The sequence below is a fragment of the Fredinandcohnia quinoae genome (assembly GCF_022427965.1).
GTDB classification, from domain to species: domain Bacteria; phylum Bacillota; class Bacilli; order Bacillales; family Bacillaceae_L; genus Ferdinandcohnia; species Ferdinandcohnia quinoae.
Map to the genome: position 1 here is coordinate 1 of NZ_JAKTTI010000012.1, position 57,671 is coordinate 57,671.

General features: G+C 36.4%; 53 protein-coding genes and 2 riboswitches (1 of these 55 running past the window's edge). Of the genes, 9 read left to right on the forward strand and 44 right to left on the reverse strand.

Annotation, left to right across the window (positions count from 1 at the left end; genetic code table 11):
• Nucleotides 1-243: 243 nt before the first annotated feature.
• Nucleotides 244-1,143, reverse strand: coding sequence for a lipoyl synthase (gene lipA, locus MJG50_RS09420; RefSeq protein WP_240255125.1), 900 nt, complete (start codon nucleotides 1,141-1,143; stop codon nucleotides 244-246).
• Between the two features lie 166 nt (nucleotides 1,144-1,309).
• On the opposite strand from lipA, the gene MJG50_RS09425 reads away from it, so the two are divergent.
• Entirely contained in the window at nucleotides 1,310-2,299 is a 990-nt protein-coding gene (locus MJG50_RS09425; protein ID WP_240255127.1) for a M23 family metallopeptidase, read from the forward strand.
• Nucleotides 2,300-2,380: 81 nt separating this feature from the next.
• Here the strand turns inward: MJG50_RS09425 and MJG50_RS09430 are convergent, their stop codons facing one another.
• From MJG50_RS09430 to MJG50_RS09590, 33 genes are all read right to left on the reverse strand, one after another.
• Complete coding sequence (locus tag MJG50_RS09430) at nucleotides 2,381-2,488, reverse strand: methionine/alanine import family NSS transporter small subunit (protein WP_240255129.1); 108 nt, start codon at nucleotides 2,486-2,488, stop codon at nucleotides 2,381-2,383.
• Nucleotides 2,485-4,026, reverse strand: coding sequence for a sodium-dependent transporter (locus MJG50_RS09435; protein ID WP_240255131.1), 1,542 nt, complete (start codon nucleotides 4,024-4,026; stop codon nucleotides 2,485-2,487). The genes MJG50_RS09430 and MJG50_RS09435 overlap by 4 nt, the downstream gene beginning before the upstream one ends.
• Nucleotides 4,027-4,242: 216 nt before the next feature.
• On the reverse strand, nucleotides 4,243-5,013 hold the full coding sequence (yunB, locus tag MJG50_RS09440; RefSeq protein ID WP_240255133.1) for a sporulation protein YunB: 771 nt from the start codon (nucleotides 5,011-5,013) through the stop codon (nucleotides 4,243-4,245).
• Between the two features lie 121 nt (nucleotides 5,014-5,134).
• Nucleotides 5,135-5,437, reverse strand: a complete 303-nt coding sequence (locus tag MJG50_RS09445) for a YunC family protein (RefSeq protein WP_240255135.1) — start codon at nucleotides 5,435-5,437, stop codon at nucleotides 5,135-5,137.
• 105 nt (nucleotides 5,438-5,542) lie between these two features.
• The gene (locus tag MJG50_RS09450) at nucleotides 5,543-6,949 is read right to left on the reverse strand and encodes a bifunctional metallophosphatase/5'-nucleotidase (protein ID WP_345893227.1); all 1,407 of its coding nucleotides are present in this window, start codon (nucleotides 6,947-6,949) and stop codon (nucleotides 5,543-5,545) included.
• 85 nt (nucleotides 6,950-7,034) lie between these two features.
• Nucleotides 7,035-9,794: a VWA domain-containing protein gene (locus MJG50_RS09455; RefSeq protein WP_240255139.1), complete on the reverse strand. Its 2,760-nt coding sequence runs from the start codon at nucleotides 9,792-9,794 to the stop codon at nucleotides 7,035-7,037.
• Nucleotides 9,778-11,541 carry a vWA domain-containing protein gene (locus MJG50_RS09460; protein ID WP_275695557.1) on the reverse strand — a complete coding sequence of 588 codons (1,764 nt, stop codon included), beginning with the start codon at nucleotides 11,539-11,541 and terminating at the stop codon, nucleotides 9,778-9,780. Before MJG50_RS09460 ends, MJG50_RS09455 begins: the two co-directional genes overlap by 17 nt.
• A gap of 31 nt (nucleotides 11,542-11,572) precedes the next feature.
• Nucleotides 11,573-12,439 (reverse strand): DUF58 domain-containing protein, encoded by an 867-nt coding sequence (locus MJG50_RS09465; protein ID WP_240255143.1) that lies wholly within the window; start codon nucleotides 12,437-12,439, stop codon nucleotides 11,573-11,575.
• On the reverse strand, nucleotides 12,436-13,443 hold the full coding sequence (locus tag MJG50_RS09470; protein WP_240255145.1) for an AAA family ATPase: 1,008 nt from the start codon (nucleotides 13,441-13,443) through the stop codon (nucleotides 12,436-12,438). Before MJG50_RS09470 ends, MJG50_RS09465 begins: the two co-directional genes overlap by 4 nt.
• A gap of 5 nt (nucleotides 13,444-13,448) precedes the next feature.
• The gene (locus MJG50_RS09475; RefSeq protein ID WP_240255147.1) at nucleotides 13,449-15,035 is read right to left on the reverse strand and encodes a DUF8809 domain-containing protein; all 1,587 of its coding nucleotides are present in this window, start codon (nucleotides 15,033-15,035) and stop codon (nucleotides 13,449-13,451) included.
• A gap of 13 nt (nucleotides 15,036-15,048) precedes the next feature.
• The gene (locus tag MJG50_RS09480; RefSeq protein WP_240255149.1) at nucleotides 15,049-15,894 is read right to left on the reverse strand and encodes an ABC transporter permease; all 846 of its coding nucleotides are present in this window, start codon (nucleotides 15,892-15,894) and stop codon (nucleotides 15,049-15,051) included.
• Complete coding sequence (locus MJG50_RS09485) at nucleotides 15,891-16,826, reverse strand: ABC transporter ATP-binding protein (RefSeq protein ID WP_240255151.1); 936 nt, start codon at nucleotides 16,824-16,826, stop codon at nucleotides 15,891-15,893. Before MJG50_RS09485 ends, MJG50_RS09480 begins: the two co-directional genes overlap by 4 nt.
• A complete protein-coding gene (locus MJG50_RS09490; protein WP_240255154.1) occupies nucleotides 16,823-19,195 on the reverse strand; it encodes a DUF8725 domain-containing protein in 2,373 nt (790 codons plus the stop codon). Before MJG50_RS09490 ends, MJG50_RS09485 begins: the two co-directional genes overlap by 4 nt.
• A gap of 289 nt (nucleotides 19,196-19,484) precedes the next feature.
• Nucleotides 19,485-20,333: a DUF72 domain-containing protein gene (locus MJG50_RS09495; RefSeq protein ID WP_240255156.1), complete on the reverse strand. Its 849-nt coding sequence runs from the start codon at nucleotides 20,331-20,333 to the stop codon at nucleotides 19,485-19,487.
• Nucleotides 20,334-20,472: 139 nt separating this feature from the next.
• Nucleotides 20,473-20,931: a hypothetical protein gene (locus MJG50_RS09500; RefSeq protein ID WP_240255158.1), complete on the reverse strand. Its 459-nt coding sequence runs from the start codon at nucleotides 20,929-20,931 to the stop codon at nucleotides 20,473-20,475.
• A gap of 116 nt (nucleotides 20,932-21,047) precedes the next feature.
• Nucleotides 21,048-22,445 (reverse strand): Fe-S cluster assembly protein SufB, encoded by a 1,398-nt coding sequence (gene sufB / locus MJG50_RS09505; protein WP_240255160.1) that lies wholly within the window; start codon nucleotides 22,443-22,445, stop codon nucleotides 21,048-21,050.
• 77 nt (nucleotides 22,446-22,522) lie between these two features.
• On the reverse strand, nucleotides 22,523-22,963 hold the full coding sequence (gene sufU, locus MJG50_RS09510) for a Fe-S cluster assembly sulfur transfer protein SufU (protein ID WP_240255162.1): 441 nt from the start codon (nucleotides 22,961-22,963) through the stop codon (nucleotides 22,523-22,525).
• On the reverse strand, nucleotides 22,953-24,173 hold the full coding sequence (locus MJG50_RS09515; protein ID WP_240255164.1) for a cysteine desulfurase: 1,221 nt from the start codon (nucleotides 24,171-24,173) through the stop codon (nucleotides 22,953-22,955). Before MJG50_RS09515 ends, sufU begins: the two co-directional genes overlap by 11 nt.
• On the reverse strand, nucleotides 24,173-25,480 hold the full coding sequence (sufD, locus tag MJG50_RS09520) for a Fe-S cluster assembly protein SufD (protein ID WP_240255166.1): 1,308 nt from the start codon (nucleotides 25,478-25,480) through the stop codon (nucleotides 24,173-24,175). The genes MJG50_RS09515 and sufD overlap by 1 nt, the downstream gene beginning before the upstream one ends.
• Before the next feature lie 17 nt (nucleotides 25,481-25,497).
• Nucleotides 25,498-26,283: a Fe-S cluster assembly ATPase SufC gene (gene sufC, locus MJG50_RS09525; RefSeq protein ID WP_240255168.1), complete on the reverse strand. Its 786-nt coding sequence runs from the start codon at nucleotides 26,281-26,283 to the stop codon at nucleotides 25,498-25,500.
• A gap of 415 nt (nucleotides 26,284-26,698) precedes the next feature.
• Nucleotides 26,699-26,869: a YuzK family famiily protein gene (locus tag MJG50_RS09530; RefSeq protein WP_240255170.1), complete on the reverse strand. Its 171-nt coding sequence runs from the start codon at nucleotides 26,867-26,869 to the stop codon at nucleotides 26,699-26,701.
• Nucleotides 26,870-27,141: 272 nt separating this feature from the next.
• Nucleotides 27,142-27,993: a MetQ/NlpA family ABC transporter substrate-binding protein gene (locus MJG50_RS09535; RefSeq protein ID WP_240255172.1), complete on the reverse strand. Its 852-nt coding sequence runs from the start codon at nucleotides 27,991-27,993 to the stop codon at nucleotides 27,142-27,144.
• Nucleotides 27,994-28,011: 18 nt separating this feature from the next.
• On the reverse strand, nucleotides 28,012-28,680 hold the full coding sequence (locus MJG50_RS09540) for a methionine ABC transporter permease (RefSeq protein ID WP_240255174.1): 669 nt from the start codon (nucleotides 28,678-28,680) through the stop codon (nucleotides 28,012-28,014).
• Nucleotides 28,673-29,698 carry a methionine ABC transporter ATP-binding protein gene (locus MJG50_RS09545; RefSeq protein WP_240255176.1) on the reverse strand — a complete coding sequence of 342 codons (1,026 nt, stop codon included), beginning with the start codon at nucleotides 29,696-29,698 and terminating at the stop codon, nucleotides 28,673-28,675. Before MJG50_RS09545 ends, MJG50_RS09540 begins: the two co-directional genes overlap by 8 nt.
• 123 nt (nucleotides 29,699-29,821) lie before the next feature.
• Nucleotides 29,822-29,929, reverse strand: a riboswitch (SAM riboswitch).
• Between the two features lie 148 nt (nucleotides 29,930-30,077).
• Nucleotides 30,078-31,400 carry an O-acetylhomoserine aminocarboxypropyltransferase/cysteine synthase family protein gene (locus tag MJG50_RS09550; RefSeq protein ID WP_240255178.1) on the reverse strand — a complete coding sequence of 441 codons (1,323 nt, stop codon included), beginning with the start codon at nucleotides 31,398-31,400 and terminating at the stop codon, nucleotides 30,078-30,080.
• Nucleotides 31,401-31,489: 89 nt separating this feature from the next.
• Nucleotides 31,490-31,593, reverse strand: a riboswitch (SAM riboswitch).
• A gap of 117 nt (nucleotides 31,594-31,710) precedes the next feature.
• Nucleotides 31,711-32,976, reverse strand: coding sequence for an MFS transporter (locus MJG50_RS09555; protein ID WP_240255180.1), 1,266 nt, complete (start codon nucleotides 32,974-32,976; stop codon nucleotides 31,711-31,713).
• Between the two features lie 98 nt (nucleotides 32,977-33,074).
• Nucleotides 33,075-33,380, reverse strand: a complete 306-nt coding sequence (locus MJG50_RS09560) for a thioredoxin family protein (RefSeq protein ID WP_240255182.1) — start codon at nucleotides 33,378-33,380, stop codon at nucleotides 33,075-33,077.
• Between the two features lie 47 nt (nucleotides 33,381-33,427).
• Entirely contained in the window at nucleotides 33,428-33,778 is a 351-nt protein-coding gene (locus MJG50_RS09565; protein WP_240255184.1) for a toprim domain-containing protein, read from the reverse strand.
• Between the two features lie 195 nt (nucleotides 33,779-33,973).
• Nucleotides 33,974-34,357, reverse strand: a complete 384-nt coding sequence (gene gcvH / locus MJG50_RS09570) for a glycine cleavage system protein GcvH (RefSeq protein WP_240255186.1) — start codon at nucleotides 34,355-34,357, stop codon at nucleotides 33,974-33,976.
• Nucleotides 34,358-34,432: 75 nt separating this feature from the next.
• Nucleotides 34,433-34,789 (reverse strand): arsenate reductase family protein, encoded by a 357-nt coding sequence (locus MJG50_RS09575; RefSeq protein WP_240255188.1) that lies wholly within the window; start codon nucleotides 34,787-34,789, stop codon nucleotides 34,433-34,435.
• A gap of 255 nt (nucleotides 34,790-35,044) precedes the next feature.
• Nucleotides 35,045-36,829 (reverse strand): acyl-CoA dehydrogenase FadE, encoded by a 1,785-nt coding sequence (locus tag MJG50_RS09580; RefSeq protein ID WP_240255191.1) that lies wholly within the window; start codon nucleotides 36,827-36,829, stop codon nucleotides 35,045-35,047.
• 38 nt (nucleotides 36,830-36,867) lie between these two features.
• Nucleotides 36,868-38,043: an acetyl-CoA C-acetyltransferase gene (locus MJG50_RS09585; protein ID WP_240255193.1), complete on the reverse strand. Its 1,176-nt coding sequence runs from the start codon at nucleotides 38,041-38,043 to the stop codon at nucleotides 36,868-36,870.
• A 69-nt stretch (nucleotides 38,044-38,112) separates the two neighbouring features.
• Complete coding sequence (locus tag MJG50_RS09590) at nucleotides 38,113-40,497, reverse strand: 3-hydroxyacyl-CoA dehydrogenase/enoyl-CoA hydratase family protein (protein ID WP_240255195.1); 2,385 nt, start codon at nucleotides 40,495-40,497, stop codon at nucleotides 38,113-38,115.
• Nucleotides 40,498-40,696: 199 nt separating this feature from the next.
• Between MJG50_RS09590 and MJG50_RS09595 the strand changes: the two genes are divergently transcribed.
• From MJG50_RS09595 to MJG50_RS09605, 3 genes are read left to right on the forward strand one after another with little or no spacing between them, the layout of a single operon-like run.
• Nucleotides 40,697-40,846, forward strand: a complete 150-nt coding sequence (locus MJG50_RS09595) for a YuzL family protein (RefSeq protein ID WP_240255197.1) — start codon at nucleotides 40,697-40,699, stop codon at nucleotides 40,844-40,846.
• A gap of 25 nt (nucleotides 40,847-40,871) precedes the next feature.
• Nucleotides 40,872-41,183 (forward strand): hypothetical protein, encoded by a 312-nt coding sequence (locus MJG50_RS09600; RefSeq protein WP_240255199.1) that lies wholly within the window; start codon nucleotides 40,872-40,874, stop codon nucleotides 41,181-41,183.
• A 21-nt stretch (nucleotides 41,184-41,204) separates the two neighbouring features.
• Nucleotides 41,205-41,552, forward strand: coding sequence for a spore coat protein (locus tag MJG50_RS09605; RefSeq protein ID WP_240255297.1), 348 nt, complete (start codon nucleotides 41,205-41,207; stop codon nucleotides 41,550-41,552).
• Nucleotides 41,553-41,591: 39 nt separating this feature from the next.
• Here MJG50_RS09605 and MJG50_RS09610 read toward each other — a convergent pair whose 3' ends face one another.
• The 7 genes from MJG50_RS09610 to MJG50_RS09640 form a co-directional block, all read right to left on the reverse strand.
• On the reverse strand, nucleotides 41,592-41,840 hold the full coding sequence (locus MJG50_RS09610) for a YusU family protein (RefSeq protein ID WP_240255201.1): 249 nt from the start codon (nucleotides 41,838-41,840) through the stop codon (nucleotides 41,592-41,594).
• A 33-nt stretch (nucleotides 41,841-41,873) separates the two neighbouring features.
• Nucleotides 41,874-42,824, reverse strand: coding sequence for a Gfo/Idh/MocA family protein (locus MJG50_RS09615; protein ID WP_240255203.1), 951 nt, complete (start codon nucleotides 42,822-42,824; stop codon nucleotides 41,874-41,876).
• A gap of 72 nt (nucleotides 42,825-42,896) precedes the next feature.
• Nucleotides 42,897-43,652: a (S)-benzoin forming benzil reductase gene (locus tag MJG50_RS09620; protein ID WP_240255205.1), complete on the reverse strand. Its 756-nt coding sequence runs from the start codon at nucleotides 43,650-43,652 to the stop codon at nucleotides 42,897-42,899.
• 34 nt (nucleotides 43,653-43,686) lie between these two features.
• On the reverse strand, nucleotides 43,687-44,124 hold the full coding sequence (locus tag MJG50_RS09625; protein ID WP_240255207.1) for a site-2 protease family protein: 438 nt from the start codon (nucleotides 44,122-44,124) through the stop codon (nucleotides 43,687-43,689).
• Between the two features lie 88 nt (nucleotides 44,125-44,212).
• On the reverse strand, nucleotides 44,213-45,295 hold the full coding sequence (locus MJG50_RS09630) for a Ger(x)C family spore germination protein (RefSeq protein WP_240255209.1): 1,083 nt from the start codon (nucleotides 45,293-45,295) through the stop codon (nucleotides 44,213-44,215).
• Entirely contained in the window at nucleotides 45,292-46,380 is a 1,089-nt protein-coding gene (locus tag MJG50_RS09635; protein ID WP_240255210.1) for a GerAB/ArcD/ProY family transporter, read from the reverse strand. Before MJG50_RS09635 ends, MJG50_RS09630 begins: the two co-directional genes overlap by 4 nt.
• 24 nt (nucleotides 46,381-46,404) lie before the next feature.
• On the reverse strand, nucleotides 46,405-47,889 hold the full coding sequence (locus tag MJG50_RS09640; RefSeq protein ID WP_240255212.1) for a spore germination protein: 1,485 nt from the start codon (nucleotides 47,887-47,889) through the stop codon (nucleotides 46,405-46,407).
• A gap of 205 nt (nucleotides 47,890-48,094) precedes the next feature.
• On the opposite strand from MJG50_RS09640, the gene MJG50_RS09645 reads away from it, so the two are divergent.
• From MJG50_RS09645 to MJG50_RS09655, 3 genes are all read left to right on the forward strand, one after another.
• On the forward strand, nucleotides 48,095-49,438 hold the full coding sequence (locus MJG50_RS09645) for a S8 family peptidase (RefSeq protein WP_240255214.1): 1,344 nt from the start codon (nucleotides 48,095-48,097) through the stop codon (nucleotides 49,436-49,438).
• Nucleotides 49,439-49,587: 149 nt separating this feature from the next.
• Nucleotides 49,588-51,276 carry a DUF6044 family protein gene (locus MJG50_RS09650; RefSeq protein WP_240255216.1) on the forward strand — a complete coding sequence of 563 codons (1,689 nt, stop codon included), beginning with the start codon at nucleotides 49,588-49,590 and terminating at the stop codon, nucleotides 51,274-51,276.
• A 29-nt stretch (nucleotides 51,277-51,305) separates the two neighbouring features.
• Nucleotides 51,306-52,322 carry a glycosyltransferase family 2 protein gene (locus MJG50_RS09655; RefSeq protein WP_240255218.1) on the forward strand — a complete coding sequence of 339 codons (1,017 nt, stop codon included), beginning with the start codon at nucleotides 51,306-51,308 and terminating at the stop codon, nucleotides 52,320-52,322.
• Between the two features lie 49 nt (nucleotides 52,323-52,371).
• Here the strand turns inward: MJG50_RS09655 and MJG50_RS09660 are convergent, their stop codons facing one another.
• Complete coding sequence (locus tag MJG50_RS09660; protein WP_240255220.1) at nucleotides 52,372-53,562, reverse strand: D-alanyl-D-alanine carboxypeptidase family protein; 1,191 nt, start codon at nucleotides 53,560-53,562, stop codon at nucleotides 52,372-52,374.
• Nucleotides 53,563-53,841: 279 nt separating this feature from the next.
• On the opposite strand from MJG50_RS09660, the gene MJG50_RS09665 reads away from it, so the two are divergent.
• Nucleotides 53,842-55,374, forward strand: coding sequence for a YifB family Mg chelatase-like AAA ATPase (locus MJG50_RS09665; protein ID WP_240255222.1), 1,533 nt, complete (start codon nucleotides 53,842-53,844; stop codon nucleotides 55,372-55,374).
• A 7-nt stretch (nucleotides 55,375-55,381) separates the two neighbouring features.
• The gene (dprA, locus tag MJG50_RS09670) at nucleotides 55,382-56,446 is read left to right on the forward strand and encodes a DNA-processing protein DprA (RefSeq protein ID WP_240255224.1); all 1,065 of its coding nucleotides are present in this window, start codon (nucleotides 55,382-55,384) and stop codon (nucleotides 56,444-56,446) included.
• A gap of 356 nt (nucleotides 56,447-56,802) precedes the next feature.
• Here dprA and MJG50_RS09675 read toward each other — a convergent pair whose 3' ends face one another.
• Both MJG50_RS09675 and MJG50_RS09680 read right to left on the reverse strand, forming a co-directional pair.
• Nucleotides 56,803-57,417 carry a TetR/AcrR family transcriptional regulator gene (locus MJG50_RS09675; protein WP_240255226.1) on the reverse strand — a complete coding sequence of 205 codons (615 nt, stop codon included), beginning with the start codon at nucleotides 57,415-57,417 and terminating at the stop codon, nucleotides 56,803-56,805.
• Between the two features lie 9 nt (nucleotides 57,418-57,426).
• A protein-coding gene (locus tag MJG50_RS09680) for an ASCH domain-containing protein (RefSeq protein ID WP_240255228.1) crosses the window boundary here: on the reverse strand, nucleotides 57,427-57,671 show its end. The gene runs 487 nt beyond the window's last position; the window shows 245 of its 732 coding nt (coding positions 488-732); the start codon falls outside the window, past its right edge; the stop codon is at nucleotides 57,427-57,429.

Consider the following 57,671-nt stretch of genomic DNA (forward strand, 5'->3'; position numbering starts at 1 on the left):
GTGTTTTATTAAAAAAGTCTCGATTTATATTGTCCACTTTCTTGACAGAAGACCAATATTTTTAAAAAAGGCTTAAATAAAAGGAGAAATTCCGCCTATCTTCTTTAAAAATTCGAAAATAGCGGATTTTACCCCTCATAACAGGAAAATCTCCCCTTATTTTTCCAAAAGCGAGCACCACTTTGGTTATAACAGGAAATTTTCCGCTTATTTTACTTTTGTGAGCTTTTTTGCCCCTTGCTTTTAAGCTTCCTTCGCTTGCTGATTTGCTTTTGCAGCATTTACTTGTTCATCTGCATGGTAAGAAGATCTAACAAGTGGTCCTGCCTCACAGTGGCTAAATCCTTTGCTAAATGCAATATCTCGTAGTTCCGCAAATTCGTCTGGATGGTAATATTTTTCTACTTTTAAATGTTTCTTCGAAGGCTGTAAATATTGTCCAATTGTCATAATGTCAACATTATTCGCACGAAGATCATCCATCGTTTCGATAACATCTTCTTTTGTTTCCCCAAGACCAATCATGATACTTGATTTTGTAGGGATATTTGGATTAATTTCCTTTGCTCTCCGTAAAAACTCTAGTGATCGTTCATATTTTGCCCTTGCTCTTACACGGTCTGATAAACGTCGAACCGTTTCAATATTATGGTTCATGATATCTGGTTTTGCATCCATCAATGTTTTTAAGTTTTCAAATACACCGCCCATATCTGATGGTAGCACTTCGATTGATGTGAATGGATTTTTCCTACGGATTGCACGAACAGTTTCGGCAAATACTGCTGCCCCTCCGTCCTTTAGATCGTCACGTGCTACTGCAGTAATAACTACATGCTTTAAGCCCATAAGGCTTACAGAGTCTGCAACACGCTCTGGTTCCTTCCAATCAAGCTCAGAAGGCAATCCTGTTTTAACAGCACAAAAGCGGCATGCCCTAGTACATGTGTCTCCTAAAATCATAAAGGTTGCCGTTTTTCTTACTGCCCAGCATTCGTGAATGTTTGGACACTTAGCTTCCTCACATACAGTATGTAAATTCTTTTCTCGCATCATTTTTTTTAAGCCTGTGTAATTTTCATTTGTATTTAACTTTATTTTTAGCCAATCAGGCTTACGAATATATTCTTCTTTTTTTGACATGGTTCTACACTCCAATACAAAGGAACTATTCATACAGTAGTGACTTTAACATAAAGACTGGATTTAAACAAGAAATCAATAGGAGGATGTTCAAATAAAATGTCACATCAAAGCACATAATAAAGTATCTTTCTTTCCGATTTGAATTGAAAGGAGTTATACATAAATGAACAGGTTAGTTGTATTTGGTCTGATTGCTCTTTTATTTTTTGCAAATGTTCCAGAAAGCTCAGCTTCAGAAACCGACCAACAAAAAATATATCAAGAGCGGATCGACTTGTTTTCAAAAATGGAAGCAATCACTCAAATACCTTGGTATTATTTTGCAGCAATTGATCAATATGAAAGAAGTGTCAGGAGAGTTAGGAAGGACATTCCTAAGGAAACGGGTCTTATTGGAATCTATATAAAACCCGAGATTTGGTCGGGAGCAATTAACCCAGATTTATCTGATACGAATCCTCTTAGCATACAAATATTTGGTGGAATTGGTGTTGATGGAAATGGAGATGGGATTGCTGATCAAACAAATGATGAGGATGTTCTTTATACGATTGCAAATCATCTTTTAGACTATGGATTTGATAGGGACAACATCAAGCTTGCCCTTTGGGATTATTATAAACGAGATAAATCTGTTTCTTTGATTATGGGGAAAGTTAAAATGTATGAAACGTATGGAACATTGGATCTTGATAAACACGCTTTCCCGGTGCCGTTGCGGTATAACTATAGCTACAAGAATACGTGGGGAAGCGCACGGGGCTGGGGTGGACGTAGAATGCATGAAGGGACAGACATTTTTGCCGGATATGGAACCCCTGTCCGAGCCACTTCATATGGAATTGTTGAAATGAAAGGATGGAATCGATTCGGAGGCTGGCGTATAGGGATTCGTGACATTAACAATACATACCATTACTTCGCTCACTTGAATGGTTTTGCTGATGGTATAAAGGTTGGGCGGGTTGTTGAACCAGGTATGATTATTGGGTCTGTAGGTAGCTCCGGATATGGGCCGCCTGGAACTTCAGGGAAATTCCCACCACATCTACATTATGGAATGTACAAAGACAATGGAAAAACAGAATGGTCATTTGATCCTTTTCCACATTTGAAATCATGGGAACGGGGAGAACGGCAACGTAGAAAATAGCAAAAAGCTGTGGTTAGAAACATTCTGACCACAGCTTTTTTCCGTTCAGTTGACCCTCTTTTATATTTTTGTTATTAGCATTTACTTAGCTTGCTTTGCCTTTCTGACTGCATTAGCAATACTGGCTACAAGGCCGCCCCATAAGATAACCATTCCAATAATCATCATTGTAATTGCACTGCCACTCATAGTCCAACCCCCTTATCTTTACTAGCGGAGTATTCCTCAATTGTAGAGCGATTCCACTTTTTGAGAGTGAAAAGTACACCAACTACGATAACTCCAATTGCTATCGCCACGCCTGGGAATAAGATAAACGACGTAGCATAACCTTCATAGTTTCCAGATTCAAAATCAAATTTCTGCATTATATTTTGTCGTAACAAATCAAACATCATGTAACCTAGTACAAGTGGTGTTATTATGCTTAAACAAATCTTCCACCACAATCCTGCACGAATATCAGAAATCGCATTCGCATGAGACTGTAATGGTTTCATTTGCTTAAATACCCACGCGATTAGTATTACTTCGATAAGACCAGCTAAAGCAATGCCGAACTGGTTTACAAAGTAGTCAACAACATCTAATAAATATAGGCCACCCTTTGTGGAGTATAGAATTGAAATAATAGATGCTGCTCCTCCACCAATTAGAACAGCCTTATTACGAGCAATTTTAAATTTATCTGATACAGCTGCAATAAACACCTCACAAATTGAGATAAGAGACGTTAACCCAGCGAATACTAGCGATAAGAAGAATAATGCTCCAAATACTTCACCTAATGGCATTTCATTGATAATTTGTGGGAATACTGCAAATGCTAAACCTACACCAGCTGTAGCAACTTTATCAACACCTACACCTGATTGCGCAGCCATAAATCCTAATGCAGCAAATACTCCAATACCTGCTAATAGCTCAAAGCCTGAATTTGCAAAACCGGTAATAAACGCATTATTAGTAATGTCAGCTTTCTTTGGCAAATAACTTGAATAAGTAATCATAATTGCAAAACCAATTGATAAACTAAAGAAAATATGACCATATGCCGCTACCCATACTTTACCATCCCAAATTGTATCCCAGTTTGGTTTAAAAAATGCGTCTAAGCCTTGTGCAGCACCATCCAAAGTTACTGCTCTAATAACGATAATTAGAAACATAACACATAAAGCTGGAATGAAAATCTTATTTGCTTTTTCGATTCCCTTTTTAACACCTTTAAATAAAATAAATAAAGTAATAATCCAAACTAATACGAGTGGAAGAAATGACCCCCAAACTATCCCACCAAGTTCACCCGGTGCTACATCACCATATTTTAGATAATCAAACTTAAGGAATGAACCTGTATCATCTCCCCAAGCTTTTGTAAATGAGAAACCAGTATAGCGGAATGCCCATGCAATTATAACCGAATAATAGGTAGCAATTACAAACGAAATCGCAACTTGCCACCAACCAAGCCATTCCATTTTCCTATTTATTCGGAAAAATGAAAGTGGAGCTGACCCTTTAAATTTATGACCGATAGTGAATTCTAAAATCAGAATTGGAATTCCAGCAGTCAAAATCGCAAATAAATATGGTAAGAAAAATGCCCCACCTCCATTTTCGTAGGCAACATACGGAAACCTCCATATGTTTCCTAATCCAACTGCTGATCCGACAGCCGCCAATACAAAGCCAGCCCGTGTTCCCCACTGTGGTCGGTTATCCATAAAAAAGCCTCCCTTTTTTTCCAACTTATCATTATAGTATTTTTCGCTATAGATAAATTGGAAATTTTAATATTTTCAGATTTTTTAATATAATCTAATTATTAGTATAACTAGCCTATATATATCTGTCAAAAGTTATTTTTTTAGTTTAAAAAAGAGACAATGGATGCAACTCCTTTGTCTCAAGACAACCATGATCGAACTATTACAGCTTTTTTAATTTGTGGGAATCTCAAATGATGGTGAAGCATCACTACCGTTATTATAGAATTGGGGCACGTCACCATTTATATTCTCACTTATGATTGGAATTGTTTGTTTAATCGATACTTCACTAGTTGTGAATGGCAAGATAACCTGCATTGTAACTGTTGCCATTACATCAACATTAAGCCAACCATTATTTATACCCCATTCATCAATTGACCTTGTTGGTTCGGTCGTCGCAAATCCAATCATATGAAATCGAATAGGTATTTGAGGTCCTAAGTTTCCTAGTAGGGCATTATCTGTAGCTTCACCAAGTGGAACAGTAAAAACATATCCTGTTTCTCCTGTTTCTGTATCTGTTTCTAATTCCAGATCTGGATAATCTATTTTATCTTTCTCTCCTTCACTTACATATTTGATATATTTTTCAATGTTACCAAGTGTTTTTGTAGCCACACGGTTAATCGTTTGCATATTGTATTTATTTATCTTAACATCTCCTGTTTCATCTTTTTCATAGTATACTAGCTCCCGAATATCTATCTCTTCTTCATTAATATGTTGATTTATAGCATTTTTCAAGACAGTATTAGCTACTTTTTTCGTCTCATTTTCTGCATATTTCATTAGTACCGGTTCAATCGCTTTATTAATAATCCAAAGTCCTGCTGCTGTTGAAAATATAAAAAAAACAAATGTTAACAAGAATACATACCGAAAGGGCAGTGGTCCTTTTCTTGTACGTCTTCGCTGCAGGCGACCTCTGTATTTTGCCAAATAAAATCCCCCCTTACTAGCTATGTGTATGCATGTAAGAGGGGATGTACGATAAATTTTTAAAGATGATATTCAAAAAGTCCGGGAAGCTCCTTTTTGAACAAATATTTTACGTAATAATCTAAACCATTTTTAAAAGAGCGTCTTTTCCTTTCATACCAATCGTTATTCCGCGGTTTTCCGCTTCATATGTGATGGATTCAAGTGGGGCTTCAAGCAATTGTTCAATGGTTCGAACACCAACTGCCCTCCCCGCAATTATGCCACGTTCCTTCAATTTTTCATTTAATAGTGCAACGTCAAGCGCACCACACATAATATAACCATTTTCATTTGTAACGGCCATAAAATTTGTTTTTGGAAGCTTAACAGTAATTGCTGTAAATTGATGGTTATCAATTATAACAGGTGTCATGGATACCATCCTGCACACTCCTTTCTCTTCATTTTATGAAGGAGAATGACTATTTGTGTGCAGATCAGATTAAGTTAGGTGCTGATTGGGTCATTAATTGTGTCTGAACTAACTTCAAAGAGAACCTTTTTTTAAGGCTATAGCTAATACATCCCTTAACAATTCGGGCATATAATATTTCTTATCTTTCGCATCCCTTATTTCAGGAAATAACATACCGAATGTGAACATATCAATTGTCGCAACGGAATACAATCTACCAGGATCAATATCTTCATGATTAATCTTGATATCAGCAACATGTTTTAGACCATCTGATAGGATTGTGCTTTTTATTTGAACACCGTCATATATCATTTTCCCCATCAATTTACCCCTGAAACCTAGCCCCTTAATTTCAAGGTTTTCCATTTGTTCAGTATATGCTTGGATGATTATCTCTTTTAAATGATCGCCTCTAACCATAACCTTACAAGGGTTGATAGGGTGTGGACAAACCCTATGTAGGTCCCCCCTCGTTACAATACCTTTCGGAAGAGAATCTAGTAATACCCCTGCATTAACCATTGAAATTTCTCCTCCACACCATTCCTTTAACGCCCGTGCTAGTAGTGTAGAAAAAGAAGATTCTTTGTGCCAATCAATTAAGAGATCATCGTCAAGTTCCGCAATAATATCGCGATTCAATGCATTTATGCTATTTTTATATAAAATATCGAGTTCATCTTTTGTGCGATTACTCTCTGCTAATTCATTCGTTTGAATGACATTTGCCTTACGACTGTGGATTTTTCTTTTCTCAGTGTCGATTTGTAGTTTTACATGCCCAATATAATTTCCATATTTCCCGGCACCACATAGTAAAGTATTTTTAATTAACTTTCCATTGTCTAATAAATGGTGGGTATGTCCCCCAAGAATAATATCAACCTCAGGAAACTGTTGGGCAATTTTTTCATCCTCATTGATACCGAGATGGGATAATAACATAAGAATATCTGTTTTATCCGATAATTGATCAACTAACTTCTTTAATTCCTTGAATGGATCGGTTACATTCCAACCGAGAAGCTTATACAAAGAAATATAGTGCACGGTTAAGCCAATTATCCCTATTTTAACCCCGCTAGGCAAAGTATGAATATCAAAAGGAATCGCCCAACTTGGTTGATTACCATTACGATCAAAAAAGTTTCCTAAAACTACCTTAAAATTTGCTTCATCATACAACGAATCTAGCTGATCATATGATAAAGTAATTCCTTCGTTATTCCCGATTGTTACATAGTCATAGTCCAACCTATTAAGGAGTTGAATATTTGTCTTTCCATAGTCTGCTTCGGAAATTGGATGGAACCGATCCATATGATCACCAATATCAATTAAGAGCATTTCTTCTTTTTGATTAGAATGGAGCTGTCTCATATCAGTAATGTATTTTGTAATTTTTGGCCATTGATCAAAATGACTATGTAAATCATTCGTATGATAAATATGCAATGTCTCTATCAACAACTCCACCTCCATATCATTTCTATTTTCGTAAGTTAAATCTATTTATCCTGCATTAACTGACAGTAAAACCCCCTCTGATTGAAGTTTCACTTTATCTATCCTTCCTTTTCTTTGCTTCGAGTAATCTTTTTATACTCTCTTCTCTCTCTTCTGCTGTTCGTATCTTTTCTATTTTTTTCTTCGGTTTCTCTCGTTTCACTTCCATTTTTTCTTCAGTTGGAGGGATGTCCTCCTCCGTTACCTTCATATCTGTTTTAACAACTGCTGCCCGTTTTGGTGGCTGAGGTACCCTCAATTTTTGTGGAATAATCTCAGGTCGACCTTCCTTACGAAACTTACCAAAAAGACGATTAATTCCAAAACGGCGAATCGTTATCTCGAAAAAGAATAGCAAAAATACAAGGAAAATTAACCAGTGACTAATCGGTTGCTTCAAATAGGATGTAGATGCAGAGTGACGAAAGGAATCCTTTTCATCAGTAAGCTCCTTACCGCCTGTAATTTTCGTTATCTCCTTTAGTAATTCCTTATTTACTCCTTTTAATAAGTACTCATCCGAATATGGAACTGTAAACCCTGTTTGGTATACATGAATATCTCCTGCTTGATTTGTTTGTCTTACATTCAAGAAATACAAACCACTACTATCAGGCATCATTAATTCATATTTTCCAGGGGCAACTAATTTTGTATTAACTTCAATACTCTCACCCTTCTCAGATAATACTGTTGTCTCAATTGGAAGAGAATTGTGAGTGGATCCTTCAAGTGTAACAATGGTATTGCCGTCATTCTTAGTAAGAGATATTTTATAGGGCTCTGTCTCGTACTGTGGCAGTGTTCTTGTAACAAGATGGTTGATGAACAATGGCCACTTCTCCCACCTTGCCCAGTCACCTGACCATTTCCCTGAAAAATCTGAAGTAAAGGCGATTGTATGTCCCATGCCATATTGCCACTCAGCAAGAACAGGGTCTTCCTTTTCACTTATGAAAGGAGTCTGTGCCCTTGATTTAGATGTGGTCGCAATATAAGCATTCATTTGTGGTACTCCATTTTGAGTTAGAAAATTCCACTCTTGATTTGCTGTAATTACTGGATAAAATGGATTATCCTCAATATAGGTTCTCGTTGCCATAACAGTCTCTCTCGAAAGAATGCTAGGAATAACCGAGGCATCTGTAACATCATAAAATCTTCCCGACCCCTGTGTTGCTAAATCCTCAAGTAGAGCGCGATCTGCATCAGAACCGATTGAAACTGTTGACAATGTAATATTTTTTTCTTTGCCTTCTTCTATTAAACTCTCATAGCTTCCACCTGTTGCTGACTGACCATCTGTAAGTAGAATAATATGCTTTCGCTGAAGCTTTAGATCTTCTAGTTCTTTGTAGGCCATTTCTAGTGAGCTATAGATTTCTGTGCCTCCACCTGGTGTAACGGAGAGAATTTTATCCACTGCATCTTCCTTATCCTTAAGTGGTCCTGTCTCTACAATCACCCATGGTCGATCATCGAAAGCAATGAATCCTAATGTATCTTCCTCACGTAGGAGCTCAACAGATCTAGCCGCTGCTTCCTTAGCAAGCTCTAATTTATTTCCAGCCATACTACCAGAGCGGTCCATAACAATCACAAGTCCTAGTGATGGCATTTCTTTTTTTCCCTTAATATCCATATCGACAGGAAGAAGCTTTTCAATAGGTGTCTTAAAATACCCACCAAGACCAAAGCTTTCTTCACCACCAGCCATGACAAATCCTGTACCAAATTCCTTGACTGCCTGTTCAATCAAGAGCATTTGATTCTCAGAAATAACAGTTGCCGGCACATTATTAAAAATAATTGATCGGTAGGGTAGATACCCTGAAAGTACAGTAGGCAGCTTTTCAGGTGTAATCACATCTACAAGAAGTCCCGCTCCGCTCAGAATGGAATCAATTTGGCCACTTTCCTTCCCTTGAACGACCAATACCTTCGGTGTTCCCTTTACATTAGATACAGTGTACATCGAATTATTTTCGATAAATGCATCATTCTCTGCTATAATTTCCCCTTTAAAAATGGCCATTCCTGGTTCATCCATTTTATAGGAAAACTGATAGATATTCCTTCCTTCCTTCACATCGACCGTTTCTGTTAATACTTCTTGATCATTGATCGAAATTCGAATCTTCGCCTTCTTTTGAGTATTACTATCAATCGTAAGGGATATTTGTGCTTCCTCCCCATTGTACATCGTAGGCGGCACATTTAAATTGGTTAATGACATATCTTCCTGAAAACTCTGACTTAGTAGAACATAATCTAATTCTATTTTTCTATTTTTAAGAAGCTTAGCCGCTTCTTTACTGTTACCTATCGTCTCATTTCCATCAGATAGAAGGATTATTCTTCCTCCAGCTTCTTTTGGAATGATTGAGGAAGCAAACTGAATTGCACCATTTAAATTGGTTTCTCTTCCGTCTACCTCTGTATTAAATTCAGAAATGGATGTCTTTTTTTCGCTAATTGTTTGCTCAATAGTAGCATCCTTACCCATCGTTACTATCGCAAACTCATCATCCTTTTCTTTACTATTTATACTTTTTTCAATCCAATCAAGAGCTACATCATCTGTATTCCTTACACTATCTGACCGATCTACTAGGAAAATGATAGTTTCACCTTTTACAGGCAAAAGAATTTGCGGGACAGCTAGGGCAAAAATTAATAAAATAAAGATAGCAGTTCTTAATCCAGCAATCAAATAATATTCCTTTTTTCTATTTTTTCTACTATATAAAAATACTAAAAACAATGCAGGAATTATTAAAAACAACAGAACAGGGAACTTAACCTCTAAATCCACGACGGTATACCTCCCATTCTAAAGCAAGTAAAAGTAGTGCAACAAACGCTAGCCAAAACCAAATTTGATCATTGCGGCTTTTTGTTTCCCTCGTTTCTGAAACCTGATCTTCATTCATTTTGAAGGACTCCTCAAATGCCGGATGCTTCTCTCTGTCATCAACAAGAACAGAAAAATAATTTATCTTATCACCGGCAACTGCCTGATACGTCCCTGGAAGTAATGGTGCCTTAAAACTTTCTTCTTGTAAATCGAGGGTATATAGATTTTCATCTTCATCATTATAAATCGCCCAATCTGAATAGCCCTTACTAACACTGATTGACTTTTCTTCACCTGGCCAAAAATATCCGAGAAAATCGGTTTGCTGTGAAAGCCATTGATAGCTGTTATAAAGGAAAATTGGAAAACCAGGCTGAAGTGGCCAATCAGAATCGGTCAAAGAAAAGTTCACGACGATTATAGGTTGTCCACCTCGTTTCCCCTTTTGAATTAATGGTACAGAACCACTCTTTAAAACTGTTTCCCACTCACCAGCCATTTCTTTGACTGCAGAGGAGATATAGATCTTTTCATGGTCGACAAATTGCAATAATGAGTCATTCTCTGCCATTAGCGGCTCAGTTAGTTCAATCTTTTCATGACTTGAATTAAACAAGATAAGGGGCTTTTCAGGCAATTGCTTTAAAGTACTTGTTTCCTTTATAACAATACCATTCATATTGTCAGTTATATTTTCCGCATCCGTTTGTAATACCTCTACACCGAGGGTCTGAAAACCCTTAACAGCAAATGGATTTATATCCCCAATCATATATATCGTTGGATTGGTTTCCGTATAAATAGAGGTTAAGTGATTATCCACGACGTATCCATCATCCTTATTAATTGTTGCTTCATAATAGGGCTTTTTAGGAAGTGAAGGAATTTGTAAAACAAATTGCTCTTGACCATTCATTGAAAGCTTTTTCTCAAAAAGCAATTCTTTCTCACTATGAATCTGAAAGGTTAACTCATGCTTCTTAAGAGATTGATTTTCGAGAACAGCCACACCAGAGATATTCTCAGCAACAGGTGCTACTCCAAAAGAAAGAAGCGTCAAATTATTTATTTCCTTTCCAATATTATGTACTTCAATATATTGCTCGACTCCTGACAGCACCTTTTTATGAACTGAATCAGAAAAGATATGAATGGAAGTTCCTTTGCCAGAGGAAAGGGAGGTAGCAAGATTGACCGCTTGCTCCATCGATTCATGGTCATAGGTTAACTGTAGTTCATGAATAATCTTTTTGATAACACCTTCATCCGTTTCATTGCTTAAAAGAATTTCAGGCTTTTGACCTGCTTTGATAAGCGTAACCCCTTGACCATTAAGTCGATCTACAAGACTAAGCATTTCCTCCTTCGCTTGAACAAAGCGAGTGGTCTTCTCATCTTTAGCAGACATAGAAGCAGATGAATCAATAATGAAGATGAGATGCTCACCTTGTAGGTCATCTTCCATCCAGAATGGCCTTGTCAGCGCAAGCATCAGTAATATCAAGACGATAATTTGTAACCAGAATAATAGATTTTGTTGGAGCTTTTTCAACCATGGTGAGGCTTGCCATTCATTTAGAATCTGTTCCCAAAGTAGATTTGAGGGGATTTTCTTTTCTTCATACTGCTTTCGAAAAAAATAAAAAAGAATGACAGCCGCAATGAAAAAGCTCATGAGAAAAAACCATGGAAATAGAAATTGCATATCTTTCACCTCGATCGAGTACTTCTAGGCTTTATCTAATTAACCCCCTACTAGGAAGTTCGTGGAATAAAATGGATTGCAAATTGCTATCATCGACTACTGGAATATAATGGCCCCCGTAACGCCTACATAACCGTTCTAGACCTCTGTTATGCTCCTTTAGACGTTTTTCGTAATCGGAAATAATAATTGGATTTATACTGACATTTACTGCAATATTTGATTCACTATCAATTAATTTTAGATCCCCCATATAAGTTGGTAAAATCTCCTCACTGCTTAACACCTGAAAAAGCCATATTTCCTGTTTTAAGGAACTAAGTTTTTTTAAGAGAGCCTCGACTTTATCCAATTCCTCCAACCCGTCAGTAATTAAAATCGTTAGCTGCTGATTTTTTGTTACCGTATTTTGAAGACTTGTAATAAATTCACCGGTTTGTTCATTTTCTGTTAATGAAAGAATTTCTAAATAGGTTCTTCGACTCGATACAGCCCCCTTTCTTCGGACTGCTTGCAAATTTTTCGAAGCAACAGGAGAAAAAAATAACCGATCTTCACTAGCGAGTACAATATAACTCAAAAATGCCGCTAATTGCTTTGAGAATTCCCATTTACTCGTTATAGCTCTCATCGAGGATGTAGCATCTAAATAGATTGCAATCGCTAGCTCTTGTTCATCTAAATATCGCTTAATATAATGCTTTTGTGTTCTACCATACACATTCCAGTCGATTTGTCGAATATCATCACCTGGTTGATATGCTCTAAAATCGGAAAATTCCAATGAAGAACCGAAATGGCTTGATTGTCTTGAACCTTTATGAAGCCCTCTTTTTCTTGTCTTCACCACTAGCTGCATTTTTTGAAGCCTTCCAAGAATGGCTTGCTGATTATTCATCTCGCTTTAGCTCCCTGTGGATTTTTAAAATTGATTATCTCTGTAATAATCTCTTCTACAGATATCCCAGTTGCCTCACCCTCAAAATTCATAAGAATTCGATGTCTTAGAACGGGTAATGCAAGTTTTTTGATATCCCCAATGGAAACATGATATCTACCCAAACACATTGCCCTTGCCTTTGCCATTTGGATTAGACTTTGAAGCCCCCTTGGACCGCTACCGTACTGAACATATCGTTGAACTATATCTGGGGCATCAGAATCAGGATGTGTGGCTGAAATAATCTCTACAGCCAAATTGAGGATTTCCTCTGATACTAAAATTTCCTTTGAAAGCTTTTGTAACTCCAGTACTTCTTGAAGCGTTGCCACCTTTTCCAGTGAAGTGGAATGTACCCCAGTCGTTCTAATCGCAATTTCCTTTAACTCTTCCTTAGATGGGTAACCAACATGAATTTTACAAATAAAACGGTCCAATTGTGCCTCAGGAAGTGGATACGTTCCTTCCATATCAATCGGGTTTTGTGTAGCTAGAACAAAGAATGGGTTTTCCATCGCTTTTGTCTCACTCATAATCGTGACTGTTTTCTCGCCCATTGCTTCTAGAAGAGCACTTTGTGTTTTTGGGGTTGCTCTGTTAATTTCATCAGCTAGCACGATATTCGCAAACAAAGGTCCTTGATGAAAAGCAAATTTCTGTCTTCCGTTCTCATCCAACTGAAGAAGCATTGTTCCAGTAATATCTGCTGGCATTAAATCCGGTGTGAATTGTATTCTTGAAAATTGTAAATCGAGGCATTGTGCAATCGTTTTAATAAGCATCGTCTTCCCAAGTCCAGGTAATCCTTCAAGTAGGACATGTCCTCCTGAAAAAATACTCCATAATACTTGATCAATGACTTCATCCTGTCCGACAATGAATGATTTTATCTCTTTGGTCACTCTCGCAACGGTGTCTGCAGCTATAGCAAATTGTTGTTCTTTTTCTTTTATAGAAGACATCTATTTCACTCCTCGTTTGGATCGATATTTGAAAAATAATTCTTGACGATATCTCCAAGATCCGATGGTAGTTCTAGGCGTTCAGTACTTTGTCGATATGCTTTTTCATAGGTATTAAAAACCTCACTATAAGGCTTAATATTTCCTTTTAGAATTGGACCGTCTCCTTCTTGTTGTTGTCCTTTTGCTCCTTCTCCTAGTGGACCAAAGTCATTTTCGGTATTTGAATCACCTTGCAAACGGTTAGGAATTGTTAGCATTTCCCTTGAACCCTTACCAAGCCCTGCTCCGCTACCACTGCCACTGCCACTGCCTGTACCTGTACCGGAACCCGAGCCATTGCCCGAGCCAGAACCTGATCCTGAGCCGGAACCGCTGCCAGACCCACTACCTGAACCTGATCCACTCCCAGTTCCACTACCACTACCACTATTATTTCCATTGTTTGGTTGCCCGTTTTGGGAAGGTGTTTGGCTATTTCCATTTTGAGGTTTTCCTTGTTGCTGATTTCCACCATTTGTCTGTCCTGGAGGAGCAAACGCCATTTGTGATGGGGGCAAACCATCTTTTATCATTTGATTTTGCATATTGATCCCTGTATTTTGAATAGCAGCTTGAGCAGCTGCCAGCTGTTTTAGTAATTCCGGTGATTGAAGAGCCGACTCTAGTTGTTTTAGGAGCTGTTCTAGTTCTTCATCAGTTAATTTCTGTTCTTTTTGTGAGATTTGGCTTAATGCCTTTCGTTGTTCCTCACTTAACTTATCCCAATTGTTATTCAAAGACTTTAGCCCTTTTTCGAGCTCTTCTAGATTCTTTTGCTCAATAAACTTCGATATGTCGGCTAATCCATTTCGTTCTAGCTCATTTTTCCAAGTCTCAAGTTCCTTCTGTTTTTCTTTTTCCTTAAGCGATTGCAGTTCTAGCTTTTTTGACTGTTTCTCTAATTCCTTTAACGCTTCTTTTGCTGTTTTTGCTTCGCTTAGCTTCTCCTGTGCTTCCTTTAACGCCTTTTTCACTTCAGGATTCTTTTCCTTTTCAAGCTTTTTTTCAAGATTTTTCTCGACCTCTTGAACTAATTTGATTTCTTTCTCCAATTGCTTTGCTGTCTCAAATGTATTTGGAATGGTATTGTACACAATGATCGCTGCTATCATGAACATCATTCCAGCAGCTAGCCATTTAGGATAAAATTTAAGCTTCTTCCGTTTCAAAACTTGATTCTGGACTTTTTTCATCCGAGAAACTGCATCAGCAAGCTGGAGTTGTTCAAGGACACCATGCTTCCCTAAAAAGGAGTAAGCAGTTATTACACGATCTTCTGTGACGAAAGAATTATAGACTGCTGAGGACTCATACAACCCAGGTCGAAATCGCCAAACTCTTATTAAAAAGACAATACATGTGAGTGCAAATATTGCTATAAAATAATAGACTAAAAACGGCACCACTACAAAACTAGCAACAACAATTAGGAGGAATGACATGGCTCCTGCTAGTAGAAACAGGAGCTGACCTTCTTTTATAATTAATTGAAATAGGAGCTGACGTTGGATTGGCTTCAATAATTTTTCAAATTGTTTTTGCTCTTCCACGTAATCCCATCCTTTATCCCTTTTTCATATTTTGCCGAAGCTTTTTTATACTGACCAATAACGCACCTAAAAAGATGACCGTATAAGATATCAAGAAAGAAGCCCAAAGCGGAAATTCAATTCCCGTTACCCGTTGTATTTCATTATTTATTTCAGGTTGAAATGATCCCAATAACACAATTGGCGGGTTCAACATAGCTGTAAAATACGGTGCTGGGTTTGTCGTAGGTACACTAGGATTATAAAAGCCTTGATTCATTTGCATAAGAATCAGGGTCAAAAATGCTGTCCCTCCAGCCAAGAATAATGTGACCCCATAAGTAGTTACCATTGAAACAATCGTTTTTCGAATGAGCGTTGAAAAAAGAACTCCAATACTTCCAAATGTGATAATCGTGAACGTATAAAAGCCAAGGGATGTTAGTACTTGACCCGGTGATATACCGCCAAATAAAAATACGATGCTGTATAATGGCAAGCTTGCAACAATTAATAGCAATAGGAATGAAACAGACGAGATGAGCTTGCTTATGATTATACTTGTTGAGCTTTGAGCTGTAGTTAACAAGATATTTAAGGTTTGTCGTTCACGTTCACTGCTTATTACCCCAGCTGTTAATCCAGGTGTAATAAATAATATTAAAGCCAATTGAAGGATCGACAGGATCATGAACATTTCCCTGCTTTGATCAGGCTTAAAAAAGCCTTGATTGGATTGTAATGATTCAATGAATACAAATCCTATGACTAAAATTCCAAGGGCAAGCAAATAAAAGAGCAAGCCTAAATAACTTTTAAATGTCCGGAAACGGAGCTTGAATTCTTTATTTAACACTGGATTGATCACTAGGTTTTTCATGAAAGCTCTACCCCCTTTGTAATTTCCATAAATACATCCTCTAAATCCGTTTCCACTTCTGTAAAGCTGTATATTGGCAATTCTTGTAGGACTGCTTTTTTTAGTAATTGAGTTTGTTCTTCTGATGAGCCTTTAAATATAAATTGCAGGGAATCCTCCTCTTCAAGCCGCACTAGCTTCGAAACAAACGGGTTATCTTCAAAGAAAGCGATTCCCTTTTCAATCTCATCATTCATTTTCACGATTATCATTTTTTCTCCCCGAAGCTGAGCCTGTATATCTGAAACAGCCCCTTCCGCAACGAGCTTTCCTTGATCAATAATTCCAATTACATCACACATTTCAGCAAGCTCTGGGAGTATATGTGAAGAAATCAAAATCGTTTTCCCCATACTTTTAAGCTCTTTCAATATCTCCCTCATTTCGACCCGTGCACGTGGATCAAGGCCTGATGCCGGTTCATCTAGGATTAGCACCTCTGGATCGTGAATTAAACTTCTTGCCAAACATAGGCGTTGCTTCATCCCTCTTGACAATAAATCTACATATGAATCCCGCTTATGCGATAGATTGACAAGATCCAAAAGCTGCGGGATTAATTTCTGCCGTTCCTCCAATGGAATCCCATAACTAGCCCCATAAAAATGCATATATTCATCTGCCTTCAGTTGATCATACACTCCGAAGAAATCAGGCATATATCCAATCTGTCTTCTTACCATCTTCGTATCCTTTTGAACATTATAACCATTAATATAGGCAGAACCACTAGATGGAGCCAATAAAGTCGCTAGAATTGAAAAGGTTGTTGATTTACCTGCACCGTTTTGTCCAACAAACCCAAAGACACTTCCTTTTTCGATTTGTAGACTTAGTGAATCAAGTGCAGTAAATTTTCCATATCGTTTCGTAAGTTCGATAATTTCAATCATGGTGCCACAACCCCTTTCACTGTGACCTGTGGTAAAGACACATACGGATCACCATTTGAGCTTTTATGAAATTTAATTAAAAGTTCGCCATCCTTTGAAAAAAATTGCTCTACATGATTTTCTTTCGTTAAGGCAAAAGTAGTGCGTTTTTCATCGATTGGCAAATATTCTCCAGTTTCCCTATTTAAGATGGAGTATTTAAGAAAATTTCCATTCATCCTTAAGTTAACAAGATCGAATTCTACCTTTTTCCCTCTTAATTGCTCAGGTAATTGAATAATATAATTATATTCTCCATCATCAAGAAAGATCTCATAAGGGGAGCCCATTCCACTATCATGAATTAATCCTTGAACGACCTCCACTCTTGTGCTGAGCATCCCAGTGTCTATGGTGAAATTACCTGAAAAGTCATTTTCAACTGTAAATGGGGAGAGGATCAAGTTAAGATTATTTTGCTTTTCTTTCTTCCCTACCATATTGACATCAATCACCGGATCCTTTGTTACCCCAGCGATTAGAGGTTGATTATTATAACCGCCCGAAAGAAAACGGTTTGCTGCCTCATAAAGTCTTTCCTTCTTCATTTTCACTAGATCTGTTTGCTGATACATATTTGTATTAAAAAACATTGAAGGACTTGTAAGAAGCGTTTGTTTGATTTTATGATCGATCTGTAGTGTTTCCCCTTGCTTCATCGCGCCAATTTCTATTTTCTCATTACCAGACCAAATAAAGATGTCTTCAAAATCATATGGATATCCATTTTGAATTGACCCTTTTAACTGGTTATTATGCAATGTTAATTGAACGGTAAATTGATCTTCTGTCTCTTTCTGAGCTTCTCCATAAATAGTCTTCGAAGACCAATACCCTACATGACTAAAGGTAATTTCATTCACCTTTCGCTGTTCCTCTACAACCGCACCTATTGATTGATCGAAGCCAGAATAATTATTGGTATATGGAACAGCATTAAATTGATCCTTCGGTACAGAGAGCTTATAATTTCCACTTGTATTTGATAAAAGTGTAGTTGCTTGTATTCCAGTTAGCAGCCCATCTTTTACCTGATATACTCCCATCTGATTAAGTTGTGGCTTAGCAATGCGATCCTTTGCCCCTATACCAAATACGACGGCTGACATCAAAATAGCAATGGAAGGAATAATCCACCATGAATGCTCTCGCTTATCTATTTTTCGAAGAACAAAATAAAGGATTGGAATGATGATGATTAGATAAATAAGCAAAAATATGATTAACTGTGTAACTGAATAATTAGAAGCTGGGAAAAATTCATTTGTCTCCGCAAACTCCCAATATAGCTGATCATACATATCTTGACCATTCATATATAAATTGGCATGACTCTGGTTCGCCTGTTTGATAAAGGCAGAGAACCAAGTGCTATAGCCTTCCCATGTCGATAGAGGCTGATCGCCCAAGGAAAAACTTGTTTGTAAAATCGTTCCTTTGCCAAATGGCTTCTTAATGGTTGCTGGCAGATTGTCACTTTTATGTAGTATAGCTGATCCTTCCTCTATAGCACCTGTATATAGATTCAATTCCTTAAAGGAGATTTCATCTTTTGTAGCCCCCTGTAAAAACTCTGTCTTTCCTAGACTCTCTGCTTCTGATTTCATCGGTAGCAATGGATATAGTAACCCATATGAGCTACTTGCATCTGGAGCTGCACCCGCAATAAGAACCCCACCCGAACGAATCCATTCTTTGATAGCGAGCTGCTGCTGTTCATCCAAAGACGAAACGGCATATTCATCAATAACTAAATAATCTAACATCTCCAGCCCCAATGCCTTTTTTGGGAGCTGCTCCTTAGTCAAAGGAAGCATTTCACTTTGGATACCTGGAAGAATTCTTAATTCCTTTAGTCGGTCATAGTTTTCACTTAATACACCTATTACTTGATCACTGGAATCTATGAATTTAGGTTTAAAGGTTTTATCACCTTTAAAAGAAACTTCACTACCATTCATCCAGCTTCCTTTATATAAATGAATCGTAGATTGGTTTTGGGAGTATGATTGATAATCCTCTGTTAATCCAGGAACAGACAGTTGATACGTTTTTGAACCTTTTTCAGGAAGTTCAACATGAACTAACATGGCTCCACCTGTATTATATGAAGGACTATATTGTATTAATAAATCCCCATTGAATGCTTCGCCACTATTTTCTAGTTTTATTGAAACTGGAAAGCCTTTCCCCCTCTTTACTTTCCCGTTAATTCCTTCTTCAAGTGAAATCTTAATATTCACGCTCTCAGCATGTACCGGAAGAACAGTATTTCCAAATAAAAACAGGAATACTATGAGCATGAATAAAAGTTTTATAGATTTATACAACAAAATCCCCCCTACTTTAAATCCGTCTACATTCCATTAAAATGAAAGACTTTTATGGAATATTGAAAAACATTTACTACCATTATAAAGTATATAATTGGAAAAAGATTAACTATTTTTAATTTAATAGAAATTTATGAATAGTAGAGGATTGATTCCTCCTATCCAATAATTTTCTATTACTAAATTTTACCTCCACTATAATAGACGAAACTGGGAGCATAAACCCCTACATAAAGCAAAAAAAACATGGAAATAATGATCCATGCTTTCAAACTTACCTATTCATTTAACTAAAAAAGTCTAATTGTCTTGGTCCTAATCCTTTGTATTCGATACCCAGCATACTAATAAATTGCTTCGCATTATCTGCAGCATCCCCACCTGAGTTATTATTAAATAACACATAGATTGATTCACTCTGTTTAGAAAGTTTATTGATATGTTCGAGCCATTCTGTTAGTTCTTTATCATTATAGCGATATAAGTATCTTACTTCTCGCCAGTTGCCATCGCTTGGTTTCGTCCATCCATGTACGTTTCTTCCGTGAAATCTGACCAATGTCTTTTCTTTGCAAGTAGACTCGAGAACAATAGGCACTGATCCGGAACCCGCCTGTGGCTCGTCGCATACCGTGTGAATCCACTTTTCCCGTTCCAAGAATGATAGTGTTTGTTCGTATAAGCTTGGAGCAAACCATGATTGATGACGAAATTCAAGCGCGACTGGGATATCTGCCATCTGCTCCCGACACCAGCGTAAGTATTCAACATTTTCTCTTTTACATTCATACCATGGCGGAAATTGAAATAACACCATTGCTAATTTATTTGATTCTATGTATGGCTTGATGGATTGACGAAACGCCTCAAACATTTGCTCCTTTGACTCGAAAGGTATTTCACCACGTAGATGACCTGTCATCCCTTGATAAGCTTTTACAATAAATTGAAAATCCTTTGGAGTGTCACCCAACCATTTCTCAACATTACGTTGCGATTGGATCGCATAAAATGAAGTATCTACTTCGACAATCGGAAAATGCCCTGCATATTCCTTTAATTTATCACCAGGCTTAGTCCCATTCATGTATAAACCATCATGATCTCCCCAGCCAGTCACACCAATATAAATCAACTTACTTCCCTCCCGTAACTATAACTATACAACAAAATTATTCAAGTTGTTATCAATAAACCATATAAGAATTTTAATATGTATGAGTATAGGTTTATGGGTGGAAGTTAAAGCAATTAGAAAAGAGGAAGTATATTATTTACTTTCTCTTTTCCCATAAATACTGAAATCCATATAAGAAAAAAGCCTTGTAAAGGAAATACAAGAAGAATTGAAATTCATTCATCCAAACTAATTTATAAACTTTTAATTTTGTAAACAATCTTGTCATTGGAGATACAAAAAATCCTTGAAAGATAGCAGTTAACAAAATAAATTTTTTAAAATTTCCGTATGTCCATTTTAAAGACAGTAAAGACATCAAGAACTCTGGACCTATGAGAAAAGGCAATTCATTTGAAATAGTGGACTGTGGTTTATTATAAAAAGTCCACCATCTGCGTTTTTTTCCAATTTGGAGATCAAAGCAAGTTAAAAGGAATGCAAAGATCGCTGCTGGAAGAAATCTCTTTATGTTACGTTTACCTACTAAAGGAAGTAATAGCCATGATAGTAAGACCATTGCAATATTAAATAACCTTTGATTTTTTAATGACATAATCCAACCCTCCATTTCCTCTTTTTATCATTTTCTTTTATAAAGAAAATATGCTCTGTCAAATTGCACATGCAAAAAAAAAGAAAAACCCTTGATAAACAAGGGTTTTTCATACATTATCCGATAGAACCTTCCATTTCGAATTTTATCAATCTATTCATTTCAACCGCATATTCCATTGGAAGTTCTTTTGTAAATGGCTCGATGAAGCCCATTACGATCATTTCGGTTGCTTCTTGTTCAGAAACACCACGACTCATTAGATAGAATAATTGCTCTTCAGATACCTTTGATACCTTAGCTTCGTGTTCTAATGAAATATTATCATTTAAAATTTCATTATAAGGAATTGTATCGGATGTAGATTGATTATCCATGATTAATGTGTCACATTCGATGTTTGAACGAGCACCTTCAGCTTTACGGCCAAAGTGAACAATACCACGGTATGTTACTTTACCACCATGTTTTGAAATAGATTTCGAAACAATCGTTGAAGAAGTATTTGGTGCCAAGTGAGTCATTTTAGCACCAGCATCTTGGTGTTGACCTTTACCAGCAATAGCGATCGAAAGTGTCATACCGCGTGCACCTTCACCTTTTAGGATAACCGCTGGGTATTTCATTGTTAGCTTAGAACCAATGTTTCCGTCAATCCATTCCATCGTTGCATTTGCATCACATACTGCACGCTTCGTTACTAGGTTGTATACGTTGTTAGCCCAGTTTTGGATTGTTGTATAACGGCAATAAGCGTCTTTTTTAATCACGATTTCAACGACTGCACTATGAAGCGAGTTCGTTGTGTATACAGGAGCAGTACAACCTTCTACATAGTGAACATGTGCACCTTCATCAACAATAATCAAAGTACGTTCGAATTGACCCATGTTCTCAGAGTTAATACGGAAGTATGCTTGTAATGGTGTGTCTACTTTTATACCAGGTGGTACATAAATAAATGATCCACCTGACCATACAGCAGAGTTCAATGCTGCAAACTTGTTATCAGTTGGCGGAATTGTTTTACCAAAATGTTCACGGAAAATATCTTCATTTTCTTTTAATGCACTATCAGTATCTTTAAATACAATTCCAAGTGCCTCAAGATCTTCCTTCATATTATGATAAACAACCTCTGACTCATACTGTGCAGAAACACCCGCTAAATATTTTTGCTCTGCTTCAGGGATACCTAATTTATCAAATGTAGCTTTAATTTCTTCAGGAACCTCATCCCATGATTTCTCAGACTTCTCAGAAGGCTTAACATAGTATGTGATTTCATCAAAGTTTAAGCTATTTAAATCGCCACCCCATTGCGGCATCGGCATTTTATAGAAATGCTCCAAAGATTTAAGACGGAAATCAAGCATCCATTGTGGTTCTTCCTTCATTCGAGAGATTTCAATTACGATTTCTTTCGTTAAACCACGTTTTGAACGGAAAATTGAGACGTCCTTATCTGCAAAGCCATATTTGTAATCGCCAATTTCAGGCATTTTCTTTGCCATTCGTCATTCACTCCATTTCTAGTTGTGAAAAAAGGTAGAGCATCCAATGTGAAAGATACTCTTTTTTTTATCACAGCTTATTTTTCTTCAGCTTGTAGGCCTTTCTCCATCGCTTTCCAAGCCAAAGTCGCACATTTAATCCGAGCAGGGAATTTTGAAACGCCTTGTAGTGCTTCAATATCTCCGAGCTCTATATCTTCATCATATTCTTTTCCTTGCATCATATCCGAGAATATTTTTGAAAGTTTTAACGCTATATCAGTAGGCTGTCCTTTAATCGCTTGTGTCATCATCGATGCAGATGACATTGAAATTGAACATCCTTCACCTTCAAACTTAGCGTCTGTTACTTTTCCATCTTCAACCTTCAATGTTAGATGAATTCGGTCTCCACACGTCGGATTATTCATATCAATCGTTAATGTTTCGTCCTCAAGAACGCCACGGTTTCTTGGTTTTTTATAATGATCCATGATGACTTGTCTGTACAATGTGTCTAGATTGTTATTAAAAGCCATTGCTGAAATACTCCTTTGTTTTTATGAGTCCTTCAACTAGTTTATCAATTTCTTGCTCAGTATTATAGAGGTAAAAACTTGCACGAGCGGTAGCAGATACATTCAACCATTTCATTAATGGCTGTGCACAATGGTGACCAGCTCGAACTGCTATTCCCTCTGCATCCAATACGGTCGCAACATCATGAGGATGAACATCGTCTATATTAAATGTTACCAACCCAGCGCGATGCTTTGGACCATATACAGTAATACCTTCAATTTGAGAAAAACGTTCTAACGCATATTCTACTAATTTATGTTCATGAGCAGCAATATGATCAAGACCAATTTCTTCTAAAAAGTCAATCGCTGCACCTAATCCAATTGCACCTGCAATGATTGGAGTACCTGCCTCAAACTTCCAAGGTAGTTCCTTCCATGTTGATTCGTATAAACCTACAAAATCAATCATTTCACCACCAGTTTCAACTGGCTCCATTTTTTCCAGGAATTCTTTCTTACCGTATAGAACGCCGATTCCTGTTGGACCACACATTTTATGCCCTGAAAAACCTAAAAAGTCACAATCAAGATCTTGAACATCAATTTTCATGTGGGGTGCTGCTTGAGCACCATCAACAACCATGATGGCACCATTACGATGTGCAATCTTGGCAATATCCTTAATCGGATTAATTGATCCTAGTACATTGGAGACTAACATGACAGAGACAATCTTCGTTTGGCCCGTCACTGTCTCTTCGACATCCTTCAGATCAATTGAACCATCTTGTTGTAATGGGATATATTTAAGAACAGCACCTGTTTGCTTCGCTATTTGTTGCCAAGGAATGATATTAGCGTGATGCTCCATATAGGTGATGACAATTTCATCACCTTCCTGAAGATTATCTCGCCCATAGCTAGTAGCAATCATATTCAGAGCAGTTGTTGTCCCTCTTGTAAAAATCACTTCTTGGGTTGATTTTGCATTTATAAATTTCCTAACCTTTTCACGTGCATTCTCATACCCATCTGTTGCTTTTGTACCAAGTGTATGAACACCTCGATGAACGTTCGAATTATACTCACGGTAGTAGCGATCAACAGCCTCAATTACTTGAATAGGCTTTTGGGAAGTTGCTGCACTATCAAGGTATACAAGCGGATTTCCGTTCACTTCCTGATGTAAAATTGGGAACATGTCACGAATATCATGGATATTCATTATCTGACTTTCCTTTCGATTACCTCAACAAGCTGCTTTTTAACTCCCTCGATTGGAAGCACATTAACAACTGGAGCTAAGAAACCATGGATAACTAATCGTTCAGCTTCTACTTTTGGAATACCGCGGCTCATTAGATAGTATAATTGTAACGGATCTACACGACCTACTGAAGCTGCGTGTCCTGCTGTAACATCATCTTCATCAATAAGGAGGATTGGGTTTGCGTCACCACGAGCCTTCTCACTCAGCATTAATACTCTTGACGTTTGTTCAGCATTCGATTTTGATGCACCATGTTCAATTTTACCTATACCGTTAAAGATTGAACTAGCACTATCTTTCATTACACCATGCTTTAAAATATAACCCTCTGAATTTTTACCGTGATGGATAATTGTTGTTGTGAAATTTTGCTTTTGCTCACCACGACCGACAACAACTGATTTAGTATCGGCAAATGAACCGTCACCAATTAAATGTGTTACGTTCTCAGAGATTGTATTTCCGTCATTCATTAATCCTAATGCCCATTCAATTCGGCTATCTCGTCCAATGACTCCACGACGATTCACATACGTAGTTGTACCCTTTGCTAAAGTATCAACTGCACCAAATGTGATTCTAGCATTTGTATTTCCAATAACTTCAGCAACAATGTTTACAATTGTTTCAGATTCTACACTAGTTGAAAAATAGTTTTCAACATAAGTTACTGAGCTATTGTCATCAGCAACAACAATTACATGGTTAAACAGCGCAGCATCTGGATTATCAAGTACATATACAGCTTGAAGTGGGACCTTTACTTCAACATTTTTAGGCACATATACAAATACTCCACCATTAAGAAGTGCTGCGTGTAGAGCTGTTAAGCGATGCTCGTCAACTTTTACGCCATCCTTCATGAAATATTTTTGAAGTAATTCACTATGGTCACGCGCTGCTGAATAGATATCTGTAAAAATAACTCCACTTGCTTTCACTTCATCAGATAATGAAAGGTATGCAGGTGTATTATTTCTTTGAATATAAATATTCTTTTCTTCTTCAATATTTACTAATGATTTAATTTCCTCAGGTAATTCTTCGATTGAACTATATGGAGCACTTTCAACAACATGATTTGCAAATTGGAAAAAGTTCCAATTATCAATTTTTGTTTTATCTGGTCTTGGCATTGGAAGTTCTTCTAGTTTTTCAAGAGCTTGTAAGCGAAGATCCAGTAGCCAGCTTGGTTCACCATTTTTAGTAGAAAGCCCTCTGACGTAGTCCTGATCTAATGATAGTTTCGTATCAATTGTCATTTTAATCCTCCTAACGCTTACGCTTCTTGACCTACAGTTTCATCTTCAATTCCTAATTCTTCTTTAATCCATTCGTATCCTTCTGCTTCTAGACGTTGTGCAAGCTCAGGACCACCAGATTTCACAACACGTCCTTGCATCATTACATGAACTTTGTCTGGTGTAATATAGTTAAGTAGACGTTGGTAGTGAGTAATAATTAAGCAACCAAACTCAGAACCACGCATTTCATTAATACCTTTAGAAACAACCTTTAATGCATCAATATCTAGACCTGAGTCAATTTCATCTAAAATTGCAATTTTTGGCTCAAGCATCATTAATTGTAAAATTTCGTTACGCTTCTTTTCCCCACCTGAAAATCCTTCATTTAAATAGCGTTGTGCCATATCAGGATCCATTTCAAGGTATTCCATATTTTTATCCATTGTACGGATGAATTTCATAAGTGAAATTTCATCACCTTCTTCACGACGCGCATTAATTGCCGAACGAAGGAAGTCAGCATTTGTAACACCACTAATTTCACTTGGATACTGCATCGCTAAGAAAAGACCAGCACGAGCGCGCTCATCAACTTCCATTTCTAATACATCTTCACCATCAAGAGTGATACTGCCACTTGTTACTTCATATTTTGGATGCCCCATAATTGCTGATGATAAAGTGGATTTACCAGTACCATTAGGACCCATGATTGCATGGATTTCTCCACCACTAATTTCAAGGTTCACACCTTTTAAAATTTCCTTACCATCGATTGCAACATGAAGATCTTTGATAACTAAAGTTGATCCTGCCATTACGACTACCTCCATTAAACAAAAAAATATTTTGTATTGTATTGAAATAAAAATAAAGCTTTATTCTCATTTTATTCTCATTACAATCTTATAACAAATTAAAAGTGATAGCAACCTTTACAACTTGTTTAAGATAATAGTTATTTTAAAAAAGCTCATTCGTATGAAACCATAGGTTTCATACGCCTTCAGCTATGCTGAAAGGTGGCTTCAATTAAATGAAATCTGGAGAGCGAGCTTGCTTGCTCCTAAAGTTTCATTTAATTGAAGCAAAATGGAGCCGATCCCTAATCAGATTCGAAGAACAACGTTATTTTTCACATAATACAAGAATTCATTCTATGATATATATTAATAGGAAAAAACCAGTGTATTCCGGACACTGGTTTTTGAAAATATCTTGTCTTACCCTATCTTAAACATGTAGCTTTCGATCGATTTCAGCAACGAGAATTCTACCTTTTTCATATTCTTTCTCACGTCGCTGTTCAACCTTTAATCGCTCTTCGAATTTTCGACTGTACACTTCATATCCGATACCGTGCGCCTGATGCATTGCTCTTTCCATTTCGTGCGTATAATTCAAACGTATTCGATTGATAAAAACCAATCCTTTCATTTTTATTAAATATCGTGCACAGTGTTAATACTAACACCTTCAATTTTCTTCCACAAACTCGATAATTACCGATATTCTTGGATTACCCAATATATTATAAAACCAGATAACCTTCACTGCAATCATATTTATTATTACTTCTAATAACTTTCGTATCCTCTGAAATACTCATACTTTGTTACTTAAAAAGAAAAAAGGGGTTGTACCAATTTATAGTGGTACAACCCTTTAACCTTTTTCTATTCATTTGCAGGAATTACAGATCCATTATATTTTTCTTCAATAAACTTTGTAATTTCATCTGAATGTAAAACCTCTAGAAGTGCTTTAATTGCTTCACTATTCTCTTCACCTTTAGGTACGGCAATCACATTCACATATGGATTATTTTCAGGAGATTCTATAATCAGTGCATCTTTTGACGGATTTAATCCCGCATCTAATGCATAGTTCCCATTGATAGCGACTAAGTCTCCTTCCTCACCTTCATAAATCTTTGTTAATAAAGCAGCGTCTAGATCCGTTTGGAATTGCAAATCTTTTTCGTTTTCTACGATATCATCAGTTGTTGCACTAACTTTTTCAATTCCTTCTTTTATCTTGATTAGGCCTTCTTTTTCTAGCATAGCTAATACTCGTCCATGGTCAGCTACCGAATTACTCATAATAACAGTAGCTCCCTTTGGTAATTCATCGATTGACTTATATTTCTTTGTGTAAAGACCAATCGGCTCAATATGAATGCCACCAGCATTTACAAGATCATAACCTTTTTCATCAATTTCTTTATTTAAGTACGGAATATGTTGAAAGAAGTTTGCATCAAGTTCACCTTCATTTAATGCCATATTCGGTAATGCATAATCTGTGAATTCTTCAATTTCAAGATCAAACCCTTTTTCTTTAAGTAAAGGCTTTGCTTCTTCTAAAATTTCAACATGTGGAACTGGAGTAGCACCAATTTTTATTGTGACAGCTTCGCCTTCACCGTTTTTTGATTTATCTGCTGCTCCTTCATCCTTAGAAGCACCACATGCAGCTAATGAAAATACAAGTGCAAGTAAAATAATTGTTTGTAAAAATTTCTTCATTTTGTTTTCCCCCTTAAGTTATCTTTTATCTATTATTGAAGTGACAATGTCACCAATAAACTGAATAATAAATACAATGACTAATATTAGAACTGTTGCAACAAAGGTTACATCAGGATTTGAACGATGGAAGCCTTCGAGATATGCCAATGTCCCAAGTCCACCTGCACCAACAGTACCTGCCATAGCTGTATATCCTACTAAAGCAATTGAAGTGACAGTTATTCCTGATATTATCGCAGGTAGTGATTCAGGAACATACACCTTCCAAATAATTGTTGAAGCACTTGCCCCCATGGACTTTGCAGCTTCTATTACACCTTTATCGATTTCACGAAGTGCAATTTCAACCATCCTTGCATAAAAAGGTGCTGCACCGATTACCAATGCTGGTAATGCCCCCTTCACTCCTAACATTCCTCCCAAAAGAAACCTTGTGAACGGGATAAGTAAAATAATTAAGATAATGAATGGTATGGATCGAAATATATTAACAAAAAATGCAATGATCGAATTCAATATTTTGTTTTGCCATATATTACCTTTAGATGTTAAAAATAGTAATAGTCCAAGGATAAGTCCTAAAATGAAAGTCAGAACTACTGAGAAAAATGTCATAGAAAGTGTTTCAACTGTCGCTTCCCAAACTTTATCCCATTTCACATTTGGAAAATATTTTTCAATCATTACCCATCACCTCCGCCTCAACCTCTTGCTCACGGATATAATGAATCGCCTTTTCGATTTCATCGTTCGAACCATTGAGGTGAATAAATAATGTCCCATATGCTCCACTTTGAGTTTGTGAAATTTTCCCTTGTAGGATTGTAACATTAATGTTGAAGCTACGAATTACATCAGTAATCAATGGTGTCTCCGTTGATTTTCCTACGAATGTTAATTGTATAACCTTTCCACTTGGATATTGCTCAATGAGATGTTCGATTGTTTCTCTCGTTTCCTCTGGTTCTGTTACTTGCTGGACAAAGCGTCTTGTAATGGTAGCCTGTGGTTTTCTAAATACTTCTAAAACCTCACCTTGTTCTACAATCTGTCCTTCTTCCATTACTGCAACACGATGACAGATTTTTCGAATGACATGCATTTCATGAGTTATTAAAACAATCGTTAACCCAAGTCTTTCATTGATATCAACTAATAAATCCAAGATTGAATCTGTCGTTTGTGGATCCAACGCAGATGTAGCCTCGTCACAAAGAAGTACCTTTGGATTATTAGCTAATGCCCTAGCAATTCCTACACGTTGCTTCTGCCCACCGCTTAACTCAGAAGGGTATGCGTCCCCTCGTCCTTCAAGACCAACAAGCTTGATTAATTCATCAACTCTTTTTGTTCGTTCACTTTTCGGTACTTTATTGATTTCTAAAGGAAATGCAATATTTTCCTTAACTGTTCTTGACCATAAAAGGTTAAAATGTTGGAAAATCATACTGATTTCTTTCCTTGCATCACGGAGTGCTTTTCCTTTTATTTGTGTAATATTATGTCCTGCAACTGTTATCGACCCTTGACTAGGTAATTCGAGACCATTTAATAAGCGTATTAGCGTGCTTTTTCCAGCACCACTATAACCAATAATGCCAAATATTTCACCATCATTTATTTGAAGATCAATATCCTTAACTGCAGTAACTTTATTCGCTTTTGTTTCATACACCTTTTTTACCTTTGATAGTGTTATCATGATGCCTCACCCTCTTTTCAACTAAGTAAAGATTAAAAACTTATATTTATTTTGTACGTCTATGCAATAAAAAAACCTTTCTGCAAAAAATGAGCAGAAAGGCGTAATTAATCATATTCCTTTCTCTCATCTCCCAAAGCATTAATGCTTTGTGTGAATTGGCACCATTTCAACTAAGTTGACGGTTGCCGGGCTTCATCGGGCACATCCCTCCACCTCTCTTGATAAGAGTTGTATATAAACTTTATTCAATTAATGTTTTATAGCAATATAGTTTTTAAGGTTATGAGAGTGATTTTATCACTAGTATTCAAAGGTGTCAACAAAATTCTATAAATCTACATTACTTTTTTAAAGTAATTTCTATTAGGCCCTACACTTAAGCAATTGGAGTTTTTTCTAGTGATTTCGTTCCATTAGCTACTTCGATTGCCTGTTCCAAATCTTCTAAAATATCATCAATATTTTCAATCCCAACTGAAAGACGAATTAAATCCTCTGTCACACCAGACGCTTTAAGATCTTCTTCACCTAATTGTTGATGTGTAGTACTTGCAGGATGAATGATTAAGCTTTTTGCATCACCAACATTAGCGACATGGGACCAGAGCTTCACATTATTAATGAGCTTCTCACCAGCGTCTCTTCCACCCTTAATTCCAAATATAATAACTGCACCTGCACCTTTAGGTAAATATTTATCCGCTAATTCTTTATTAGGATGTCCTTCATCACCCGGATATAATACCCATTCTACACCTGGATGTTCTTTTAAATATTGAACAACTTGATTTGTATTTGCAATATGCTCCTTCATTCTCACATGTAGTGTTTCCAATCCCAGACTGAATTGAAATGCATTGAACGGACTAATTGAAGGGCCGAGGTCGCGTAATAGCTGAACCCTTGCTTTAATGATAAATGCAACAGCACCTAAAGCTTCTGCATATACGAGATCATGGTAGCTTGGGTCAGGAGTTGTAAAACCTGGAAATTTCGGTGAATTCCAGTCAAAATTCCCGCCATCAACAATAATTCCACCAAGTGTCGTTCCGTTACCGAGCAACCATTTTGTTGCAGAATGAATGACAATGTCAGCACCATGCTCAATTGGTCTGCATAAATAAGGTGTTGCAAATGTATTATCGATAATTAATGGAATCCCCGCCTCATGAGCTATTTTTGCAACAGCTTCAATATCGAGAATATCTAAGCTAGGGTTACCGATCGTTTCTGCAAATATTGCCTTTGTATTTGGTGTGATTGCCTGACGAAAATTCTCGGGATTTGTTGGCTCTACAAAATGAGTCTTAATTCCGTACTTTGGTAATGTATTTGCAAATAGATTATAAGTTCCTCCATATAAGGTTGAGGCAGAAACAATGTCATCCCCCGCTCCAGCGATATTAAGTACCGCTAAAGTTATTGCTGCCATTCCACTTGCTACTGCAAGACTACCTACTCCACCCTCTAACTGAGCAACCCTTTCTTCAAAAACCGTAACAGTAGGATTATGGATGCGCGTATATATGTATCCCGGTTCTTTTAAGCCAAAAAGGTTGGCAGCATGTTCTGTACTATTGAACGTATATGCGTTTGATTGATAAATCGGAACTGCCCTTGCACCTGTCGTTGGATCGGTTTCAAGTCCTCCATGAACCCCAATCGTTTCAAATCTGTACTTTTTTTGTTTTTCACCCATTTTTAAATCGCTCCTTTTTAATTATTTGTTGTAGAAAGGGACTAACTAAAAAACCCTCTTCAATAAGAAGAGGGTGGATAGATGTTCTCTTCTTATCTGTCAGACAAATTTCCGTCTGCTGGATTTAGCACCGCGTAAAATAACCGGTTGCTGGGCTTCATAGGGCCATTCCCTCTGCCACTCTTGATAAGATTTACTATTGAATTAATCAGAATGTTAAAGCATTTATGTTCTAAAGTCAATATATTTGTTAAAAGATTTTGAAATTTCTACGGATAGATAATTAATATTTCCTAAGAAATATGTCTATTCATGCAACCTGATTATTCGATTTTACAATCGGCAGGCCTTTAAATACGAAATAAAAATAAAGAGAGCCAATCAAATATAATATCGAAGTAATTGTAAATACATATGCATAACCCCAATATGAACCGTATATTAAAACAATTGATGTTGAAACTGGTCCCATTAATGCCCAGCCAAGTTGAAAGACCATTTGATTAACAGAGTTGGCAAGTCCTTTCATAGAATCATCGACTCGAGCCATCATTAGTGAGGACTGAATCGGATTTCCTGCATTCATTAGTGCTTGCCTGAATAAAAAGCCAATTCCAGCTATATATAAATTTTCTGTATAAGCAGTTAGTAATAAAAATGGCAGAGAGAGCAATTGCAAATAGACAACTGCCCTTACCTCTCCTACCTTCCTAACAACTGCCGGTCCAATAATCATCGCCACAGCAGTTGCTGCCTGTCCTAATGATAAAATGATTCCTATTATCGAATTATTAGCATGAAATCGATCTGAAAAATACAAATTTAAATAAGGGATTACTAAACCTGAGCCGAAGCCAATGATCATCTGTGCTCCTGCAAATAATGCAATAAGCTTTAATTGAGATTTATTTATCCAAAAGCTTTCCATTAAGGACAACTTCGTTTTTGAATTGTCAGCCACTCGCTTTTTTTCAGACATCTTAAAGATTGGTAAAATTCCAGCTACATATATACCAACTGCAATTAGAAGTGTCATTCGTACACTTGTTAAAGCACTAAAATTCAATACATAATGAAATGTATCAGATAACACTCCACCTAAAATATTTCCTACAACATTAGCAGCCATCATGATTGCGGCATGAAAGCTAAATAAATGGACTCTTTGCTTAGGCGTAGAATTTTCTGCTAACCAAGGAATCCCTGATACTTGGATGAAAGCAGTTGAAAGACCAGTAAGGAAAGCGGTAGCAATTAACAATTCCTCAATATCAATAATACTTCTCGAAAATAAAGCAATTGCTGATATAGCAACACCGAGAGCCATAACCTTTTTTCGTCCCATTTTGTCACTCAGTATACCCGCAGGGACTAAAATAATTGCTGATGCTAATGCCGTCATGGCAATGATTGTTCCATTCATTTGTTCTGAATAACCTAATTCTCTTATGTAAAAATTGTATATCACCATAAATATACCCATACCTATTTGGGTGTAAATATTTGTAAGAATAAATAGTTTTACATTTTTATTATATGATATGTATTGTCGTTTCCAGTCATTTAATAGACTCATAATCTTTCTCCCTAGATGTATTTCGACTCCCTAAATATCATACCTTTTTTTTAGAAAAAATCAATATAAAAAGCATCGCCAAATCACTTTTAGCGATGCTACTTATTAGAAATTATTTCGAGTAAATATGGTACATTTTTAAATGCATAAATTTTATTATAAACCTTGCTATTTTGAAAAATGAGCAAACAAGGTACACTTTCAACTTCCCACTCGAATGCGCGACCGGGGATGTAATTCAAATCACACTTCCCAATTGCTACATCAGGAATTATTTCGGTTACAACCTGCATCATTTTTGATGCTACCTGACAAGTGCCGCAAAGTGGTGTATATAAATAGAGGCAAAAAAAGTCTTTTTTTGCAATCGCTTCGTCTATATCTTTTTCGTTCCATTCATTCATAAAATTTTCAAATCCTCAAGTTTGTTTAGTGACTTTTAGAACTTCTTTTACAATAAATATTCTGTATGAACATCAATATTGGCTCTAAGAAGTACCGTTGCGATATGTTGTTCTGGAGCTGTTGCTACTTCACGATACATTTTATCAATGTAAAGATGCTCAGCTTCTGGAAATTCACGTTTAAACTGCTTTCTAAGCTTTTCACCAGCAGCATCCGCATCAACGAGAATATAAACATCTTTATTATATACATGTTCAATTAACTCATCGAGCTTTGAAATACTAATCGTCCCATTTGTACAAATGATTTCAACAGGTTCATTTATAACAGCCTCTACTTTCTTTTTATCTGATCTCCCTTCGACAATAATAACTCTTTCTATTTCACCCAAACTCATCATACATCACCTAGTTTCAGTGTACATTCTACTACTATTCCCTTTATTTTATAAAAATGATCAAACATTGGTGAATCCTGTTCATTGTATATAGTAAAAAGGCAGGTTACTAACATCTGCCTCTTCTGATTTATTAGTATCCATAGTAATAGTTGAAACTAAAAAGGGAACGACAAAGCCGTTCGCCGATTTTAATTAATCTTCGTTAATCATTTCTTCATATTGCTCTGCGGTCATAAGTTTATCAATTTCACCTTTATCAGTAGGTTCTATAACAATCATCCATGCTTTTTCATAGGGTGAATCATTAACAAACTCTGGGCTATCATCAAGGTCTTCATTTATCTCTACAACTTTTCCACTAATTGGAGCATACAACTCTGAAACAGTTTTTACTGATTCAACACTTCCAAATGGCTCGTCTACTTTTATTTCATCTCCAACCTCTGGAAGCTCTACAAAGACGATATCTCCTAGTTCAGATTGTGCAAAATCAGTAATACCGATTCGAACCTTTTCCCCTTCAACTTTTACCCACTCATGTTCTTCAGAGTAGCGTAATTCTTTAGGTGTATTCATGTTTATTACCTCCATTAATTAGCAAATTTATATGTATAAAAGTTCTCATAAATGAGGCCTTTTAATCCCATGTAACTATTTCCAGGTTTGTTCGAATTGCACTTCGTTAAATCCAACAGTAACCTTATGACCATCGGTAAGAAGTGGTCGTTTTATTAGCATTCCATCAGAGGCTAATAGGGCTAATAGCTCTTCTTCTGTTGCAGTATTCATTTTTTCCTTAACACCAAGTTCGCGATATTTTTGTCCACTTGTATTAAAAAACTTTTTTAATTCTATACCACTCATTTTATACATAGCTGCTAGTTCCTCTTTCGTTGGTGGACTCTCAACAATATGTATTTCTTCAAATGAAAGCTGATGTTCCTCTAACCACTTTTTAGCTTTTCGACAGGTTCCACATTTCGGATACCAATAGAGCTTTATTGTCATAATTTTCACCACCTACATTCAGAAAAACTAGGAAAAATTACATGTTCACTATAAGAAAACATGTACCATCTGATATTTTACCATATGAAAATTGGAAATCATAATTTTTAAACTATACACAGACTATAATTTCGACTAATTTTTCATTATTTCCTGCTCTTTGGCCAAATTAATTTGTGAACTTTTATAGGCATAAGGAAAAGCGCTGGAGCTAGACATTGAAAAAGCTCCCGTAGGAGCTTTTTCATTTACATATTAAACAGTATATTTTTCAGCTTCAATTAATGAAGCAGCTGCTTCACGCTTTTTAGCAATCACATTGATTGGGTTATGGCGAGTAAATTTACGTAGTGCAGAAATCATCATACGTAAAGTATCTCCTTCTTCTGTTGCTACAAGAGTTTCTTTCGCATGTCCTTCGATTTCATTGAATGCTTCTTGGACAAATACTTGAGTATAGAGAAGCTTTTGTTGGTTCTTTTCTAAACCTGTTTTATTAATTGCTTTTTCCGTACGTAAAACAACTGATTCCATTGCATAGACATTAGCTGCAATATCAGCAATATTTGCAAGGATTTCTTGTTCTTGCTCTATTTTCGGACCATATTTTTGAGCCGCCAAGCCAGCAATCATTAAACCAATTTTCTTAGCATTGCGCACAAGATATTTTTCTTGCTCAAGTACACCATCGCCAACTTCCTCAGGCATTAGCATCATAAGCTCTTCTTGAAGTGCTTGTGCTTTTTGAAGAAGAGGTAGCTCACCCTTCATCGCTTTTCGTAAGAATGTTCCTGGAACTAATAGTCGGTTAATTTCATTTGTTCCTTCGAAGATTCGATTGATACGAGAGTCACGGTATGCTCTTTCAATTTCATATTCCTGCATGAATCCGTAACCACCGTGGATTTGTACGCCTTCATCAACAACGAAGTCTAATACTTCAGTATTAAAGAATTTATTGATTGAACATTCGATTGCATATTCTGCAATTGATTTTGCAACTTCTTTTCCATCTTTCACTTCTTCATCAGATAAATTACTCATACGATCTTCGAAGTACCCAACCGTACGGTATACACTTGATTCAGCAGCATAAATTTTTGTTGCCATTGAAGCAAGCTTTTCTTGTATAAGTCTGAATTGAGAAATTGGCGTTTTGAATTGTTGACGTTGATTTGCATATTTTACAGCTAATTCAAACGCACTTTTCGAACCACCTACTGCACCTACTCCTAATTTATAGCGACCGATATTTAGGATATTAAATGCAATCACATGCCCACGTCCAACTTCACCTAGTAAATTCTCAACAGGAACTTGTGCATCTTCTAATATTAATGTGCGAGTTGATGAGCTCTTAATACCCATTTTCTTTTCTTCAGCACCTGTTGATACTCCAGGGAATTCACGATCAACGATGAATGCTGAGAATTTGTCTCCGTCGATTTTTGCATATACAACAAACACGTCAGCAAAACCTGCGTTTGTGATCCATTGCTTTTCACCATTTAATACATAGTGAGTACCTTCTGCATTTAGTTTTGCAGTTGTTTTTGCACCTAATGCATCTGAACCGGAGCTAGGCTCAGTTAGTGCATATGCAGCAAGAAGTTCACCAGATGCTAATTTTGGTAAATATTTTTGCTTTTGTTCTTCATTACCAAATAAAACGATTGGTAATGAACCAATACCCACATGTGCACCGTGAGTAATTGAGAAGCCGCCAGCCTTTGCCATTTTTTCAGCAACTAAAGCAGAAGTAATTTTGTCCAAGCCAAGGCCACCGTATTCTTCTGGTACGTCTACAGCTAATAATCCAAGTTCACCAGCTTGTTTTAATAGCTTAACAGAACGGTCAAATTCATGGTGCTCAAGAAATTCTACTTGAGGTAAAACTTCATTTTCTACATAGTCTTCTGTTGTTTTTGCAATCATTTTATGTTCTTCAGTGTAATCTTCCGGTGTAAATATACGATCAGCTTCTAGGTCTTCGATTAAGAAGCCTCCGCCTTTTACTACTTGATTAGTTGTATTTGCCATTTTATTTCCTCCTTAGGTATTTTTATATACAATTTCTATCAAACTAGTTCAAATACTCCTGCAGCACCCATTCCGCCACCGATACACATTGTAACTACACCAAATTGGACATTGCGACGTTTCATTTCGTGCATTAGAGTAAGTGTAAGCTTTGCTCCAGAGCAGCCAAGTGGATGACCAAGCGCAATCGCTCCTCCATTCACATTAACCTTTTCCTCATCTAAGCCTAATTCACGAATAACCTGTAATGATTGAGAAGCAAATGCTTCGTTCAGTTCAAATAACCCGATATCTGATAGTTCTAACCCTGCAATTTTTAAAGCCTTTGGAATGGCTGCAATTGGACCAATTCCCATTACTTCTGGTGGTACTCCAGCTACGGCAAATGATCTGAATTTTACAAGTGGTGTTAATCCTAAGCTAATTGCCTTTTCACGATCCATTACCATAACCGCCGCAGCTCCATCACTTGTTTGTGAAGAGTTACCAGCAGTTACAGAACCTGTGACAGAAAATGCTGGTCTAAGTTTAGCAAGAACCTGAGCATTTGTATCTTCACGTACACCTTCATCTTGAGAAAATAGAATGTGTTTTTCATGGACTTTATTGTCTGCTCCAAGCTGACGAAGGGTTACATCAACTGGAACGATTTCATCAATGAATTTACCTGCTTTTATCGCTGCAGCTGCGCGTTGATGACTTCTCACCGCAAATGCATCTTGGTCTTCTCGGCTAACTCCATATTTAACTGCTACTTGTTCTGCAGTATGACCCATTCCCATGTAATATTCAGGTGCTGTTTCAGCTAATTTTACATTCGGTCTAACAACATGCCCCATCATTGGTACAAGACTCATCGATTCTGCTCCACCAGCGATTGCTGTGTCAGATGCTCCTAGCATAATTTTTTCTGAAGCATATGCAATCGCTTGAAGACCAGACGAACAGTAGCGATTAATTGTTATTGCAGGAACTGTATGTGGTAATCCTGCTAATGCTCCAATATTACGAGCCATATTTAGTCCTTGCTCTGCTTCAGGCATTGCACAACCAATAATTAAATCATCAATATTTCCTTCATAGTTCCCCGCACGTTTTACTGTTTCTTTAACAACTAAAGCTCCTAAGTCATCGGGACGTACATTAGCTAACGTACCTTTTTTTGCTTTTCCGACCGGGGTTCTAGCACCCGCCACTATTACTGCTTCTCTCACGATATTCCCCCCTAATGGATGGTTAAAAGTTCCGGGAAAAAGCCCTCCCTTTTAACCTTGATATTAAAATTAGTTACGTAATGGTTTTCCTTTTACTAGCATGTGCTGCATTCTTTGTTGTGACTTTGGCTCGCCAACAAGGCTAAGGAATGCTTCACGTTCTAGATCCAATAAGTATTGCTCATCAACCTCAGTTCCGTATGGTACATTTCCACCAGCAATTACCCATGCAAGCTTTTTCGCAATTTTTAAGTCATGGTCTGAAATGAATCCGGAATATTTCATTGATTGTGCACCTAATAAAAGAGTCGCATATCCTGATTCCCCAACAACAGGTACCTTTTTACGGACTGGTGCTTTATAGCCATTCGTAGAAAGCGCTAACACTGCTTGTTTTGCATCATGGATCAAATGATCGCCATTAAAGCTAATGCCGTCTTCACGTGACAAGAAATTGTTCGTTCTAGCTTCATCTGCTGATGTTGAAACCTTTGCCATTGCAATTGTTTCGAAAACTTTATTTGCAACATTTTGAAGTTCAAAATCTACACCATTAGGTAATCCTTGAAGATGGTTGATATAAAGCTCTTTATTACCGCCCCCACCTGGGATTAAGCCTACACCAACTTCAACTAGACCCATATACGTCTCGCTTGAAGCTTGAACTTGTGCAGCTGGTAGACAGATTTCTGAACCACCACCAAGCGTCATTCCAAATGGTGCTGCAACAACTGGTTTTTCACTATACTTAATATTCATCATCGCTTGTTGGAAGTGGCGAACAATCATCTCAATATCAAAATAATTATCGTCCTGTGCTTCCATTAGGATCATTGCAAGGTTTGCACCAACACAGAAGTTCTTTGCTTGGTTACCAATCACAAGTCCTTTATAATTACGACCAACTTCCTCAAGTGAGTAGTTAATCATTTGGATGATATCAATACCAATTGCATTATTTGGTGATGTGAATTCTAAAAGGGCCACATCATCACCTAAGTCTATTAAACTAGCACCACTATTTTTCTTAATGACACCATTTGTTTCTTTTAAGCTCTTTATATTTATATTTTTTGGATTTACTGTTAATGCTTTATACTCACCATTGTGATAGAAAGAAACAGCTCCATTTTCTTTTTTATAAAATGATGTGTGACCGTTTGCTAGCATTTCTTTAATCCATGCTGGTACACTCTTACCCTCTGTTTCCATTTTCTTAACGGATTTTTCAAGACCAATTGCATCCCATGTTTCAAATGGTCCTAATTGCCAGCCAAAGCCCCATCTCATTGCTTCATCAATCGCAACGATATCATCAGCAATTTCACCAAGAAGATTTGCTGAATATAGAAGAGCTGGGCTTGTAATATTCCATAAAAGCTTTCCTGCACGATCTTCTGAATATAGAAGTGTTTTTAATTTATTTGGTAGTCCCTTTACTTGCTTAATTGCTTCAGTAGTTGGTGTTTTTAGCTTTTTACGTTCACCATACTCTAATGTATCAGGATTTAATTCTACTATTTCCTTACCTTGCTTAAGGAAAAAGCCTTGGCCTGATTTACTACCTAACCAGCCTTTTTCTAACATCGTTTTCATGAAAGCTGGAACATCGAATACTTCTTTTTCTTCACCTTCAACTTGTTCAAATACATTTTTTGCAACATGAATGAATGTATCCAGTCCCACAACATCTAGTGTGCGGAATGTCGCACTTTTCGGACGGCCGATCATTGGACCAGTAACGGAATCAACCTCTCCAACGCTGTATCCACCTTTTAACATTTCTCTTACAGTAACAAGGAGACCATACGTACCAATGCGGTTTGCAATGAAGTTAGGCGTATCCTTTGCTTCAACTACACCTTTACCAAGTACATCTTCCCCGAAAGTTTTTATAAATGAAAGAATCTCTGGGTCAGTCTTTTTAGTAGGTATTACTTCCAAAAGCTTTAGATAGCGTGGTGGATTGAAAAAATGTGTACCAAGGAAGTGCTTTTGGAAGTCTTCAGATCTTCCTTCAGCCATTGCCTCTACTGAAATCCCTGATGTATTTGAGCTTACAATGCTTCCTGGCTTTCTAACTGCATCAACTTGGCTAAATACCTTTTTCTTAATTTCAAGGTTTTCTACAACAACTTCTATAATCCAATCAACGTCAGCTAATTTTTCCATATCATCTTCAAAATTACCTGCAGTAAGAAGTGATAAATTAGATTTTGATGTAAGTGGTGCTGGTTTCTGTTTCAATAATTTTTGAAGGGCAGAGTTACTTAGACGATTTCTTACTTGTTTATCCTCTAATGTAAACCCTTTCTTTTTTTCGTCTTCTGATAATTCGCGTGGTACGATATCTAATAATAGTGTTGGTATTCCAATGTTCGCTAAGTGTGCTGCTATACCTGATCCCATTACCCCTGAACCAAGGACTGCTGCCTTTTTAATGCTTTGGATCATTCACAGTTTCCCCCTTTGACCTTTTTTTGAATGAACACTCATTCATTTTCATGCCAAAAAAAATGAGCTCCTATGTATTTAAATATAAAGCAATATTTAAATTTTCGCAATATATTAAGAAAACTATTTTGCTTTTTTCTTTTAATTCAGAATGGAAATACTCCATAAAGGTGACTATAAGAGATGGAGGTGACACTAGATGCCAAAACGTGAGAAAAACCCATCAAAAGCTGGTGTTAGTGCTGCAAGTGTAAAAGGAAATGCTGGTCCTAAGTATGCTCAAACCGGCGGAAAAACGCAAACCACCAATCAACAATACGGTGCAGAAAATACACAGGACAACGAATAACAAGATAAAATTTAGGAGGGGTATTATGCAACAGCAACAACCATTATATACTGCTCAAGGTCAACAGATGCCACAAGCTCCAGCTGTAATTACGTCAAAGGATTTATTATATTTAACCGATATGATGTCATGGAATCTAATTGCACTTAAAAAGGCACATTTTTTTGCTAGTCAATGCCAGATTCAAGAAATATCACAAGCGTTAGAAAAAGTATGCCAGATGCACCAGCGTCACTATAAGCAAATATTAGCCCATATGGAAAAGCACACAAATCAGGCACCTCAACCACCAAGCCAAATGCAACAACAACAAATGCAGCAAAATCAAATGCAATAGAGAGGAGTTAATTATATGAATATGCAGCAAAATCAAAATGCTAATCAAGTAAAGAACCCAAAAATGACTGTCCCTAAAACACCACAAATGAATGATCGTGATTTTTTAAATGACATGCTTGCTACTGAAAAATATATGACAGATGCATATTGTACAGCATTAAATGAAGCAAGCCACGAAGGACTTTATAAGGATATCCAAGCCATTTTTAACGAAACACAAAATTGTCAACGTGAATTGTATAACCTAATGTTCAAAAATGGCTGGTACAAGCTAGAAGAAGAAAACCAACAAAAAGTTCAACAAAAGCTACAACAATTTTATAATTATACAACTACTCAGTTCCCAACCCATAATACTATTCAATAAAGATTAAAGAGATGAAACTCTTCATATAAGTTTCATCTCTTACTTATTTTTCTCACGGTGCTCTACATTTAGTCTTTTTATCTCACCAATGATTTCTTTCATACCATCCTTAGCCTCTGGGTACATTTCATTCCAATGCTTAGCGAGTGGAGGCATTGATTTCGAAATATGAGTATAAAGTGACCAAATCTTTACTTTTTCCTTTAATTCATCAGTACTTTCACCAAGTAATAATTCAGTATATTTTTCTAGTAATCCATCAAATTGCTCGACTAGCTTTTGATCCATCGCTCGCTCTCCTCCCCCTATTTACTACCTACATCAATTCTCTCTTACCTTTTCTAAAACAAGTTGAGCATCATAACCCACTTTGAAGTTAAATATTTCAGCCGGCATTCCTTCTATCGCATGAACCAGGCTTGATATTAAAGTCATATTCCCCGAAGTTTCTGCCTGAATTGGCTCAATCTTTTCACCTAATTTCCCACCCTCAAGCTGAGACCAGTTCACAAGAGATAAAGTCCCCTCAGTACCATATATCGTATAGGCAATTCTCTCTTCGCCTGCAATTTTACTTATTCCATTAATAGTAAATGGTGTACCATCACATATCTCTAAATTGGCAATTACACCCGTTTCACATTTTTCACGATTCTCCGGCAATTCTAACTGACTATGAAGATATGTAATATTTCCAAAAAGCCGATTTGTTAATTGGATAAAATGTACCCCAACCTCTAGAACAAATCCACCCTGTTCGCGTTCTCCAACCCATTCATTCCTTTGCCAAGGTCTTGGCCATTCTGGAAAGTGCATTGTTAGTTCAACCCTACGTAAGTCACCTATATACTTATCTTTTAAAAGCTTCTCAAGTGTGAATACCTCTGGGCTGTAATTAAGAGGAAAATTCATTGCATGGATAATCCCTGCGGTCTCTGCTCTTTCCATCATTTCCCTCGCTTCACTTACAGAATTAGCTAACGGTTTTTCACAAAGAACATGGATTCCCTTTTCAATCACATCTAATACAATTTTATGGTGAAACTTTGGTGGAACGGCTACGTATACAATATCTAAAGCTTGTTGCTCAAGCATTTCAAGATGATTGTTGTACCAACTAATTCCACCTAATTTTCCAGCCACTTCTTTCGCACGGCTTGAATTCGTATCAACTACCGCCATAACAGCAGTCTTTTCATGTGCTGTAAAGCCTTTAATAAGCCTCTCTCCTATAGCACCAAGGCCAATAACGCCAACCCTAATCTTTTTCAAATTTTTCTCACTCCCCCTGATATTGTTCATATTGTATCGTGCAAATCCCCAATGGTGCTAGACACTTTAATTTTACACAAATGATTTTATGTCATAAATATTCCCGTTAATTAGAGCTTGGTTAAATATTAGGTCTAGGATGATTCCGGCTACATAATCTGGGGACCTTAGCATTCCCTTTTCATTAAACTCAATAAATTGATTGACATCAGTAAAATCTTCTTCATCTGTAGATCTTATTGTCTTTTGCATATCTGTATCCATCACACCAGGTGAGAAGGATATCATTGTTACTGGATTCTCCGTTACTTCTTGCTCAAGTCCGACAGATTTTGTAAACATATCCAGTCCAGCTTTTGAGCTTGAGTATGTGCTCCATCCATGTCTTGGATTATTCGCTGCCCCTGATGAAATATTAACAACTACTTTTTTAGTTGAAAAGGATGAAGTATGACGAATGAAATATGTACTCAAAATCATTGGTGCAATAAGATTCACGTGAATATTTTCAGAGATTTCCCTTGTGTTAGCTTTACCTATCGGCTTAATCGGATCAATAACACCAGCATTATTGATAAGATATATTCCTTCCGCACTAGAGAAATCAATTGAGGAGAAAATTCGCTCCATCACCTTTTCGATTTCCTCGTTTTTTTGGAGGTCACATGAAAAATAATATAAATTGATCCCCTGACTACTCGCAAAATCCTTTAACTCATTATTTTGCTTTCTAGAAATACAAAAAATTGTATGATTTTTATGTAGTAATTGCTTAACTAATGATTCTCCAAGACCTCGTGATGTTCCAGTTATAATAAAATATTTCAAATAAGACACCTCTATTTAATTGATTGCATTCTTCCTATTTCCCTTTTACAAGATTCACCAATGCTTTTACAAAAATATAACCATCAGATTCTTTTTCTTTAATCTTAAAAGGTATAATATTCACTCCTCCTACCCAAAGATTAAAAAGGATAAACAGCCTTAATGATGTTGTTTCTGTCAAACCTAAAATAGTCATTATGACAACAACTATTATATTAAGAATTGGACCAGATAGAGATATAACTCCCCTTTTCCATTCTTGCAATCTCCCTTGATACTCATTAGTAGAATAAGCCCCGATAAAATAAGCCAGCATGACATCTACTTTTGTTTCTTTCACATGGAAATGAAAAAGTTTCGGTCCCGTTCCGAGCTGAATTTGACTCCCCTTGATTCCTAAAAACTTCGCCCCGGAAACATGGCCAACTTCATGAAGTAAGTTAGTTAGTGGTACAGATAGGAATAAAAACACGAAAAATATTAACATAATTCCCCTATTTTTTTCTTATTGGATTTTAATGAATAATTCTAATCTCCCTCTATGAAATTGTACCACCACCTTATTCAATAATGCCAGTTTCCGTTAACACAACTTTTGCCTTCACATTGATTTCTATGTTCTGATAATCTTCTTCCCATTTCTTCGTATCAAATTTTCGATCTCCAGTTTTAGCCATATAACCGATACCAACTGGATCAATATTTTCATTCTGAAAATTCTTTAGCATCTTTTCAGATTTCTGTTCAATTGTCTCTTCAAGTTGATTAACAATTTTCTTAATAATTGGTTCAGTCGTTTGTATACCTGAAAATTCACTTAGAACGCCCTTATAGAAAATCGAAATATTCACCTTTGGTTCTCCACTTACCTCAGTCACCTTAATTAATCTACTCGACTCAATTCTTCTAATCGATGCATACTCATCTGAATCCTTTAAAAATAACGTATATGATCCTTCACTAAAGTTTTCTACCATTGCTTTAAAGAAAAACATTTCCGTTTCTTTAAGTTCGGCTACCATTTTATTATCCTTAAAAAAAGCTAACCCATCAATCATTGCCTTATCTCCGATTAATTTAAGAATGGGCAAATACGGATCCATTCCGTCCGCATAATGGCGAAATAAAAACGTATGAAGATCTGACTCTGGTACATCACGGCGCTTTGTATTGTGTTCAATAATTCTCGATAGATATAAGCCTGTTCCACGGTTTCCTAAATGCTGTTCTAATAGTTTCCCTGCCTCATCACGAACTACACCTAAATACACTTTTGCTCCAATGCTTGCATCCCGTTGAAGAGAATCTACATATTCAGTAATTCCTTTTTCTGCTAAATCCTCTCCATAAAGAACTACCTTTAATGCACCAGTCACTAGCGGATCTGCCGATTTTTTTTGTAAGACATTCATGATTTCCTTTGCTAACACTGATTCCTGTGTAAATGATTCATCGGAGATGCTTTTATCCCCTTTAAACACTGGAATTACCGCTGTGCCTTTAATTTTTCCCTCATCAACCTTATCAAAACCAATCGCCATCACAATATTAACCTCATCAATTATTTCTTCCTCAACATTGCCAAAGGTGAGAGTTAAAATGAGCAGGATAACGACGCAAACAAAAATTAGGATTTTTTTCATTTTTTATCCCTCAATTTACGGATGATTAGTGTAAGTACAAAGAGAATTGGAATATAGAAAAAGATAAAATAAAAACCAAAGGTTGACATATAATCATTTAGCAAACCAATGCTTTGTCTTGTTCTAAACAAACCTGTAATAATAAAAACAATGATCATGATCCCGATTAACGCTTTCTTTTGTCTTACTGCAAATACTCTCTTTATCCCTCTACTTGAAGCCCAAAGTGTCAAACAGAGATTTGGTAGAATAACGAGTAACCATGTTGTAATACCAATATACTCAAACCTTTCAACAAAGGGCATGACAACACTTTTAAACATAGCTAGAGTAGCCCATATTTGCTTATCTAGTTGTTTTTCACTAAAAAATACAAATGCTGTTAAACATACAACAAGGTATAGAATGGTTGTCATAAAAGCCCCAAGATGTGCCCATTTCTTCGACTTCTGCGGATCCTTGATAAAAGGATAATATATTAAGATAACTTCAAAACCGATAATACTTAAGCTCATATGTTTTGTAGCACTTACAATATCTTTTAATGAATGGGTCATCACAGGTAAAAGATTTCGTATATGTGCTGATTCCAATGGATATACAATTAATAAAATGATATAAGATGGTAGGATAACACTAAAAAAACTTATTCCGGTTACTGTTCGAAAGCCACCTGCAATAATATAGTAGATAAGTAGCAGCATATAAATGGAAAAAATCCATTTATTAAATTCCGGAAACATCCATACTTGTACCACCTCGATGAATGATCGTAGTACAGTTATTGACATTGTCACTAAGTAGATGCAAAATACGACACTAATTAAGCCACCGATCCATTTTCCATAGACCTCTTTGTGGACTTCAACCAGATCCCCATTCGATTCTTCCAATATCCGATAAATCATCCATAAAATAATATGTACTGCAATACCTACAATAATGATTGCAATCCAACTATCATAGCCTGCGGATTTTGCGATAATACGTTGAAAGCCTAAAATTCCAATACCGATTTGCATAGAATTGATTAAAAAAAATACCAAAAAGGGCGAAATTAAAAATTGTTCTTTAATCCTTTCCATTGCAACATCTCCTTTGACGATCGGCTATTCATCAATATCCCTTTTTGCAGTCGCATTCTTTTCACTGAAACGCTCTGTATTGTTCGTGCGTAAAAATACAGGCCGTTTTGAAAGTCTTGAAAAAGGCAATCTAACAAACGCATCCTTTAAATCTCTAAGCCGAGGTGGATAAATGGGCTCCAAGTACGGGCGCCCCAACGATGTTAACCGGATTAGATGGGTTAACATCAAACAAAAGCAAAATACAATTCCTAGTAGACCCCATAATTGGGCAAACAATAGAAAGGGAAAGCGAATCAAACGAATTGTGTTACCCATTATATATACAGGTGTTGTAAAAGACGCGAGTGCAGCTAAGGCGACAATTATGAGTAACACATTACTTGTTAATCCCGCTTCAACTGATGCAGTTCCAATTACAATCCCACCCACGATACCAATTGTTTGACCAACCTTCGTTGGTAGTCTTGCTCCAGCCTCGCGTAAAAGCTCGATAGTCAGTTCTAAAAACAACGCTTCTAAAATCGGTGGTAATGGCACCTCACGTCTGGATGTAACTAATGTTGCCAACAAATCCCTAGGAATTAATTCGTGATGATATGTCAGTACGGCCACATAAAGGGGCGTTACTAGGATTGAAAATATAACTGCAAATAATCTGAGTAACCGCACAAAAGAAGCAATATACCAGTTAAAAAAGTAATCATCAAATGATGAAAAGAATTCCACTAGGGTTGTTGGACTAATGAACGCTTGTGGTGAGCCACTTGATAACATCACTACTTTTCCCTCAACGAGTACAGAAACGGCGCGGTCGGGTCGTTCCGTTTGTAACGATAAAGGGAAAGGAGAATTTACATTATCATCAATCATTTGAGCAATAAATGAGCTATCAATAATTTGATCGTATTCAACATCGTCAATTCTTTGCAGAATGGTTTGAACATTTGCCTTATCTACAATTCCATCCATATACAAAACAGCTACTTTGGTATTTGTGACTTTTCCGACGGTTAATATTTTCACTTTAAGATTAGATGTTGGTAATCTTTTTCTAATCAGATTTATGTTTGTATCTAAAGATTCTACAAATGCCTCCTTTGGACCAATTACACTAAATTCAAGCTCGGGTGCTGGAATACTTCGGGTCTCTTTATTATCTAAAGGAATCAGTGCACATTTCATATCACTTTTATGATACTGAACCATGACATGACCATCATTAATTCTATCTTCGATTTCATCCAACTTATCAGTGATGATAATGTTATCGATTGGTATAATAGCTTTTAATTCATTAATTGAATTCACTCGAAAGTTAAGTAAGTATGGCAATAAATATTTATGTAGGTTGTCCGCCTTTACCATTGTCCTTTGATAGCACAACCAAAATGGACGTTGTGCTTCAGCATTAAGTACACATTTAAAATCCGCGGATTTTTTAAAAATGTTATTTATTTCTTCTACTAATTTTGGCTTGTCAGCCTCTTTTTTGAACCAATTTCCCATACGAATCCCCTTTAAATGAGGTAGTTTTTTTGCATGATGTTTCCTTATTAATTATTCCTTGAAATGTATGGGATTTATGCATTTAATTTCTTTTCTAATTTTTTGGAACATGTAATTTTTGGAACATCTTCAAATGGTCTTTTAAGCATGAAACTTATTCTTTGGCAAAATACTAGAGGTAAATAAGTATTTTGAGGTGAAAAAGATGCGTAAAAAAATGGGGTTTGCGATAACACTAGTAGTAGCAGTAGGTCTGGCCATTTTTATTTCATTTTTATCGGTCGATAATCAAAGGGAGGACGGTCCTAAAATAACTTCAAACCCTGCTCCAATAACAAATAATCAAACACGACAACGTCCACATGTGATGAACGTAGATGCTCTGAAATCATATCAAAAGGTCCAGAATCATTTAAATAATCATCCTAAAGTAACCGTTATTGATCATAATGGGAAGGATAAAAGTCATTATCATGATGGTCAAGTTGTTGTAAATTTTAAAAAGAAGCTTCCAAAAACCGAAATTGACCGTATGCTTAAAGAAATTAATGGAAAGCTTCTTCAACAGAATGATAGTTCATACATTTTCTCATCTTATAAATTAGCAATTCCAGAGTTAATAAAGTATTTTGATTCAATGGAAAATGTTGAATTTACTGAACCTAATTATATTTTAATAAAAAACGCACAACCAAATGACCTTCTGTACAACGACTATCAGTGGAACCTCCGCATGATTGAAACTGAAAATGGCTGGGGTTTTTCTAGGGGTGCTGATAATGTTGTAATTGCTGTGATTGATACTGGGGTTGATTTAGATCATCCTGATTTAGCAGGTAGAATTACCAATGGTTATAACTTAGTCAAAGAAAATCAAACACCTGATGATGACAATGGTCACGGGACACATGTTGCTGGCATTATTGCTTCTAAAACGAATAATCATGAAGGGATTGCAGGTATAACTTGGTTTAATCCAATCATGCCAATAAAAGCTATGGGTCCCGATGGATATGGTTCATCATTTGATATCGCAAGAGGAATTATTTGGGCAACTGATAATGGGGCTGATGTGATTAATATGAGCCTTGGCAATTATCAAAAATCTAAGATGCTGAAGCATGCAGTTGATTATGCATATCAGCGTGATGTCATCATGGTTGCTGCTTCAGGCAACGATAATTCTAGTCAGCCAAGTTATCCAGCGGCATTTCCACAAGTTCTATCTGTTGCCGCTGTCGATGATAATGGTGATCGCGCAGAATTTTCAAATTATGGAAATTATATTGATGTATCCGCACCCGGCGTTGATATTCCAAGCACTTATATCGATCATCAATATGCAGCACTCTCTGGTACGTCTATGGCGGCACCTCATGTAACAGCACTCGCTGCACTAATACGTTCAAGAAACCCTTCTCTCTCCAATAAAGAAGTAATTAAAATCATCAAGCAAACAAGTATCGACCTTGGGAAAGCCGGCAAAGACAACCTATTTGGCGAAGGCCTAATCGATATCGTTAGCGCACTTGAACGCGCAAACAAATAGCAATTTATTAATGATACCTAACAACTCTATGGAGATAATGTTTTCGGTAAGGTGGGGCTAGACCCTACCTTTTTGTTTTTTTATTCATATTATGTAGGGCTATGGTAAGAATAAGCAATGGCAGTAATATTGGATTTGGAGGCAGAAAATTGTTTCGTAGTTACAGATTAGATAAAAGGGAAAGTCAACTTTTCTTTTTATCTGTAATCATTATTCTTATTTTCGTTTCACCTTATTTTATTTTAGGAGAAGATGCTCATTTACGAGTGCATGATAATTTAGATTCAAATATTGCATGGTATAAAGTTTTATCAGAGAGTGATCAGCTGTTGGGAGGAATTGATTCAACGATTCCACAAATCATCAATGGTCAACTTGATCGAGGAGCCTTTGGTACTGAGTTAAGTGGTATTGTCTGGCTACATGTTCTTTTTTCACCGATGATTGCCTATGGCTTAAGCCAACTAGTCACGAGATTGTTTGCGTTTCTTGGAATGTACTTATTACTTAGGAACCATTTTATCACTAGCGTCGAGTATTCATGGATTCGGATAGGTACTTCGTTAGCTTTTGCTCTCACACCCTTTTGGCCTTCTGGAATGCTCAGTACGCTAGGGATGCCTCTTGCTTTATGGGCCCTTTTAAACATTCGCGCTGGCCGAAGATCTTGGACCAATTGGGTTACCTTAACATTACTTCCTTTCTACTCAAGCTTCGTACTCGGTTTCTTCTTTTTTATCAGTGCAATAGGGATCTTTTGGTTAGCAGATATTGTGAGAGGAAAAGGGTTGAATTTACGTTTTTTATTAGCCATTATCTATTTTAGTTTAGTATTTGTATTCGTTGAATATCGACTTTTCTATTCATTTTTCTTTATAAACGAGCCCAACAGTCGAGATGAGTATTTTCATGCAAGGCTTTCTTTACTTCGAACATTACGATTAGCACTAAAAAACTATGTTTTAGGTCATACACATGTGATGACGGTACATAGTTTGATCATTTTACCTGTTAGTATTTATGCTTTGTTTATTGTTTTCTTGAAAAGGATTTGGAAACAAGAAAAGGTTTTTCTCTATTTACATGTATTGAATGCTCTTTTATCAATTTGGTATGCTTTTTGGTTTTATAAAGGCTGGGTCCCTATAACTGAGCGTTTTCACTTCCTTAATACTTTTAATTTTGCGAGGTATCACTTTCTACGACCAATGGTCATCTATGTTTTATTTGCACTTTCTTTGAAGATCATCTGGATGAAAAATAAAAGTATGAAACAATGGTGTATGGTTTTTATGATTGCCCAGTTAGTTGTAGTTAGTGGTTTTAATGAAGAAATTAGATATAAAAATAAACCATCATTTAAGGAATTTTATGCTGAGACGCAGTTCACTCAGATAAAAAAACACATTGACCAACCCCTTGATACTTTCCGAATCGCAAGTATTGGTATTCATCCAGCAATTGCACAATTCAATGGCTTTTACACTCTCGATACGTACAATAACTTTTATCCACTTCCTTATAAACATCAATTTAGAGAAATTATCGCAGCTGAATTAGATAAAAATAAACAGCTCAAGCAATATTTTGATGAGTGGGGTGGGAGATGCTATATCTTTTTGGACGAGCTTGGCAAAAATTATATGTTTACAAAGACTTCGAAAAAAGAAATTAAGAAAATGGATCTTAATATAGAGCCATTTATGGAGATGGGTGGCCGCTATCTTTTTTCTGCCCTCCCGATAAAAAATGCACAGGAGAATGGACTGCATCTAGAAAAGATATTTGATTCAAATGAATCAGCGTGGAGGATTTACCTTTATAAGGTCCAAGGATAGTGGGAACACGACATAAGGAGGATGACATCATGTTTTCACCCATTTTAACAATTGTTATTCCTTGTTACAACGAAGAAGAGGTTTTATCAGAAACGATGAAGCAACTCTGTAATCTTTTAGATCAACTCATATTTGAAGGGGCCGTTTCAGAAAAAAGTAAACTACTATTTGTTGATGATGGGAGTAGAGATCGTACTTGGACCATTATTTATAAACATGGCTTAACTGATTTACGAGTTAAGGGGCTTAAGCTTTCACGTAATGTTGGTCACCAAAATGCTTTACTTGCAGGAATGTTTGCAGCAAAAAATCAATCAGATTGCATTGTTTCGATTGATGCAGATTTACAGGATGATACTGAGGTGATACGAAAGTTCTTGGATGAATTTCGTGGCGGATATGAAATTGTTTACGGTGTTAGAAAGGAACGAAAAACAGATACCTTTTTTAAAAAGCACACAGCACAAGGTTTTTATAAAATCATGAAAATGATGGGAGTTACGATCATCTATAATCATGCGGATTTCCGATTAATGGGCAGAAGAGCTGTTGAAGCACTTGAACACTTCGATGAGAGCAATTTATTTTTAAGAGGAGTAGTCCCGCTCATTGGATTTAAGTCAACGTCAATATATTATGATCGAAAAGAGCGTCTTGCTGGTGAAACAAAATATCCATTGGGGAAAATGCTGTCATTTGCTCTTGAAGGTGTTACCTCATTTAGTGTAACTCCAATTCGCTTCATTTCATTAATTGGTTTCGTTTCCTTTTTCATTAGTTTACTTTTTGGAGGATATTTTTTGTTATTAAAATTCACAGGACAGACTGAAACTGGCTGGACATCACTAATTACCTCGATCTGGTTAATCGGTGGCCTGCAATTAATTGCGATTGGATTTATAGGCGAATATGTTGGTAAAATATACAAGGAAACAAAAAGACGACCAAAATACATCATCGACATTGATACATACAATCTTGCAAGTGATAAGCAGGTAGGTACCATTATTGAAAATGTAGATTATATGGATAGATTGGGTGATTAGTTTACAAAAAGCACTTGGGGAATTTTCTTACATCCCAAGTGCTTTTTGTTTAATCAAATCTCGAAATTGTGTTTTTTATCCCTTTTATTTTTTTTCGAAAAAGAAAGGCTATAATAATCAAAATGAAAGGGATTAACAGTAAAAGTAGTTTAAAATTCGAACTTGAATTTTTCTGTACGGATGGTTTTTCTTGAATCGGTTCAGTTTTACTCTGCTCTTTTGGTTTTGATTCTTTTAGCTTTATATTCTTAATAAATCTCCCATCTTCACCTTGAATCACCAAAAATCCATCATGATTTACTTCAAGCCGAACAGATTCATTTTTTTTACGAATATATTTTACTGGTTCTTTTAATAAATACTTGGAATCCTCTTTATTACTAAATGTCTGTGGTGCCGTGACCTCAGTGATTTCAAAATTAGTAAACCCATAATCCAGAAGCTCAACTGTGTCATCATAAACCTGATCCTTATCTGCTTTTAAAACTACTGCAATTAATGTTAATGCTCCTCTTTCAGCTGCAGTAGACAATGTATGACGCGATTGTTCAACATAGCCATTTTTTCCGCCAATAATCCCTTCATACGGTATTTCTCGAAGTAATAAATGATGATTATACAGGGTTGTTTTCCAGCTTACCCCATTCCATTCTAATTCCTTCGTACCAAATATTTCAGTAAACACACTATTTTTCAAAGCATATTGTGTAATTAAGGCGAGGTCATGCGCAGTACTAAAGTGATTTTCTGAAAAAAGTCCATGAGGATTTTCAAAATGTGTATTCTCCACACCGATCACTTCTTCAAGATATTGATTCAATTTATCAGAAAAATCCTCTACACTTCCTTCTAAGTGTTCCGCTATTGCTACTCCCGCATCATTCCCAGAGTTAATTAGCAATCCTTGTATCAACTTCTTAAGAGGTACTTGCTCCCCCTCTTCCAAATAGACTCGAGTTCCGTCTACCTCACGGGCCTTCTTACTAACTGTAACAATATCGTCTAAATTACCCTTTTCAATTGCATAAATGGCGGTTGCTATTTTTGTTAAACTTGCCGGATACATCTTCGCATTACTATTTTTCTCAAATAGTATTGAACCTGTACTTGCCTCAAATACTATAGCCGCCTCACTGTGAACTGATGGTTCAGTACCTATTTCTTCAGCATAAGACTTAATAGGAGTAAGAGAAGCTAATAGAACGATTACTACTACAAATATATTCATTACGAATTTCATTCATCTTCTCCCTATTATTTATCTATTGAAATCAAACACCACTGTTAAAATTATATTGCAACAATAAATCAATGTAAACGTCACATTTTTCCGTACATGCTCCTATTCTCTTATTCATATTGGTGTTGGTGCAAAATTTTTCGATTTTATTTGAAGGATATTAAAAGTTTGTGGAGAAATATATACTTTGAAAGACTCCCTCATCATCTTCCCATTTTCCCCTGTTTCTTCTTTTTCTTCCTTTTGATTTCAAAAAAAACATCAGAAAGTAGTGATAATATGGCTTCAACTGTATTTAGTTTTGCCACATCCGGAATTGATGGGCAAACTATTGAAATTGAAACTGAAATGTTACCGGGCATCCCTTCTGTATCCATCGTTGGGCTTGGAGATAAAGCAATCAAAGAAGCCCGTGAGAGACTAGAAGCTGCTATTTCTCATACTAAATTTTATTTTCCCCAACAAAAAATTGTCTTCAATTTGGCTCCATCTGACATGCGTAAGACAGGAACACATCTCGATCTTGGGATGGCAATTGGACTATTACTTCGCTCAAATCAAATTTTCACGGGGAATTTGAATAAGACTGGCTTCATTGGCGAACTTTCATTAAATGCATATATCCGACCTGTCTCTGGTGTTTTACCAATGGCACTAAAGGCAAAAGAAGCTGGAATAACAAAACTTTTAGTTGCACCTGAAAATGTTGGAGAAGCAAAATTAGTAAAGGGGATCGATATCCATGGTTGCCAAACCCTCAAGGATGCTATCAATATACTAGAAGGGAAAGACTCTTCCCAACCAAATTTCCCTCCAGTGACCTCTTCCCTCTCTTCACAAACCAGTCTCCTGGATTTCCTAGATGTAAAAGGACAAAATCATCTCATTGAATCTATTTCGATTGCAGCAGCTGGTGGTCATAACCTCCTAATGATTGGTCCACCTGGCTGTGGAAAATCGATGATTGCAAAACGTATTCCTACAATCCTCCCAAAAATGTCTGAACAAGAATCGCTTGAAGTAATGAAAATATATAGTGTAGCTAACCTTTTAAAAGATAAAGGACATTACATGACCGAAAGACCATTTCGATCCCCTCACCATAATGCTTCTTCCAATTCATTAATTGGTGGTGGGCCATATGCAATGCCTGGTGAAATTTCACTCTCCCATAATGGAGTATTATTTTTAGATGAAATTGCAGAATTCAGTAGAAAAACGTTAGATTCCATGAGGCAGCCATTAGAGGATAAAAAAATTACGATAACAAGGGTGTGGGGTTCTAATACTTATCCTGCAAATTTTATGCTTGTTGGGGCAATGAACCCTTGTCCATGTGGATATTTTGGTCAAGAAAAATGTAGATGTACATCATATGAAGTATTAAAGTATCGGAATCGTCTATCAGGACCAGTTATTGATCGAATGGATATTCAAAAATACGTAGGGGTTGTGGACTATTTTGATGAACACCAACATTCAAAAAGCTCAAATGACCTACGTGAAACAATAGAGCAGGCTAGAAAAATCCAGCAAACACGTTATATGAATATACCTACTATCAATTCCAACTCACAGTTACCTCCAACATTAATTAATCAGTTTTGTGCAATTGATCAGGAAACAACGAGACTACTTCAAAAAGCGTACGATCATTTTCAATATAGTGCGAGAACAGTTCACAAGTATATTAAAATTGCACGTACCATCGCAGATTTAGATGGCGAACAAAACATTCGTATTCATCATATGAGGAAAAGTTTATTAAGTCGTGATTTAGAAAAAGAACATTATTCATTAATAGAGGTGTGAAATAAGTATGGATCTTGTATATTGGGTTTGGTTAAGCACCTGTAAGTACGTTGGACCCATCTCACAAAAACAATTAATTAACCATTTTCATTCACCTTATGCAGTGTTTGAGGCAAATGAAGCTGAATTATTAGCCGTACCGGGTATCAATAAGCGAGCCGCTTCATCGATCCTCCGAAATCGTTCACTAGAAAATGCAGAACAAATTGTTAGTACCGCAATCAAAAAAAATATAAATATTTTACATTACAATGACCCACTATACCTACCTTCATCCAGAGAATACCGTGAGTCTCCAATCGTTTTATATTACAAAGGAAAATTAAAAAGCTTTGATAAAGCAGTAGCTGTCGTAGGTTCAAGACGATGCTCCCCATATGGGAAAAAAGTAGCTGCAGAAATTGGAAAGAAACTAGCAGAATACGATATTCCAATCGTTAGTGGCTTTGCAAAAGGAATAGATAGTTATACACATGAAGCCTGTCTAAAAAAGAGGGGATATCCGATTGCTTTTTTAGCTAGTGGTGTAGACATTTGTTATCCAAAGGAACAATTAATTCTTTATAAAAAAATAGTGGAAATGGGGGGAGTATTTTTATCTCAGTATCCCCCAGGTACACCCCCTACTCCGAAACTTTTTTTGCAACGCAATGCATTAATTAGTGCATGGTCTACAGAAGTCATTATTGTCGAAGCAGGAGAAAATAGTGGAGCATTATGGACGGCTGATTTTGCTAAAAAACATGGAAAGACAATTTATGCTGTCCCAAATCAGATTGACCGTGCAGAAGGATATGGAACAAATCTTTTATTATCAGAAGGTGTAAAGCCATTATTAAATATAGACAACCTAAATGTTATTAAAGAAAGAACACATGATAAATCTCAATTCCTTGAAAATTCACATGAACATCAAAATAGTATTCTTACCTATATTTCTGAATCACCGCATACACTTTCCTCCCTCTCACATTTAACTAAACTCAGTGAAGAAAATCTACTGGACAAGCTTTTTGAACTTGAATTAAATGGTTCAATACTGATCCGCGGGAATGTAGTATCAAAACGATAAAGTGAAACTTCAATCAGTGGGGGTTTTATTGCCAGTAAATGCGGGATAAAATTAAAAAGTAAAGAACAAATCTTTTAGCAAGCGAATTAATTCCGCTTGCTTTTTATCAAAAATAGCTCAGATAGAGCACCCGGCGATAAATAGACGGAAAAATTCCGCTTATTGTCTTTAAAAATTCGAAAATAGCAGATTTTTCTTTTTATAACAGGAAATTCTCCCCTTATTCCCCCAAAAAAGAGCACAATTCTGAATATAACAGGAAAATTTCCGCTTATTACCTTTACCAAAAAGAGGCGTTAGTTGAGAAAAGCATAGGTATTGCTACCGATGCTTATTCTTTTACACTGTGTACCCTTTTATCTTACAACCCCAAGTGCTGTTTGCAAGTATAGTCTTAAGGCCTGAATTTGTCCTTTCAGATCTGCTTTTTCATCAGATAATAGTAAAAGTTGGACATGCATTGCATCGGTACTATTGATTAGGAACATCGCAATACTCGGTAAAGATTGAACAGGTGAAAATTCACCATTTCGAACACCAATCTCAAACAGATTTACAAATTTCGATACCCATCTTTCATACCGATTACTCATATACTGTGCTCTGCCCGCTTCATGTCTTCCAATTACAAAATACTCTAGATTGACAGGGCTTAAGCTGTTTTCCGGATTTTTTAGTGATTGTTCCTCATCTTTAAGAAATGCTTCTACCGCTTCCCAAATAGATGAGTAATCACCCTCTAATTTATCAAAGTATTCATTAAATTCCTCATCATTTATATGAAGAAGAGCTTGATAGATTTCATCAGTATTAGAGAAATAATGGTATAATCCTCCTCTACTTAACCCGGTAGCATTGACTATATCAGTCATCGTTGTTCCACCAAATCCTTTGTTAATAAATACCTTCTCGGCATTCTTCAAAATTTCATGGCGGCGTTTTTCTTTGTAACTGTCACTTACCTTAGGCAAAAGAGATCCCTACCCTCTGTTCGGTACTTCATACGACATATTCCATTCCAATATTATCGTTTCAGCACCTAATACTTCTTTAGCATATGCTTCCGCTTTTAATACAAGGTCTTTTTCCGTGCTAAGCAATTCAATATATTTCGGATTGATTTTATAAAATATATAGGTCACACCATCTTCTTGTCTAAATCTCACAAATGCAATAAATGTATTATCCATAAATACCGAACAATATTTTTCATTATGATCTTCAG

Bases quoted from the DNA above. Each gene is read 5' to 3' on its own strand.
- lipA (WP_240255125.1), bottom strand. From the start codon at position 1,143: ATGTCAAAAAAAGAAGAATATATTCGTAAGCCTGATTGGCTAAAAATA.
- MJG50_RS09425 (WP_240255127.1), top strand. From the start codon at position 1,310: ATGAACAGGTTAGTTGTATTTGGTCTGATTGCTCTTTTATTTTTTGCA.
- MJG50_RS09430 (WP_240255129.1), bottom strand. From the start codon at position 2,488: ATGAGTGGCAGTGCAATTACAATGATGATTATTGGAATGGTTATCTTA.
- MJG50_RS09435 (WP_240255131.1), bottom strand. From the start codon at position 4,026: ATGGATAACCGACCACAGTGGGGAACACGGGCTGGCTTTGTATTGGCG.
- MJG50_RS09445 (WP_240255135.1), bottom strand. From the start codon at position 5,437: ATGGTATCCATGACACCTGTTATAATTGATAACCATCAATTTACAGCA.
- MJG50_RS09460 (WP_275695557.1), bottom strand. From the start codon at position 11,541: ATGCAATTTCTATTTCCATGGTTTTTTCTCATGAGCTTTTTCATTGCG.
- MJG50_RS09465 (WP_240255143.1), bottom strand. From the start codon at position 12,439: ATGAATAATCAGCAAGCCATTCTTGGAAGGCTTCAAAAAATGCAGCTA.
- MJG50_RS09470 (WP_240255145.1), bottom strand. From the start codon at position 13,443: ATGTCTTCTATAAAAGAAAAAGAACAACAATTTGCTATAGCTGCAGAC.
- MJG50_RS09480 (WP_240255149.1), bottom strand. From the start codon at position 15,894: ATGAAAAACCTAGTGATCAATCCAGTGTTAAATAAAGAATTCAAGCTC.
- MJG50_RS09485 (WP_240255151.1), bottom strand. From the start codon at position 16,826: ATGATTGAAATTATCGAACTTACGAAACGATATGGAAAATTTACTGCA.
- MJG50_RS09500 (WP_240255158.1), bottom strand. From the start codon at position 20,931: ATGTCATTAAAAAATCAAAGGTTATTTAATATTGCAATGGTCTTACTA.
- sufB (WP_240255160.1), bottom strand. From the start codon at position 22,445: ATGGCAAAGAAAATGCCTGAAATTGGCGATTACAAATATGGCTTTGCA.
- sufU (WP_240255162.1), bottom strand. From the start codon at position 22,963: ATGGCTTTTAATAACAATCTAGACACATTGTACAGACAAGTCATCATG.
- MJG50_RS09515 (WP_240255164.1), bottom strand. From the start codon at position 24,173: ATGAATATCCATGATATTCGTGACATGTTCCCAATTTTACATCAGGAA.
- sufD (WP_240255166.1), bottom strand. From the start codon at position 25,480: ATGACAATTGATACGAAACTATCATTAGATCAGGACTACGTCAGAGGG.
- sufC (WP_240255168.1), bottom strand. From the start codon at position 26,283: ATGGCAGGATCAACTTTAGTTATCAAAGATCTTCATGTTGCAATCGAT.
- MJG50_RS09535 (WP_240255172.1), bottom strand. From the start codon at position 27,993: ATGAAGAAATTTTTACAAACAATTATTTTACTTGCACTTGTATTTTCA.
- MJG50_RS09540 (WP_240255174.1), bottom strand. From the start codon at position 28,680: ATGATTGAAAAATATTTTCCAAATGTGAAATGGGATAAAGTTTGGGAA.
- MJG50_RS09545 (WP_240255176.1), bottom strand. From the start codon at position 29,698: ATGATAACACTATCAAAGGTAAAAAAGGTGTATGAAACAAAAGCGAAT.
- MJG50_RS09550 (WP_240255178.1), bottom strand. From the start codon at position 31,400: ATGGGTGAAAAACAAAAAAAGTACAGATTTGAAACGATTGGGGTTCAT.
- MJG50_RS09555 (WP_240255180.1), bottom strand. From the start codon at position 32,976: ATGAGTCTATTAAATGACTGGAAACGACAATACATATCATATAATAAA.
- MJG50_RS09560 (WP_240255182.1), bottom strand. From the start codon at position 33,380: ATGAATGAATGGAACGAAAAAGATATAGACGAAGCGATTGCAAAAAAA.
- MJG50_RS09565 (WP_240255184.1), bottom strand. From the start codon at position 33,778: ATGAGTTTGGGTGAAATAGAAAGAGTTATTATTGTCGAAGGGAGATCA.
- gcvH (WP_240255186.1), bottom strand. From the start codon at position 34,357: ATGAATACACCTAAAGAATTACGCTACTCTGAAGAACATGAGTGGGTA.
- MJG50_RS09575 (WP_240255188.1), bottom strand. From the start codon at position 34,789: ATGACAATAAAGCTCTATTGGTATCCGAAATGTGGAACCTGTCGAAAA.
- MJG50_RS09580 (WP_240255191.1), bottom strand. From the start codon at position 36,829: ATGGCAAATACAACTAATCAAGTAGTAAAAGGCGGAGGCTTCTTAATC.
- MJG50_RS09590 (WP_240255195.1), bottom strand. From the start codon at position 40,497: ATGATCCAAAGCATTAAAAAGGCAGCAGTCCTTGGTTCAGGGGTAATG.
- MJG50_RS09595 (WP_240255197.1), top strand. From the start codon at position 40,697: ATGCCAAAACGTGAGAAAAACCCATCAAAAGCTGGTGTTAGTGCTGCA.
- MJG50_RS09600 (WP_240255199.1), top strand. From the start codon at position 40,872: ATGCAACAGCAACAACCATTATATACTGCTCAAGGTCAACAGATGCCA.
- MJG50_RS09605 (WP_240255297.1), top strand. From the start codon at position 41,205: ATGCAGCAAAATCAAAATGCTAATCAAGTAAAGAACCCAAAAATGACT.
- MJG50_RS09610 (WP_240255201.1), bottom strand. From the start codon at position 41,840: ATGGATCAAAAGCTAGTCGAGCAATTTGATGGATTACTAGAAAAATAT.
- MJG50_RS09630 (WP_240255209.1), bottom strand. From the start codon at position 45,295: ATGAAAAAAATCCTAATTTTTGTTTGCGTCGTTATCCTGCTCATTTTA.
- MJG50_RS09635 (WP_240255210.1), bottom strand. From the start codon at position 46,380: ATGGAAAGGATTAAAGAACAATTTTTAATTTCGCCCTTTTTGGTATTT.
- MJG50_RS09640 (WP_240255212.1), bottom strand. From the start codon at position 47,889: ATGGGAAATTGGTTCAAAAAAGAGGCTGACAAGCCAAAATTAGTAGAA.
- MJG50_RS09645 (WP_240255214.1), top strand. From the start codon at position 48,095: ATGCGTAAAAAAATGGGGTTTGCGATAACACTAGTAGTAGCAGTAGGT.
- MJG50_RS09655 (WP_240255218.1), top strand. From the start codon at position 51,306: ATGTTTTCACCCATTTTAACAATTGTTATTCCTTGTTACAACGAAGAA.
- MJG50_RS09660 (WP_240255220.1), bottom strand. From the start codon at position 53,562: ATGAAATTCGTAATGAATATATTTGTAGTAGTAATCGTTCTATTAGCT.
- MJG50_RS09665 (WP_240255222.1), top strand. From the start codon at position 53,842: ATGGCTTCAACTGTATTTAGTTTTGCCACATCCGGAATTGATGGGCAA.
- dprA (WP_240255224.1), top strand. From the start codon at position 55,382: ATGGATCTTGTATATTGGGTTTGGTTAAGCACCTGTAAGTACGTTGGA.